General features: G+C 68.8%; 55 protein-coding genes and 1 pseudogene (2 of these 56 cut by a window edge). 34 read left to right on the top strand and 22 right to left on the bottom strand.

Annotation, left to right across the window (positions count from 1 at the left end; all coding sequences use genetic code 11):
- The 3 genes in view from FG385_RS16015 to FG385_RS16005 are tightly spaced (at most 9 nt apart) and all read left to right on the top strand, a layout consistent with a single transcriptional unit that may run on beyond the window.
- A protein-coding gene (locus FG385_RS16015) for an acetate--CoA ligase family protein (protein ID WP_160148823.1) crosses the window boundary here: on the top strand, window positions 1-609 show its 3' portion. Its footprint begins 1,599 nt before the window's first position; the window shows 609 of its 2,208 coding nt (coding positions 1,600-2,208); its start codon lies off the left edge, out of view; it ends in the stop codon at window positions 607-609.
- Entirely contained in the window at window positions 606-2,135 is a 1,530-nt protein-coding gene (locus FG385_RS16010) for an acyl-CoA carboxylase subunit beta (protein WP_139097538.1), read from the top strand. Before FG385_RS16015 ends, FG385_RS16010 begins: the two co-directional genes overlap by 4 nt.
- Window positions 2,136-2,144: 9 nt before the next feature.
- Window positions 2,145-3,503 carry an acetyl-CoA carboxylase biotin carboxylase subunit gene (locus tag FG385_RS16005; protein ID WP_200834481.1) on the top strand — a complete coding sequence of 453 codons (1,359 nt, stop codon included), beginning with the start codon at window positions 2,145-2,147 and terminating at the stop codon, window positions 3,501-3,503.
- Between the two features lie 49 nt (window positions 3,504-3,552).
- Here FG385_RS16005 and FG385_RS16000 read toward each other — a convergent pair whose 3' ends face one another.
- From FG385_RS16000 to FG385_RS15945, 12 genes are all read right to left on the bottom strand, one after another.
- A complete protein-coding gene (locus FG385_RS16000; protein WP_139097537.1) occupies window positions 3,553-3,738 on the bottom strand; it encodes a hypothetical protein in 186 nt (61 codons plus the stop codon).
- Between the two features lie 12 nt (window positions 3,739-3,750).
- Window positions 3,751-5,127 (bottom strand): amidase, encoded by a 1,377-nt coding sequence (locus FG385_RS15995; RefSeq protein WP_139097536.1) that lies wholly within the window; start codon window positions 5,125-5,127, stop codon window positions 3,751-3,753.
- Between the two features lie 11 nt (window positions 5,128-5,138).
- Window positions 5,139-6,548 (bottom strand): amidase, encoded by a 1,410-nt coding sequence (locus FG385_RS15990; RefSeq protein WP_139097535.1) that lies wholly within the window; start codon window positions 6,546-6,548, stop codon window positions 5,139-5,141.
- Window positions 6,545-7,993: an MFS transporter gene (locus FG385_RS15985; protein WP_160148822.1), complete on the bottom strand. Its 1,449-nt coding sequence runs from the start codon at window positions 7,991-7,993 to the stop codon at window positions 6,545-6,547. The genes FG385_RS15990 and FG385_RS15985 overlap by 4 nt, the downstream gene beginning before the upstream one ends.
- Window positions 7,990-9,579: an amidase family protein gene (locus tag FG385_RS15980; protein ID WP_139097533.1), complete on the bottom strand. Its 1,590-nt coding sequence runs from the start codon at window positions 9,577-9,579 to the stop codon at window positions 7,990-7,992. The genes FG385_RS15985 and FG385_RS15980 overlap by 4 nt, the downstream gene beginning before the upstream one ends.
- A 27-nt stretch (window positions 9,580-9,606) precedes the next feature.
- Entirely contained in the window at window positions 9,607-11,211 is a 1,605-nt protein-coding gene (locus FG385_RS15975) for an ABC transporter substrate-binding protein (protein ID WP_235022593.1), read from the bottom strand.
- A gap of 94 nt (window positions 11,212-11,305) precedes the next feature.
- On the bottom strand, window positions 11,306-12,247 hold the full coding sequence (locus FG385_RS15970) for an ABC transporter ATP-binding protein (protein WP_139097531.1): 942 nt from the start codon (window positions 12,245-12,247) through the stop codon (window positions 11,306-11,308).
- On the bottom strand, window positions 12,247-13,233 hold the full coding sequence (locus FG385_RS15965) for an ABC transporter ATP-binding protein (protein WP_139097530.1): 987 nt from the start codon (window positions 13,231-13,233) through the stop codon (window positions 12,247-12,249). Before FG385_RS15965 ends, FG385_RS15970 begins: the two co-directional genes overlap by 1 nt.
- Window positions 13,230-14,108 (bottom strand): ABC transporter permease, encoded by an 879-nt coding sequence (locus FG385_RS15960; RefSeq protein ID WP_139097529.1) that lies wholly within the window; start codon window positions 14,106-14,108, stop codon window positions 13,230-13,232. The genes FG385_RS15965 and FG385_RS15960 overlap by 4 nt, the downstream gene beginning before the upstream one ends.
- A gap of 47 nt (window positions 14,109-14,155) precedes the next feature.
- On the bottom strand, window positions 14,156-15,100 hold the full coding sequence (locus FG385_RS15955) for an ABC transporter permease (RefSeq protein ID WP_139097528.1): 945 nt from the start codon (window positions 15,098-15,100) through the stop codon (window positions 14,156-14,158).
- Complete coding sequence (locus tag FG385_RS15950; protein WP_139097527.1) at window positions 15,100-15,864, bottom strand: GntR family transcriptional regulator; 765 nt, start codon at window positions 15,862-15,864, stop codon at window positions 15,100-15,102. Before FG385_RS15950 ends, FG385_RS15955 begins: the two co-directional genes overlap by 1 nt.
- A gap of 58 nt (window positions 15,865-15,922) precedes the next feature.
- A complete protein-coding gene (locus FG385_RS15945; protein WP_139097526.1) occupies window positions 15,923-16,111 on the bottom strand; it encodes a hypothetical protein in 189 nt (62 codons plus the stop codon).
- 78 nt (window positions 16,112-16,189) lie between these two features.
- Between FG385_RS15945 and FG385_RS15940 the strand changes: the two genes are divergently transcribed.
- Window positions 16,190-16,996 (top strand): LLM class flavin-dependent oxidoreductase, encoded by an 807-nt coding sequence (locus FG385_RS15940; RefSeq protein ID WP_139097525.1) that lies wholly within the window; start codon window positions 16,190-16,192, stop codon window positions 16,994-16,996.
- Here FG385_RS15940 and fdxA read toward each other — a convergent pair.
- The 6 genes from fdxA to FG385_RS15910 form a co-directional block, all read right to left on the bottom strand.
- On the bottom strand, window positions 16,993-17,301 hold the full coding sequence (fdxA, locus tag FG385_RS15935) for a ferredoxin (RefSeq protein ID WP_139097524.1): 309 nt from the start codon (window positions 17,299-17,301) through the stop codon (window positions 16,993-16,995). The genes FG385_RS15940 and fdxA overlap by 4 nt on opposite strands.
- Window positions 17,289-18,557 (bottom strand): FAD-dependent oxidoreductase, encoded by a 1,269-nt coding sequence (locus FG385_RS15930; RefSeq protein WP_160148821.1) that lies wholly within the window; start codon window positions 18,555-18,557, stop codon window positions 17,289-17,291. Before FG385_RS15930 ends, fdxA begins: the two co-directional genes overlap by 13 nt.
- Window positions 18,554-18,796, bottom strand: a complete 243-nt coding sequence (locus tag FG385_RS15925; protein WP_139097522.1) for a hypothetical protein — start codon at window positions 18,794-18,796, stop codon at window positions 18,554-18,556. The genes FG385_RS15930 and FG385_RS15925 overlap by 4 nt, the downstream gene beginning before the upstream one ends.
- A gap of 13 nt (window positions 18,797-18,809) precedes the next feature.
- Window positions 18,810-19,307 (bottom strand): aromatic-ring-hydroxylating dioxygenase subunit beta, encoded by a 498-nt coding sequence (locus FG385_RS15920; protein WP_139097521.1) that lies wholly within the window; start codon window positions 19,305-19,307, stop codon window positions 18,810-18,812.
- Window positions 19,304-20,578 carry an aromatic ring-hydroxylating oxygenase subunit alpha gene (locus FG385_RS15915; protein ID WP_235022592.1) on the bottom strand — a complete coding sequence of 425 codons (1,275 nt, stop codon included), beginning with the start codon at window positions 20,576-20,578 and terminating at the stop codon, window positions 19,304-19,306. The genes FG385_RS15920 and FG385_RS15915 overlap by 4 nt, the downstream gene beginning before the upstream one ends.
- 145 nt (window positions 20,579-20,723) lie before the next feature.
- Entirely contained in the window at window positions 20,724-21,335 is a 612-nt protein-coding gene (locus FG385_RS15910) for a TetR/AcrR family transcriptional regulator (RefSeq protein ID WP_139097519.1), read from the bottom strand.
- A gap of 165 nt (window positions 21,336-21,500) precedes the next feature.
- Here FG385_RS15910 and FG385_RS15905 point away from each other — a divergent pair, with 165 nt between their 5' ends.
- The 7 genes from FG385_RS15905 to FG385_RS15875 are packed head-to-tail and all read left to right on the top strand — an operon-like array spanning window position 21,501 to window position 28,523.
- On the top strand, window positions 21,501-22,877 hold the full coding sequence (locus FG385_RS15905; protein ID WP_139097518.1) for a phenylacetate--CoA ligase family protein: 1,377 nt from the start codon (window positions 21,501-21,503) through the stop codon (window positions 22,875-22,877).
- A complete protein-coding gene (locus tag FG385_RS15900) occupies window positions 22,874-23,635 on the top strand; it encodes an enoyl-CoA hydratase/isomerase family protein (protein ID WP_139097517.1) in 762 nt (253 codons plus the stop codon). The genes FG385_RS15905 and FG385_RS15900 overlap by 4 nt, the downstream gene beginning before the upstream one ends.
- Window positions 23,632-24,435: an enoyl-CoA hydratase/isomerase family protein gene (locus FG385_RS15895; protein ID WP_139097516.1), complete on the top strand. Its 804-nt coding sequence runs from the start codon at window positions 23,632-23,634 to the stop codon at window positions 24,433-24,435. The genes FG385_RS15900 and FG385_RS15895 overlap by 4 nt, the downstream gene beginning before the upstream one ends.
- Window positions 24,432-25,172: an SDR family NAD(P)-dependent oxidoreductase gene (locus FG385_RS15890; RefSeq protein WP_139097515.1), complete on the top strand. Its 741-nt coding sequence runs from the start codon at window positions 24,432-24,434 to the stop codon at window positions 25,170-25,172. The genes FG385_RS15895 and FG385_RS15890 overlap by 4 nt, the downstream gene beginning before the upstream one ends.
- Window positions 25,173-25,186: 14 nt before the next feature.
- Window positions 25,187-25,987 (top strand): class II aldolase/adducin family protein, encoded by an 801-nt coding sequence (locus tag FG385_RS15885; protein ID WP_268815929.1) that lies wholly within the window; start codon window positions 25,187-25,189, stop codon window positions 25,985-25,987.
- Between the two features lie 29 nt (window positions 25,988-26,016).
- Window positions 26,017-27,357 carry an MFS transporter gene (locus tag FG385_RS15880; protein WP_139097513.1) on the top strand — a complete coding sequence of 447 codons (1,341 nt, stop codon included), beginning with the start codon at window positions 26,017-26,019 and terminating at the stop codon, window positions 27,355-27,357.
- Window positions 27,354-28,523, top strand: coding sequence for a thiolase family protein (locus FG385_RS15875; RefSeq protein WP_139097512.1), 1,170 nt, complete (start codon window positions 27,354-27,356; stop codon window positions 28,521-28,523). The genes FG385_RS15880 and FG385_RS15875 overlap by 4 nt, the downstream gene beginning before the upstream one ends.
- Window positions 28,524-28,534: 11 nt before the next feature.
- Here the strand turns inward: FG385_RS15875 and FG385_RS15870 are convergent, their stop codons facing one another.
- Window positions 28,535-29,137 carry a TetR/AcrR family transcriptional regulator gene (locus FG385_RS15870; RefSeq protein WP_139097511.1) on the bottom strand — a complete coding sequence of 201 codons (603 nt, stop codon included), beginning with the start codon at window positions 29,135-29,137 and terminating at the stop codon, window positions 28,535-28,537.
- 47 nt (window positions 29,138-29,184) lie between these two features.
- Between FG385_RS15870 and FG385_RS15865 the strand changes: the two genes are divergently transcribed.
- From FG385_RS15865 to FG385_RS15800, 14 genes and pseudogenes are all read left to right on the top strand, one after another.
- On the top strand, window positions 29,185-29,934 hold the full coding sequence (locus FG385_RS15865; RefSeq protein ID WP_139097510.1) for an enoyl-CoA hydratase/isomerase family protein: 750 nt from the start codon (window positions 29,185-29,187) through the stop codon (window positions 29,932-29,934).
- 132 nt (window positions 29,935-30,066) lie between these two features.
- A complete protein-coding gene (locus FG385_RS15860; protein WP_235022591.1) occupies window positions 30,067-31,044 on the top strand; it encodes an ABC transporter substrate-binding protein in 978 nt (325 codons plus the stop codon).
- Window positions 31,041-31,961 (top strand): ABC transporter permease subunit, encoded by a 921-nt coding sequence (locus tag FG385_RS15855; protein WP_139097509.1) that lies wholly within the window; start codon window positions 31,041-31,043, stop codon window positions 31,959-31,961. Before FG385_RS15860 ends, FG385_RS15855 begins: the two co-directional genes overlap by 4 nt.
- Window positions 31,961-32,770 (top strand): ABC transporter ATP-binding protein, encoded by an 810-nt coding sequence (locus tag FG385_RS15850; protein WP_139097508.1) that lies wholly within the window; start codon window positions 31,961-31,963, stop codon window positions 32,768-32,770. Before FG385_RS15855 ends, FG385_RS15850 begins: the two co-directional genes overlap by 1 nt.
- Entirely contained in the window at window positions 32,767-33,882 is a 1,116-nt protein-coding gene (locus FG385_RS15845) for an alpha-hydroxy acid oxidase (RefSeq protein ID WP_139097507.1), read from the top strand. Before FG385_RS15850 ends, FG385_RS15845 begins: the two co-directional genes overlap by 4 nt.
- Window positions 33,879-34,247, top strand: coding sequence for a RidA family protein (locus FG385_RS15840; protein WP_139097506.1), 369 nt, complete (start codon window positions 33,879-33,881; stop codon window positions 34,245-34,247). Before FG385_RS15845 ends, FG385_RS15840 begins: the two co-directional genes overlap by 4 nt.
- Entirely contained in the window at window positions 34,244-35,026 is a 783-nt protein-coding gene (locus FG385_RS15835) for an SDR family oxidoreductase (protein ID WP_139097505.1), read from the top strand. The genes FG385_RS15840 and FG385_RS15835 overlap by 4 nt, the downstream gene beginning before the upstream one ends.
- Window positions 35,027-35,410: 384 nt before the next feature.
- Window positions 35,411-35,785 (top strand): annotated as a pseudogene (locus tag FG385_RS35310) (helix-turn-helix domain-containing protein); the annotation flags it as partial.
- Between the two features lie 897 nt (window positions 35,786-36,682).
- On the top strand, window positions 36,683-37,723 hold the full coding sequence (locus FG385_RS15825) for an amidohydrolase family protein (protein WP_200834479.1): 1,041 nt from the start codon (window positions 36,683-36,685) through the stop codon (window positions 37,721-37,723).
- 31 nt (window positions 37,724-37,754) lie between these two features.
- A complete protein-coding gene (locus FG385_RS15820; RefSeq protein WP_139097502.1) occupies window positions 37,755-38,114 on the top strand; it encodes a Rieske (2Fe-2S) protein in 360 nt (119 codons plus the stop codon).
- A gap of 108 nt (window positions 38,115-38,222) precedes the next feature.
- A complete protein-coding gene (locus tag FG385_RS15815) occupies window positions 38,223-39,548 on the top strand; it encodes an MFS transporter (protein ID WP_139097501.1) in 1,326 nt (441 codons plus the stop codon).
- 35 nt (window positions 39,549-39,583) lie between these two features.
- Window positions 39,584-40,471, top strand: a complete 888-nt coding sequence (gene panB / locus FG385_RS15810) for a 3-methyl-2-oxobutanoate hydroxymethyltransferase (protein WP_139097500.1) — start codon at window positions 39,584-39,586, stop codon at window positions 40,469-40,471.
- A 41-nt stretch (window positions 40,472-40,512) separates the two neighbouring features.
- Window positions 40,513-41,811, top strand: a complete 1,299-nt coding sequence (locus FG385_RS15805; protein ID WP_139097499.1) for a Rieske 2Fe-2S domain-containing protein — start codon at window positions 40,513-40,515, stop codon at window positions 41,809-41,811.
- A 39-nt stretch (window positions 41,812-41,850) separates the two neighbouring features.
- Window positions 41,851-42,615 (top strand): sulfite exporter TauE/SafE family protein, encoded by a 765-nt coding sequence (locus FG385_RS15800; RefSeq protein WP_139097498.1) that lies wholly within the window; start codon window positions 41,851-41,853, stop codon window positions 42,613-42,615.
- A gap of 12 nt (window positions 42,616-42,627) precedes the next feature.
- Here FG385_RS15800 and FG385_RS15795 read toward each other — a convergent pair whose 3' ends face one another.
- Window positions 42,628-43,542, bottom strand: coding sequence for a LysR family transcriptional regulator (locus FG385_RS15795; protein WP_160148820.1), 915 nt, complete (start codon window positions 43,540-43,542; stop codon window positions 42,628-42,630).
- Between the two features lie 147 nt (window positions 43,543-43,689).
- Between FG385_RS15795 and FG385_RS15790 the strand changes: the two genes are divergently transcribed.
- The 4 genes from FG385_RS15790 to FG385_RS15775 all read left to right on the top strand — a co-directional run bounded on the left by FG385_RS15790 (window position 43,690) and on the right by FG385_RS15775 (window position 48,066).
- Window positions 43,690-44,658: a LysR family transcriptional regulator gene (locus FG385_RS15790; protein WP_160148819.1), complete on the top strand. Its 969-nt coding sequence runs from the start codon at window positions 43,690-43,692 to the stop codon at window positions 44,656-44,658.
- A 151-nt stretch (window positions 44,659-44,809) separates the two neighbouring features.
- Window positions 44,810-46,507 carry a formate--tetrahydrofolate ligase gene (locus FG385_RS15785; protein WP_139097495.1) on the top strand — a complete coding sequence of 566 codons (1,698 nt, stop codon included), beginning with the start codon at window positions 44,810-44,812 and terminating at the stop codon, window positions 46,505-46,507.
- A gap of 19 nt (window positions 46,508-46,526) precedes the next feature.
- Window positions 46,527-47,120: a cyclodeaminase/cyclohydrolase family protein gene (locus FG385_RS15780; RefSeq protein WP_160148818.1), complete on the top strand. Its 594-nt coding sequence runs from the start codon at window positions 46,527-46,529 to the stop codon at window positions 47,118-47,120.
- Window position 47,121: 1 nt separating this feature from the next.
- Window positions 47,122-48,066 carry a bifunctional 5,10-methylenetetrahydrofolate dehydrogenase/5,10-methenyltetrahydrofolate cyclohydrolase gene (locus tag FG385_RS15775; RefSeq protein WP_139097493.1) on the top strand — a complete coding sequence of 315 codons (945 nt, stop codon included), beginning with the start codon at window positions 47,122-47,124 and terminating at the stop codon, window positions 48,064-48,066.
- A 44-nt stretch (window positions 48,067-48,110) separates the two neighbouring features.
- Here FG385_RS15775 and folP read toward each other — a convergent pair whose 3' ends face one another.
- Together folP and FG385_RS15765 are read right to left on the bottom strand one after the other, a co-directional pair.
- On the bottom strand, window positions 48,111-48,944 hold the full coding sequence (folP, locus tag FG385_RS15770) for a dihydropteroate synthase (RefSeq protein ID WP_456061878.1): 834 nt from the start codon (window positions 48,942-48,944) through the stop codon (window positions 48,111-48,113).
- Window positions 48,941-49,195 carry a hypothetical protein gene (locus tag FG385_RS15765; protein ID WP_139097491.1) on the bottom strand — a complete coding sequence of 85 codons (255 nt, stop codon included), beginning with the start codon at window positions 49,193-49,195 and terminating at the stop codon, window positions 48,941-48,943. The genes folP and FG385_RS15765 overlap by 4 nt, the downstream gene beginning before the upstream one ends.
- A 163-nt stretch (window positions 49,196-49,358) precedes the next feature.
- Here FG385_RS15765 and pabB point away from each other — a divergent pair, with 163 nt between their 5' ends.
- The 5 genes from pabB to FG385_RS15740 form a co-directional block, all read left to right on the top strand.
- The gene (gene pabB / locus FG385_RS15760) at window positions 49,359-51,491 is read left to right on the top strand and encodes an aminodeoxychorismate synthase component I (RefSeq protein ID WP_139097490.1); all 2,133 of its coding nucleotides are present in this window, start codon (window positions 49,359-49,361) and stop codon (window positions 51,489-51,491) included.
- A 100-nt stretch (window positions 51,492-51,591) separates the two neighbouring features.
- Window positions 51,592-52,077: a formate dehydrogenase subunit gamma gene (locus FG385_RS15755; protein WP_139097489.1), complete on the top strand. Its 486-nt coding sequence runs from the start codon at window positions 51,592-51,594 to the stop codon at window positions 52,075-52,077.
- Window positions 52,074-53,579 (top strand): formate dehydrogenase beta subunit, encoded by a 1,506-nt coding sequence (locus FG385_RS15750; protein ID WP_139097488.1) that lies wholly within the window; start codon window positions 52,074-52,076, stop codon window positions 53,577-53,579. Before FG385_RS15755 ends, FG385_RS15750 begins: the two co-directional genes overlap by 4 nt.
- Window positions 53,576-56,380 (top strand): formate dehydrogenase subunit alpha, encoded by a 2,805-nt coding sequence (gene fdhF / locus FG385_RS15745; protein ID WP_139097487.1) that lies wholly within the window; start codon window positions 53,576-53,578, stop codon window positions 56,378-56,380. Before FG385_RS15750 ends, fdhF begins: the two co-directional genes overlap by 4 nt.
- Window positions 56,380-56,555, top strand: the 5' portion of a protein-coding gene (locus tag FG385_RS15740) for a formate dehydrogenase subunit delta (protein ID WP_139097486.1). Its footprint extends 28 nt past the window's final position; the window shows 176 of its 204 coding nt (coding positions 1-176); it begins with the start codon at window positions 56,380-56,382; its stop codon lies beyond the right edge, outside the window. The genes fdhF and FG385_RS15740 overlap by 1 nt, the downstream gene beginning before the upstream one ends.

Genomic DNA, 56,555 nt, shown 5'->3' with positions numbered 1-56,555 from the left:
TGCCTGGAGGTGTTTCATTTCCGCGACGTGCGGATCGCGGCCGGCGGCGGCGTGGTGTTGTTCGGCAATGGTGGCGGCACCAGCGTGCTCGCCTCGGACGCGCTGGCCCGGGCCGGGCTTCGGGTGCCTCTGTTGCCCGACGACGTGCTCGCCGGCCTGGCGGCGATCGGCCTGCCACCCGGAAACGGCCTGGCCAACCCCATCGACATTCCGGCGCGCAGCATGATCGTGGACGACGGCAGGGTGGCGAAGGACATCCTGAACGTGATCCACACCGGCGCGAAGCCGGGCACGGTGATCACCCACGTCAATATCGGCGTCATTCCGGCGACTCCCGACGCGAACGGCGACGATCTGGTGGAGAACGTGATCCGGGCGGTCGCCGCCGCCCGCGACGAGACCGGAGCGGGTACCCCGCACCTGATCGTGCTGCGCTCGGATCAGCGGCCGATCACCCAGGGCCGGGCCCAGCACTGCGCGGAGGTCGCCCGTGGCCTCGGCATTCCGGTGTTCGCGGAAATCCCGGATGCGATCGCCGCTTGCCGCGGACTGGTCGCCTATCACGCGGCAACGGCGTATCCGGCCGACCAGGAGAGGCAGCGAATATGACGACCGAACAGAACGAGGTAGAGCACGCCGCCAGAACGGCCACCGCGCGACGGATGGGCGGCGAGAAGAAGCTCCGCCAGCGGGCCGAACAAGGCATCCTGAACGTCGAGCAGCGCGTGGACCGCCTGTGCGATCCGGGCAGTTTCAAGGAAAGCGGCCGGTTCACCACCTCACAGCGACCCGGCGACGAAGAAACCACGCCACGGGACGGCAAGATCGCCGGCTTTGGCGCGGTATGCGGGCGGTCGGTGGCCGTGGTCGGCTACGACTTCACGGTCAAGGGCGCTTCCAGCGGTCCGATCAGCAACAAGAAGATGCAGCATATGAAGGACGTCGGCACCGCGTCCGGAATCCCGGTCGTCTACCTGTCGGAGTCGACCGGTGTGCGGATGCCGGACATCATGGGTGGCGCCGGGATGGCCACCCTGAGCGACCGCCGCCGATTCCTGCGGCTGCGGGAGAACCCATGGGCGTCGGCGGTTTTCGGTTATTCGTTCGGGTCGGCGGCCTGGCATGCGGTGTGTTCCGACTTCGTGGTGTTCCGGAAGGGTGCCGTGATGGCGGTGTCCAGCCCGGGACTGGTCGGCAGGGCCACCGGGCGTGAGGTCGGCAAGGAGGAACTGGGCGGCTGGCGGCTGCACGCCGAGATCACCGGAATCGCCGACGTGGTGGCCGACACCGACGAGGAGGCGATCGACTCGGTCCGCCGCTTCCTCGGCTACCTGCCCAGCCACAACCAGGAGGAACCACCGGTCATCGAGACCACGCAACCGGAGACCGACCCGGCGCGGACACTCGACCGGGTGCCGGAATCGCCGGCCGGCGTGTACGACGTGCGTGACGTGCTGCGGTGCGTCGTGGACGGTGGGTCGCTGTTCGAGCTGAAGGCCCGATTCGCCAGGAACCTGGTCACCGCGCTGGCCAGGATCGGCGGGAGGACGATCGGCGTCATCGCCAGCAATCCGGTCAACAAGGCCGGCGCGGTCGACGCGGACGCCTGTGACAAGGCGACGAGTTTCCTGGTGCTGTGCGACTCGTTCAACATCCCCGTGGTGTTCTTCGCGGACCAGCCGGGATTCCTGATCGGGGTCGAGGCCGAGAAACGGCGGATCACCGGAAAGGTCATCAACTGGATGAACGCGCTGTCCCAGATGACCGTGCCGAAGCTGACGATCATGATGCGGAAGGACTACGGCCAGGCGTTCGTGAACATGGGCGGCGGCGACACCGCCGACGCGGTGGCCGCCTGGTGGTCGGCACAGGTCAGTTTCATGGATCCGCGGTCGGCGGTGTTCGTGGTGCACGGACTGTCCGAGGACAAGGACCCCGATGCCTACCGTGATCGCCTCGCCGAAATGAGCCGCCGGACGACGGCCTACGACCTGGCCGGTGCCTATGGCGCGCACGACGTGATCGACCCGAGGGACACCCGGAACTGGATCGCCGAGCAGCTGGAGATTCATCGGCATCGGCCTACCGGCGGTGTCGGCGAGCACCTGCTGAGCAACTGGCCCACGACATTCTAGGAGGACGCGATGAAAACCTGGCTGCCGGCGTCGTTGCTGATCGCCAATCGAGGCGAAATCGCTCGCCGGATCGTGCGCACGGCGCGTGAGCACGGTGTGCGTTCGATCGTGGTGCACAGCCCTGGTGATGCCGAGTTGCCATTCGTCCGGGAGGCGGACGAGGCGATCGGCATCGACGATCTTCCGGAGTCCCAGGTGTATCTCGCGGCCGACCGGATCGTGTCGGCCGGGATGCGGTGCGGCGCCGAGGCGGTCCACCCGGGTTATGGGTTCCTGTCGGAGCGCGCGTCGTTCGCGCGAGCCGTCCAGGATGCCGGGATGCGCTGGGTCGGACCTTCGCCGGCGGCGATTGCCGCGGTGGGTGACAAGATCGAGGCCAGGCGGATCGTGGCCGAGGCCGGTGTCCCGGTCGGGAAGGGCTCCGGCGACTCGATCGACTCGCCGGAGGCCGCGATGGCGGAGGCCGAAGCCATCGGCTATCCGCTCATGCTGAAAGCGTCCGCCGGCGGTGGCGGAATGGGCATGTCCGTGGCGCACGACCAAGCGGAGTTGACCACACTGTTCGAAGCCACCCGGTCTCGCGCGGAGCGTCTGTTCGGCGACAGCAGGGTATTCCTGGAGCGCTTCGTCGAGCACGCGCGCCATGTCGAGGTGCAGATCTTCGGGCTGGCCGATGGCACGGTCGTCGCACTGGGCGAGCGCGACTGCTCCACGCAGCGGCGCAACCAGAAAGTGGTCGAGGAATCCCCGGCGCCGAACCTGCCGGGAGAGGTGCGGGACGAACTCCTGCGCGCGGCCGTGGTCGCCGGGCGGGCGGTCGGTTATCGCAATGCCGGAACCGTGGAATTCCTGGTCGACGCGGTCACGTTCGAATTGTCGTTCCTGGAGATGAATACCCGGCTCCAGGTCGAACACCCGGTGACGGAACTGGTGACCGGCCTCGATCTGGTGCACGAACAACTCCGGGTGGCGATGGGTGGTCCGCCCTCGGTCGGCCTGGCGGCCCGCGCGCCGTCCGGCCATGCCATCGAGGCCCGCGTCTGCGCCGAGGACCCCGTGCGCTTCCTGCCCGGTCCGGGCCACGTCACCCGCTGGGACGAGCCGGCGGGTGAGGGCATCCGAGTGGACAGCGGATATCGGCGCGGGAACACGGTGACCGCCGATTTCGACCCGCTCCTGGCGAAACTCTGCGCCCACGGCCCGACCCGGGACGCGGCGATCGGCCGGCTGCGCACCGCGCTCGACCAGTTCGCCATCGAAGGTCCGAAGACGAATCTCGAGTTCCTCCGCCGTCTGGTCCGCGACAGGCGGTTCGCCGACGGGCGCTACGACACCGGTCTGGTCCACGCCGTCCAGGCCGCGACTTGAGCGAGTGGCACCGAATCGGGTGCCTACGGCCGATCTGGGATCCGGCGGATCAGGGTTCGGCGCGGAAGATGAGGCCCGGTTCCTCGTATCGCGCCTCGGCAACCGCGTACAGCTTCTCGATTTCGGTGACGCGTGCGGGGAAGCTCGCGATCATGAGGGCGACTTCTTCCTTCAGCGGGCTCAGCCCGGCGGCGGTGAGTAGCGCCGGGACGACGACGGCGGGATCGGTTTCCATGCGGTTTCCCTTCTACAGGTCGGGTGTCTGCAGGTGCGAGGTAGTGCGTTGCTGGTAGGCGAAACCGGCGGCCAGCACGGCGGCCTCGTCGAACGGTTTGCCGATGATCTGCAGGCCTAGCGGCAGCCCGTCGCTGGTGAAGCCCATCGGAACCGACATCGCCGGGTTGCCGAGCGCGTTCCAGTAGGGCGTGTGCAGCGCGTCGACGATGTCGTCGAGGGTCAGTTTCTCGACCTCGGGCGCGCCGCACGCGCTGGTCGGCGTCAGGATCAGGTCCACGTCGTCGAACAGGGCCGCGACCTTGTGCTGTCCGACCCTGCGCACCCGCTGGGCCTGCACGTAGTCGCCGGCGCTGATGAGCGCCCCGGTGGCGACGGCCATCCGGGTACCCGCACCGTAGTCGAGCCACCGGGCGCGCAGGTCCGGCTGGTGGTAGGCGTAGGCCTCGGCGGTGAGCCCGATCATGGTGGCCGACTTGAGCTCATCGTAGAGCGGCAGCCGCACTTCGACGACCTCCGCTCCGGCGGCCGTCAGCTCGGCGACTGCCGCGTCCAGGGCCGGTTTCAGCTCCGGTACCGTCATCGGTGAGCGGTCGAGCAGCATGTCGATCCCGATCCGCATCCCTTCCAGGGAACCGGTGAGCCCGCTGGAGTAGTCGCCGACCGGCCGGTCGACTGACGTCGCGTCACGGGCGTCGTGTCCGGCGAGCACGGTCAGCATCGCCGCACAGTCCTCGGCGGTGCGCGCCATGGGTCCGATGTGGTCATAGCTGTAGCCGAGCGGTACGCAGCCGGCCTTCGGCACCCGGCCGAAGGTCTGCTTGAGTCCGGTGATCCCGCAACTCGTTGCCGGGTAACGGATGCTGCCGCCGGTGTCGGTGCCGAGGCCGCCGAGGAACAGCCCGGCCGCCACCCCGTTGCCGGTGCCCGAGCTGGACCCGCCGGGATAATGGCGCGTGTTCCACGGGTTGCGCGGGATCGGGAACGGCTTTTCCGGATCGGGGGTGCCGATCGCGTACTCCATCGTGGTGGTCTTGCCGGTGATGATCGCGCCCGCGGCCCGCAGCCGTGCCACGACCGGCGCGTCCCCGCCGGCACCCCACGCACGGTCGAGCACAAGGCTCTGCGCGGTGGTCGCGCCCTCCTCGGTGGCGATGATGTCCTTGATTCCCAGCGGAATCCCGTGCAGCGGGCCGCGGTCGGTGCCACCGGCCAGTTCGGTGTCGGCCTTCGCCGCGGCCGCGAGCGCGGTCTCGTCGAACCGGGACAGGTACACGCCGAGCTTCTCGTCGTGCGCGTCGGCTGCGGCGAACGCGGCTTCAGTGAGCGCGACGGACGTCGTCTCGCCGTTTCGCAGCGCGGCGGCGGCCTCGGTGATAGTCAGGTACATGACGCTCCTCCTCAGGCGGCCGCGGGCAGGGCCGGGCGGCGCAGGTGATGGGCGGTGGCGGCCTGGTAGGCACCGCCGAGAGCGAACAGGGTCGCCTCGTCCCGGGGGCGCCCGACGAACTGCACGCTCACCGGCAGCCCGTCCACCTCGCCCGAGGGCACGACGAGCGCGGGGGAGCCGGTGAGGTTGAACGGAACGCTGACCCGGCAGGCCGCGTCGAGCCACGGCACTTCCCGGTCGCCGAGATCGGACGTCATCTCCGGGGCGATGAGCGGGGGCAGCGCGGTCATCGCCGGCGTGACGAGCGCGGCGCAGCCGGCCATCGCATCGTCGAGTTCCCGCTGGAACAGCGGGCGCAGGCGCAGCGCCCGCAGGTAGTCGGCGGCGCTGACGAACGGGGCCGCGCCGAGTAGCGAGGCGCCCATCTCGTCCCGATCCTCTATTTTGGACACGTGTTCTTCGTGCAGGGACAGCATTTCCGCGTAGATGATCCACCAGCCCGCGACGGCGGCGAGGTCGAAGGTCGGCAGCTCCACGTCGACGATCTCCACCCCGAGCGCGGTCAGTTCCCCGAGTGCCGTCTCGTACTCGGCGGCCACCGCGGGGTGCATCTCGGCCTCGAGGAAGGTGCGGTTGCGCGCGACCCGCATCCCGCCGACGTCCTGGCCGAGCGCCGAGGTGAACGGCGCCTCCTCGGCCGGCAGCGCCGTGGGGTCGAGGGGATCCGGCCCGGCGATCACGTCGAGCATCAGCGCGGCGTCGGCCACGCTGCGGGTCATCGGCCCAGCATGGTCCATGGTCCACGACAGGCCCATCACCCCGTGCCGGGGCACCCGGCCGTAGGTGGCCTTGATCCCGGTGATCCCGCAGAACGAACTGGGGATGCGGATCGAGCCGCCGGTGTCGGTGCCGATGGCGAGCGGAACCTGGCCCAGCGCCACCGCGGCACCGGAGCCCGAGGACGAGCCGCCCGTGGTGCGGCGGTGGTCCCACGGGTTGAGCGTAGGCCCGAACGTCTTGTTCACGGCGCCGCCGCAGGCGAACTCGAACGTCGCGAGCTTGGCGAGCAGCACCCCGCCGGCCTCGGCCAGGCGCGCGGCGAGCACGGCATCGGTGCCGGGGACGTAGTCGCGGTACAGCGCCGACCCGCCGGTGGTCGGAATCCCCGCGGTGGCCACGATGTCCTTGAGCCCGTAGGGAACGCCTTCCAGCGGGCGGGCGGTGCCGTCGCGCCAGCGCGCGTCGGACTCGGCCGCCCGCACGAGTGCGGACTCGGCCAGCAGAGTGATGATCGAGTTGACCGCCGGGTCGGTGGCCTCGATGCGGGCGAGACAGGCCGCGGTGGCCTCGCTCGGGGTCGCGGTCCCGGCGGCGAACGCGGCCAGCAGTTCGGTCGCGGTGAGATCGGCGAGGTCGCTCATGCCTTTCCTCCCCTGGCGATCCAGGCGAGAGCGGTCGCGGGCTCGGTGACGGGTTCGGTGAACGGCAGCGGGAGCGCCCGCAGCCGTTCCAGGTCGGGGCGGTAGCGCGCATGCGTCGCGTAGGCCTGGGAGAGCCGTTCCGGGGTGAGGGAGATGTCGGAGTTCGCGATGAATACGGTGAACTCCTCGGGCGTGGGCACGGGCACGAGTTCCTCCTTGACGACGGACGGGTGCGGGCGCCGGGGCAGCGTCTCGCGGACGGAGAGGGTGAGCAGGAGGCCGCCGAACAGGAGGGCGGCCGTGGCCGTGAGCGCGGTGTGCACCCCGCCGACGGCGATGCCGGCGCCGGCGAACACCCCGCCGGTGAGCATCCCGATATCGCAGGCGATCCGGTAGGCCGCGAGCGCGGTCTCCGGTGTTTCGGCGAGGTCGATCGTCATCGCCGCCGGCACCACCCAGGTGGCGCCGACGGTCACTCCGGCGGCGAGCGCACCGAAGGTGAACGCGACCGGCCCGCGCACGACCGTGGCGAGCGCGGTGACGGCGACCGTGCCCCAGGCCAGCGCGGTCGCCAGCGGAAGCAGCCTGCCGTGCCGGTCACTGAGCCCACCGCCGAAGTGCATCGTGGCGACGTCGGCGACCGACAGTGCGAACAGCGCGACGCCGAGCGCGACCCAGCCCATCCCGAGCCGGGCGCCGAGCAACGGCACCAGCGTCAGCGCGAGCCCGGACCGCACGGCCTGGCCGAGCCCGGTGAGCACCAGCACCGACCACATCCGCCGCCCGCGCACACCGAGCCCGGCCGGCAGGCCCAGCCGCGGCCGGACGTCGGAAACCCAGCGGGGCGCGAGAAACCAGGCCGCCGCCGCACCGGCCAGGTTCACCACGCCGCACACGCCGAACAGCAGCCGCAGCCCGTCCGGTCCCGGTGCCGCCGCCGCGATCAGGCCGCCACCGAGCGGCCCGGTGGCTACGCCGAGGAACCAGAACGCGTTGAACGTCCCGATGGCGCGGCCGCGGGTGTGCTCGCCCACGAGGCGGACGGCGAGGGCGATCCCGCCGCCCATGAACAGCGCGGTGCCGAAGCCCTGCAGCACCCGCGCGAGCCCGACGACCTCCCAGCTGGTGGTGACCGCCGAGAACAGGCACCCGACGCCGAACACCAGCAGCGAGACCGTCAGCGCGGTGCGGGAGGACACCCGTGGCACGAACCTGGTGCCGAGGAAATCCACCAGCAGCAAGGACAATCCGATCGAGGACACCACGTAGGCCGCCGAGGCCGGGGAGCCGCCGAGACCCACCACGAGCAGCGCGGTGAACGGCGCGGTCAGCCCGAACCCGACCCCGGCCACGACGACTACCAGATGAAACCGGCGCCGGGCGCCCGCGTCGGCGTCCGCCCGCACCGGCAGCCGCACCGCGCGGACGGGCGCGACCTCGATCACCGCGACCCGGCGGGTGCGATGTCCACCGCCGCGCCGCCGGGCATGACTCCAGCCGCGTCCTCGACCACCGCACCGGCGCGGAAGGTCAGTGCATCCTGCCACAGCGGCGCGATGATCTGGATCGACGTGGGCATCGAGGTCTCCGGGTCGGCCCCGCTCGGCACGGCGAGCGCGGGGTGCCCGGAAAGGTTGAGCACGCACGTGTTGCTGACCATCGTCGTGCCCCGCGAGAGCAGCTCGGGGTCCTCGGCGGGACGGTCGAGCAGCACGGGCGCGACCTGCGGGGTGGTCGGCGTGACGAGCAGGTCGAACTCCCCGAACGCCGCGTCGATCTGCGCGATGAGGGCGCGGCGCAGGTTGGCGGCCTTGGCGAAGTAGGTGGAGAAGTACTTGTCGTGCAGGTACCGGCCACCCATCAGCCACACCTTGAAGAACGGCGGGAACGAGTCCGCCTCGAGCCGCCGTACCAGGCCGAACGCGTGCGCCCGCTCGACATCGACCTCGCCGAGATGCGAGTAGCCGGCGCCGTCGGACTGCGCGGTCAGCCAGGCCAGGTGCAGCAGCAGGGTGGTCTCGATCGCCCACGCGTCCGTCCACAGTGGAATTGAAACGGGGTACACGGTCGCGCCGGCCGCGTCCAGAGCCGCACATGAGGACTCGAACGCGGCGAGCACGCCGGGCTCGCACAGGGCGGGGTCCCGGCCCTCGGTCACCACGCCGATCCGCAGCCCGGCCACGCCGCCGGTGAGGGTTGCGGCGGCGCTCGTCGGTGACGGTTTCGCCCGGACCCATTGCGGGTCACGATCGGAGTGCCCGCTCATCACGTCGAGCATCCTGGCGGTCAGGTCCACTGTGGACGCCATCGGGCACACGGCGTCGATGGTGTGGTCCATGTAGGTCAGCCCGTGCGAGGGCACCAGGCCCTGACTGGGCTTGATGCTCACGATCCCGTTGAAGGAAGCGGGAATCCGGGCCGATCCTCCCTCGTCGACACCGATCGCCAGATCGACCGCGCCCGATCGGACGGCCGAACCGGATCCGCCGGACGAGCCACCCGCCGAGCGGGTCGGGTCGACGGCATTGCGGGCCGGGCCGTACCAGCTGGACTCGCCGGTGCCCGAGGTGGAGAAGTCGTCGAGGTTGGTCTTCCCGACGATGTCGGCCCCGGCGGCGAGCAGCCGCGACACCACGACCGCGTCGGTCGACGGCGTGTAGCTCAGCGTCCGGGACGAGTTCGTGATCGGGACGCCCGCGACCGCGAGGTTGTCCTTCACACCCACGGTCAGTCCTTCGAGGACACCCGCGGCCGCGCCTTTCACGTGACAGCGGCGGATGAACGCGTGGAACGGGTCGTCGGCGTCACTGACCGGGCCGCCGGGGTCACGGTCGGTGTAGGTGAGCGGCGGGGTCGGCGCGTGCAGTTCGTCGACCCGGTCGACTCCGGCGAAGGTCTGGTCGAGGATCCGCGCGTACTGCTCGGCCTCGCGTGGGGTGAGCGACAGGTGCTCGGCCGCGCCGAGCCCGGCGACCTCGTCGGGAGTGGGGCGGCGCACGAAGCCGCGGATGCGTCCACGGGGCATCGCCATGGCGGTCTCCTTTCGTTGGCGGAAAGCTCAGCCGACCGAGAGTTGGGTCAGATCGGCGAACCAGGACTGCGGTTGCACGAACCCGTGCACGCTGGGGGCGAGGACGCGCGGGTTGCGGTCGTTCACCACGACGAGCCACGGCGAGTCCTTGCCGAGGATCTGCGCGGCCTGCGAGTAGAGGTTCGCCCTCGCCTTGTCGTCGCCCACCGTCCGCGCCCTGGCGAACAGGTCGTCCACCTGCGGGTTGGAGTACTTGCCGGCGTTGATCCCGGAGTCGGTGCCGAACCAGCTGCGCCAGAAGCCTTCCTGCTGGTAGCTCAGGGAGATGTTGAGCGCGTCGGCGTTGTCGGGGATCTTGCCGACGAAGTAGTCGTTCAGCATCGCCGCCCATTCGATGGGCTTGAGCTCCACCTTGACGCCCACCGCGGCGAGGTCGGTCTGCAGCGCGGTGTTCATCGGGGTGGGCACCATATTGCCCGAGCCGCTCGTGGGGTAGGACAACGTCATGGTGAACCCGTTGGGATATCCGGCTTCCGCGAGCAGCCGCTTGGCCTTCGCCGGGTCGTAGCCGTACACGTCGTCGGCGGGTTCGTAGGCGGCGTTGGCGTGCGGCACGTAGCCGAGAGCGGGTTCGGCGGTGCCCTTGAGGATGTTGTCCACGAGCGCCTGCCGGTTGATGGCCCAGTTGAGCGCCTCGCGCACCTTCACGTCGTCGAACGGCGCCTTGGTCATGTTGTAGACCCACGGCCAGATGTGGTCGTAGGAGTTGGTGAGCACCTGGAAGCCCTGCGACTTGAGGCTCGGCACGTCGTCCGGCGGCGGCACCTCGATCCAGTTGACCTCACCGGAGCGCAAGGCCGCGGTGCGGGCGGTCGGGTCGGGGATCGGGCGCAGGATCACCTTGTCCACCTTCGGCCTGCCCGCCCAGTACTTGTCGTTGGCCACCATGACCATCCGCTGGCCGCGCACGAGCGAGTCGAACTTGAACGGCCCGGTGCCCACCGGCTTCTCCGCGAAACCCTGGTTACCCTCGGCCTTGATCGCGGTGGGGCTGCCGAAATAGACGGTCGCGAGGTCGCTGGGCAGGTATGCCCACGGGCCGTTGGTGTCGATCTGGATGGTGAGGTCGTCGATCTTGTGATAGGCCTTGATCCCGGCGATCGACAGTCCACCCTGGGCGTTGAGTTCCTGGTAGAAGTCCGGGCTGGTCTTGTTGAGGTAGCGGTCGAGGTTGAAGATCGCGGCGTCGGCGTTCCACGGGGTGCCGTCGTGGAAGGTCACGCCGGGACGCAGCTTGAACGTCCAGCTCGTCAGGTCGGCATTGGGGGCCCACGACTCGGCGAGATCCGGGATGATCTTCGGGATCTGGTCGCTCTTGGTCAGGTCGAACTTCGTCAGGCCGTCGTAGAGCTGGTTGCCGACGAAACGCAGGCCTTCGTAGCCCTGTCCCTGGGCGAGCCCGGTGTCGAGAACGGGGATGTCGGACGCGGTCATGCCGATGATCAGCGTGTTCCCGCCATCGCCCGCGGAGGTGGCGCTGCCGCCGCACGCGGACAGCACGAGTGACAGGACGGCGAGCAGTGCGCCCAGGAGTGTGAACCGCCTCTTCCGGCGGGCTGGGTAACGGGGCACGATCTTTCCTCTCGGCAAGGGATTTCGGGGCATGGGGGATCAGCCCGGCGGCCACGGTGGCCGCCGGCCGGGGATTTCGTTGTGCTGGCTGGGTTCAGCCGGGCACGGCGACGGGGCTCACGTGGACACACGCCGCGTGGTGGCCCGGCGCCGCCTCGGCGAGCGGTGGCCATTCGGCCTGGCAGACCGTTTCCGCGACCGGACAGCGGGTGCGGAACCCGCAGCCGGACGGGGGATCGGCGGGGTTGGGGAGGTCACCGGAGAGCACGATGCGCTCTCGTCCCTGCCCCGGGGTCGCCGAAAGCAGGGCACGGGTGTACGGGTGCCGGGGGTCGGCCCACAGCTCCCGCGCCGGGGCGAGTTCCACGACCCGGCCGAGGTACATCACGGCGACGCGGTCGGAGATGTGCTCCACCACGGCCAGGTCGTGCGAGATGAACAGGAACGCCACCCCGGTCTCGGCCTGCAGGCCGGCGAGCAGGTTGAGCACCTGCGCCTGCACGCTCTTGTCCAAAGCGGACACCGCTTCGTCGCACACGACGAGGTCCGGGGACGTGGCCAGCGCACGCGCGATCGCGACGCGCTGCAACTGGCCGCCGGACAGCTCGTGCGGAAACCGCTCGGCCTGTGCGGCGGTGAGCCCGACCCGCTCCAGCAGTTCCAGCACCTGCGGGCGGCGCGCCGCCCGCTCCGTCCCGTGGGCCCGCAGGTTGAACTCGATCGACTGGCGCACCCGCAGCCTCGGGTTGAGTGAGGTCTGCGGGTTCTGCGGCACCACCTGCAACCGCGCACGCAGCGCGCGCATCCGGCCGTGACCGAGCCCCGCGAACGGGATCCCGTCGAACGTCACCGACCCGGTGTCCGGCGCGAGCAGGCCGAGCAGCATCTTCCCGATGGTCGACTTCCCGCACCCGGACTCGCCGACCACGCCGAGCGTCTCTCCTTTGTGGACCGTCAGCGAAACGTCCGAGACCGCGCGGACTCCGTTGCCGAACGTCTTGCTCAGGTTTTCGGCTTGCAGCAGCACGTCGCTCATCACGCCACCACCCGTTCGGCGTTCACCACGGGGCACGCGGCGGCACGATCTTCCGCGACGGCGACCAGGGGCGGATCCTCATGGGTGCACGAGGGCCGTGCCTGGCGGCAGCGCGGCGCGAACGCGCACCCGGCCGGGAACGCGCCGACCGGCGGCGGAGCACCGACGATCGAGCGCAGTGCGCCACGCGCGGCACCCGGGGTCGGCAGGGATTCGAGCAGGCCCGCAGTGTAGGGATGCCGTGGCGCGGAAAGGACTTCGCTCGCCGGGCCCGCCTCGACGAGGCGGCCGGCGTACATGACCCCGACCCGGCCACCGAAGTCCGCGGCGACCCCGACGTCGTGCGTGACCATCAGCACCGCCATCCCGAGGCGCTGCTGCAGTCGGGCGAGCAGCTCCAGGATCTGCGCTTGCACGGTCACGTCCAGCGCGGTGGTCGGCTCGTCGGCGATGAGCACCTGCGGGTCGCAGCTGACCGCGATGGCGATCACGGCCCGCTGCCGCATCCCGCCGGACAGCTCGTGCGGGTAGCTGCCGGCCACCCGCTTCGGGTCCGGGATGCCGACCATCGCCAGCAGCTCCTCGGCACGCCGGTGCGCCGCGGTCTTGACTCCTTCGACGCCGTGCACGGCGAGCACCTCGGCGAGCTGGGAACCGATGCGGCGCAAGGGATCCAGCGCACCCGTGGGGTCCTGCGGGACGAGCGCGATCTGGTTGCCGCGTATCGCGCGCAGCCGCGGTTCGCCCAGCCCGAGCAGTTCCTGGCCCGCCAGCCGCACGCTGCCGCCGATTTCGGCCGACGAGCCGTAGAGCCGCATGATGGAGCGCGCGGTGACGGACTTCCCGCTGCCGCTCTCGCCGAGCAACATCATCGTCTCGCCGCGGCCGATCGTGAACGACACGCCGCGCACGACCTCGGTCCGGCGCCGCCGGGCGACGAATGTGGTGGACAGGTCACGGACTTCCAGTGGCGGGATCACCGTCATGCCCGCACCTCCCCGCGTACGTCGAGCAGATCGCGCAGGCCGTCTCCGAGCACGTTGAACGCCACCGACGCGACCAGGATCGCGAGCGCCGGGATCGCGGCAAGGAACGGCGCCGAGTAGATGTACTGGGTGTGCTCGCTGACCATCAGCCCCCATTCCGCGGTCGGCGGCGAGATACCGAGGCCCAGGAAGCTCAGGCCTGCTGCGTATACAATGGACAGTCCAATCAGGGCAGTGCAGTAGACGACGACGGGCGGCGCGACATTGGGCAGCACCTGCCGCAGCGCGATCGCCGAGCGGCGCGCGCCGCTCGCCCGGGCCGCCTCCATGTAGTCGAGGTCGACCAGCCGCCGGGTCTCGGTCTCCGCGACGCGGGCCACCGGCGGCACCAGGATCACCGCGAGTGCGATGATCGCATTGGACAGTCCCGAGCCCAGCGCGGCCGCAATCGCGACGGCCAGCAGCACCGCCGGGAACGCGTAGAACACGTCCAGCGTGCGCATGATCAGCCGCTGGCCCCACCGGCCGGACAGCCCGGCCGTCACGCCGAGCCCGGTGCCCACGACCGCGGCGAACAGCACCGGGATGAGTCCGGCCAGCAAGGAGAGGCGCGTACCGTCCACGAGCCGCGCGAGCACATCGCGGCCCTGGCCGTCGGTACCCAGCACGTGCCCGGGGGTGCCGGCCGGCAGCAGCCGGTGTGCGGTGTCGCCTGCCAGCGGGTCGCCGACCAGCAGTGGCCCGGCGAGGGCGGTGAGCACGATCAGCAGCACCACCACGCCGGCGACGGTGGCGCTGACGGTCATCCGGCGGCGCCGGGGTTTGCTCGCCGTGGTGGTGTCCGGTAGCGACGCCGCCTCGGTCAGTGTGGTCATCGAAGACTCCTCGGCAGTTCGTGGACGGGGGACCGGCGACGCTGCCGTCAGGTACGGATGCGGGGGTCGACAAGCCCGTGCAGCGCGTCGACCACGAGGTTGATGAGCACGAACGCGAACGCGGAGACGAGCACCCCGGCCTGGATGACCGGCAGGTCCCGCTGGGTGATCGACTGGTAGACGAGCAACCCGATCCCGGGCCAGGCGAACACGGCCTCGACGAACACGACCCCGCCGAGGAGGTAACCGATCTGCAGGCCGGCGACCGTCAGCAGCGACGGCACCGTGTTGTGGAACGCGTGCCGCATCACCCTGGCCCGTGACAGCCCGCGCGCGGTGAGCGCCTCGATGAAGTCCATGCTCATCACGTCGAGCACGGACGAGCGGAACATCCGCGCGATGATCCCGGCCGGCACGAGTGCCGCGGTGACGGCCGGCAGGATGAGATGGTTGAACAGGTCCACGAAGCCGCCGTCGCCGTTCGGGTTGTGCATGCCGCTGACCGGGAACAGGCCCGCGTTCGAGGCAAGGTAGATGATCAGCAGCAGGCCGATGGAGTACTGCGGTACGGAGATCGAGAACAGCGCGAACGCGTTGCCGATCCGCGCCGCGATCCCGGTGCGGCGCAGGCCGGTCAGCGCGCCGATGGCGAGGCCGAGCACGATCGCGAGCGCCCCGGCGGCGACGGTGAGGATGAGCGTGTTCACCAGTGCGTCGAACACGATCGGCGCGACCGCGTCGTGCCGGGCGATACTCGTGCCGAAGTCGCCGGTGATGCTGTGCGAGAGCCACGAGAAGTACTGCACCGGCAGGGGATCGTCGAGCCCGAGCCGCGCGTGCAGCGCGGCCCTGGCCTCGGGGCTGCCGGTCGGCCCGAGCATCGAGGCGACCGGGTCGCCCGGAATGATCTTGATGGTGACGAAGATGACGATGGACACGCCGATGAGGATCGGGATCGTCATCAGCAGCCGCCGTCCGAGATAGCCGGCCATCACGCCTCCAGCGCGGACTGATGCCGGCGGCGCTGCCAGCGGTGACGGGGAAGTTGGGCCAGTAACGCGATGCGGTCGCCTCGCACCCTGGCGAAGGCGTACTCGAGCGGCCGTCCCGTGTGATCGCGGACGAGCCGTTCGAACAGCATCAGCGGGGCGCCGGGCGGGACCTCGAGCAACGCGGCCGCGTCGTCGTCGGCGAGGATCGCTTCCACGGCCTGATCGGTGACGCCGAGCTCGAACCCGGCCAGCTCGTAGACGGCGTACCACTCGCTCACCGCCTGCCCGTGCTTGACCACGCCCACCAGCGGGAGCGGTACATAGGCGGTGCAGGCGTAGTACGGTTCGGCGCCGAGTACGGCGAGGTACTCGACGACGCCGCATTCGGTGCCGGGGCGGAGGCAGAGCCGGTCCGCGACTCGTGGCGCCGCGGTCTCCTTGCTGATCGCGAGAATCCGGTGGGACACCCGCTCCATCGCGGGTTCCGGACCGTGCAGGTGGCTGAAGGAGTGGCGCACCTTGGAGGCGACGGAAAAGGTGCCCGTCCCCTGCACGCGCTTGACGAGACCCTCCTCGCGAAGCAGCGCCAGCGCGTCCCGGATAACCTGACGGCTGGCAGAAAAGGCCAGCATGAGTTCGGCCTCGCCGGGCAGCGCGCCGGCGGGGAACTCCTCGTGCACGATGGCCGCCCGGAGCAGGTCCCGTACCCGGCGGGCAGCGCCCAGGCGGCGTTTGGTCCGGGGGTCCATTCTGGCCTGCTTCATGCGGTTAGAGTGCATCGACATCCGATTCGACCGGAAGGCCGGAAGCGTAACGCCGTCGTTAAGCCGGGAGAATGATCGCGTCACCGGCTTTGACCTGCGCGAACTCGGGTGCCGGCGAGTCGAAACGCGGGATGGTCGTTCCGTCCGGCCGGAAGAGCGGCACCGTGATTTCCGGCTGCGGCCACGTCCCGCCGAGGAAGCACCCGACGTGATGCTCGCCGCCCTCACCGACTTCTTCGCGCCGCACCGATGAGTTTCGGGTGGATCCGTCGTCAGTACCTCTGGATGTACCGGAGGGGATGTCCCCAGGTGGAGGGATTCAGGCATGACGAGACCGTTTCGGTTCGGGGTCGTTGCCCCGATCACAACTGACCTGCCGACGTGGCGGGCCTGCGTCCGCCGTGTCGCCGACAGCGGCTACTCGACGCTGCTGATGCCCGACGTCCCGCAATGGCAACCGGCGCCTGGCCCCACGCTGGCCACCGCCGCGGCACTGGCCGACCTGCGCGTGGGCACGTGGGTGTACGCCTCCCCGATACGCCCGGCCTGGATGACGGCGTGGGAAGCGCACTCGCTGTCGGTCCTCACCGACGGTCGCTTCGAGCTGGGCATCGGCACCGGAAGGCCGGGAATCGAGGACGAGCTCCGCGAAAAGGGACTGCCCATTGTCCCGCCGGGTGAGCGGCTGGGACAGGTGCGTGAGACCGTCAGGGCGCTGCGAGATCTCGACGGCCCCGACCGTCACACTCCTGTGACGATCGCCGTGCGCGGTCCGAACGCCCGGGCGCTGGCGGCCGAGGTCGCGGACACGGTCACCTTCACGCAGATGCCGGATGAGCCCCGGGGCGAAATCGCGCGGCTGGCACGCGACTTCCTCGCCGTCCGGGACCTCGAGCTCGCGCTCCACGTGCCCTTTGTCGGCGACGCACGCGCACCGTTCATGGCGCCTCCCGGCGCCGACCCTGCCGCGGTCCGCGCCGCGGACTCGCTGGCCATACTTCCGGATGACCCGGCGGCCGCCGCCGAGGAAATCCAGCGGCGACGGGAGGAGATCGGCTTCTCCTATTTCGTCTTCGGCGCCGACTTCGCCGACAAGCTCGCCCCCGTCGTCGCCAAGCTCGCCGGACGTTAGCTGGGACGGTCCATTGTGCTGCGGTGGCCGCCGGCGGCGACGACGGGGTGGTCGGCACCCGGTTCGAGTCCCAAGGCGAAGACACCGGCGTTGATGTCGCGGAAGCGCTGGCGGTCGGCGGGGAGCTCTTCGTCGAAGAAGATCGCGCCTTGCGGGCACACGGATTCGCAGGCCCCGCAGTCGATGCAGTCGTCGGGGTTGATGTAGAGCATCCGCTCGCCCTGCTGGATGCAGTCGACCGGACATTGATCCAGACAGCTGCGGTCCATGATGTCGAGGCACCCCTCGGTGATCACGTAGGCCATGTCCGTCCTCCTTCGGCACCGATCTCGACCAGACGGGCCAGATCGTCGATCTTGGTTCGAGTGCGGTCGTTCCGGGCGCCGAGCACGATCTCGGCCTCGTCGATCGCCAGCCAACCGGGCCAGGTGACGACCCGGACGCCCTTCGCGGCGAGGACGGCGTCGATGTCCGGTGTGCGGCCGTCGGCGCCCAGGTCGGCGAGGAGGGTCTTCACCGTCTCGATGGCACAAGCCTTGTTCGTGCCGATCACGCCCGACGGCCCGCGCTTGGCCCAACCGGTGGTGTACAGGCCTGGGCGGACGCGGCCACGAACATGTGGGATCCGGCCGAGCGCTTCGTCGAAGGGCGCGCCGTCCAGCGGGGCGCCGCGGTACCCGATCGCGCTGACGACAAGATCGGCGGGAACGCATTCACCACCACGCAAGAGAACTGCCTCGACGCGGTCGGCTCCGGTGAGTGCTTCCGGTTCCTGCCGGAAGCGGAACGTCAGGCGGCGGCGCGCACCGGTTCGGGGTCGGGTGCTCCACCGCCGGAACACCTCGACGCGGGCAGCAACGGCCCGGTCTGTTTCGTAACGCCGACGGTCATCCGCGGTCAGCGTGAGCTCGCCCGGGTCGACGGCGATATCGAGGTCCGGCAGCTTGTCCAACTCGAGCAGTTCCGCCGGGGTGAACTTCGTGCCGGCCACGCCGCGGCGGACGAGCACCCGCAGGTCACGGACGGGATTCCGGTCGAGTGCCTGGAGAACCGTGTCGGTGACGTCGGTGTGGGCGAGTCCGCGGCGTCCTCGGAGCAGGACACGCGCGATGTCGAGTGCGACGTTGCCGGCGCCGATGACGACGACCCTTTCGGCGTTTTGGCCTTTGCGGACCGCGGGCCGGCCGTTGTACCAGTCGACCAGCGTGCTCGCGCTGATATGACCCGGCAGGTCTTCGCCCGGGATGTCCAGTCGCCGCGCCCGCGGGGCGCCCGTGGCGAGCACGACGGCGGCGTACTCGCGTTGGAGCTCGTCCAGCGCGAGGTCCCGGCCGAGCGTGACGTTTCCCCGAAACGTCACGCGAGGGTCCGACATCGTCCGGTGCAGGGTGCGCGCCACGGACTTGATCTTCAGATGATCCGGGGCGACACCGTACCGGACTAGGCCGAACGGTGTCGGGCTGCGGTCGAAAACGTCGACCCGGACATCGTCGCGTTTGAGCAGTGCCGCGGTCGCGAAGATCCCGGACGGCCCGGCGCCGGCTACGGCGATGTGCGTCATCCGGGACTCCCCGGAGCCGAGGGATCGGCCGGTCCGGGTTCGGCGGACCATCGGTGCAGTGACGGGTCGAGCAGCTTGCGCAGTACCGATTCTGGTGCCCAGACGAGCGTTTCGAGCAGCAGCGCGTCGAAATACGCGGTGTGGCCGGTGTTGTTGTCCACAATGCACAGCCGGGTGTCGTTGCCCTCGTGATCGACCGACACCGTTACCGACGCGAACTCGTTGGCGATGACGTGCATACCTGGCTCCAGCTCAGATGAGGAACGACATGGTCGGGATGGGCTGATCGCGGTTGACCAGCAGGACGACCTTGCGGGACATCCGGATGCGGCCGCCGACCCTGATGAGCGTGTGCCGAACCGTCCCGGCCCAGGTCGTCAGGCCGCGGACGCGGGACTCGACCGCGATGAAGGTGGCGCGGGTTTCGACGCCGTGCTCGACGGCGCCGGTCAGTTCCACATTGGAGATCAGGTGGGCGACGCTGCTCGCCGGATCCTGCGAGTGCCGCTTTCCGGTCTTGAGCTGAGCGACCCGCAGTGCGATCCGGGAACGGTGGTCGTAGATCACGGAGATGTGACTGTCCGGATCGGACAGTGAGTCGGCGCCGGCCGGTACCCAATAGAGGGCGTCGTCGGTCCAGAGCGCTTCCCACTCGTCGTAGCGGCACTCGTCGGCGAGGCGCGCCTCGGCATACAGGAACTGCTCCGCGTCTTGACGGGTGATCGCACCGGTTGTGGCGGGCGCGGTCATGCCTGCTCGCCTTCCGTCATCAGTTGCCTGATATGACGCCAGATGCCGCGTTGCGTCGTTTCGTCCGTCGCCGCGCCGGCGAGGTGGCCCTCCGCGTCGATCCGTTCCCGGTGCAGCCCGCGCCGCAGAACGAGCCATTCCGGCGCCCGGCTCACCACCCCGCGCTGGTTGCGCTCGTACATCTCGGAGTCGTCGGCGAGCAGGAACCCGGCGGGCCCAACAGAACCGCGGACCTGATGGAGGAGCCGCCTGTTGAGGTCCGGGGCACCCTTGAACTGGAGTGGCGTCACGTGCTGGATCGTGTGATCGACGCTGACCGGCTGGATGACGAACATCTGGATCTCGGCGATGAACAGGTTCGGGAAGATCATCACGTGGGGCGAGCCGTCGACCAGGATCTCTCGGGCCGTCGTGTCACCGTGCGCCGCCCGCATCGTGCGCACGTAGCCAGGGAGGCGGTCCTCGGTGGTGCCGAACCAGCCCAGCGGCACGTCCTCGGCGCGAAACTGCGGCCGGAGGTCGTGTTCGGTGTGCCCGCCGCCGAGGTCCCGCGCCGTGGCCGCGGACTTCTCGCTGTACATCGCGGCCACGTGGCTCTCACCGACTTCGAAGATCGAGGCGTGCACGAACTGGGGGTGGTAGCCGTCGGTCTCGTTCTCCACCAGCATCTTCCAGTTGGCCCGAACCTCGTGTTGCAGCCAGCCGGCGGTCAGCTGCACCTCGTTGTCGGGGGAGAGGCGGACGACGCGGTCGAGCACGCCGGCCGCGGCGCCGAGGTGCTCACGGAGGGTCGGACCCTCGGTGGCGAAGCTGCCGAAAACGAACCCGCGGTAGGAGTCGACCCTGGCGACGCGGCCGAGCCCGAGCGCGGCTTTGGCCTCGTTGCCGTTGTAGCCCTGCCGGAAGGGGTAGCCCAGGAGTGCGCCGTCGGTGCCGAAGGTCCAGCCGTGGTACTGGCAGCGCAGCGCGCCGGTGTTGCCCCGCGCGGCCTCGCAGAGCTGGTTGGCCCGGTGGCTGCAGCGGTTGAGCAGCAGATGGATGGTGCCGTGCCGGTCCCGGGTCATGATGATCGACTGCGGCCCGATGTTCTTGACCGCGTAGTCATCCGGTTCGGGTACTTCGCTTTCGTGACCGACGTAGACCCAGGTCCGGTACCAGATCCTGGCGAGCTCGTCGGCGAAGATCCGGGGGTCGGTGTAGAGCGAACCGTGGACCCGGTCGGCCTGGATGAGTCGTGCGTAGTCCGGGCGTCCGACGGTGGGCGCGGTCATCAGCATCTCCTTCGAGCGGTGCCGGGGAGGGCATCACCAAGACGTGGCGCCGGGCAGTCGCGCTGCCTCCGACTCTCCCATCATTACCGAACGTTCGGTTCATTTCAAGGGGTGTGGCAACAGTGGCAGGCGAGCGGTCGGCGGCTCAGCGCGTCCTGGTGGCGGGGGTGGCAACCGGGCAGTCGAAGATCAGGCGTTCGACCGCGTCCGTCAGTTGCTCCGCCGTGACGCGTCCGGTCGGCCGGTACCACCCGACCACGGAAACGGCCGCGCCCAGTGCCAACCGGGAGAACAGTCCCGGCTCCATGTTCAGCCGCAGGTCGCCGTCGCGCACGGCTTGCTCGACCAGATCGGTCATCGCCTGGTCGAACTGCCTGCGGCGGCGCATCGCGCGCTCCTCCGCTGCGGTGTTGCCGTGGGCGCGGACGAGGAGTGCGACCTCGGGAAGGCGCGCGGTGATGATCTTCACCATCCGCCGGATGATGTGCCGCACCCGGTCCACGGCCGGTCCGGTCAGCGCTTCGGGTTCCTTGAGCACGCCGAACAGCGCGTCCAGTGCGCGCCCGACACCGAGTTCGAACAGCTCTTCCTTGGAGCTGACGTGGTGGTAGAAGCTCGATTTCGTGATGCCGGCGGCCTTCGCGAGGTCGCCCATCGAGGTCGCGTCATAGCCGCGCTCCAGGAAGACGTCCACCGCGATGTCGACGATCTGGTCGGTGCGGAACGGCGGGCGGACGGAGTTGCTGACGCGCGCCAACGCTTACCTCCTCGTTCGGCGCCGACGGGTCCGGCGCCCACCGGTCAACGATAGTCGCGGCCCCCGGTTCCGCTTTTGTGCCTTGACGGAATCGGGCGGCCGATGTCAGTCTACTATCCGAACGATCGGTTGATTAACTGAGACTGACTGGCAAAGGGGCCATCCGTGACCACCACCTACTGGTCTCCGGCGCTCGAGACCGCCGCACCTGAGGAGATCCAGCTCCTTCAGCAGGACGGGCTGCGGCGGACCTTGCGGACCGCCCTGCGCGTGCCGCACTACCGCGACCGGCTTGCCGAAGCAGGAGTCGACGTGGCCGCGGTTCGCACGGCGGAGGATCTCGCCGGCGTCCCCTTCATGGACAAGGCGCAACTGCGCGAACTGCAGCCATGGGGAGTGCAGGCCGCCCGGCGTGCCGACATCGTGCGACTCAACGCCACGACGGGCACGACGGGGCTGCCCTGCCACATCGCGTTCACCCGTCAGGACCTGGACAACATCGGTGAGCTGGGTGCGCGAAACCTCACCGCGATGGGCGTGCGGTCCGACGACATCGCCTGGCAGTGCTACGGCTACGGGCTGTGGATCGGCGGCAGCTCCCTGGACCGCGCCTATGAACAGGTCGGAGTCACCGCGTTTCCGGCGGGACCGGGACGGACGACGCTGGCGGTCGAGCGCCTCCGGGACCTCGGCGTCACCGTCATCTCGTGCACGCCGACCTTCGCTCTGCTGCTCGTCGAACGGGCCCGCGAGGCCGGCATCGATCCGGCGGCCGACTGGCGCCTGCGGATCGGGATCTTCGGTGGGGAAACGATGAGCCCGGCGGCGATGGCGCGGTTGTCCGAGGCGATGCCGCCCGGCTTCCGCCCGCACAACACTTACGGCACAACGGAACTGGGCGGCCCGTTCGTCGCGGGCACGTGTGCGTACTCGCGTGAACAGGGCACCTTCCACGTCTGGTCGGACCACTACCTGATCGAGATCATCGACCCCGAGTCCGGCGAACCGGTCACGGAACCGGACGTGCTGGGTGAGCTCGTGGTCACCACCCTGCAGCGGGAAGGCTCGCCGATGGTGCGGTGGCGTACCCGCGATCTCACTTCCTGGGCCCCGGACGCCTACGACTGCCCGTGCGGCCGTCGTGGACATCCGAAGATCAGCTGGATCTCCGGGCGCACCGACGATGTCCTCAAGGTCCGCGGCAGTCTCGTGATGCCTTCGCAGGTGGAGGACGTCGTGTCCGCCGTCGCCGACATCGGGGCGGGCTGGCAGCTGGTGGTGGACAAGGATCCGGACGGTCTGCGGGCGACGGAGGCCACGGTCGTCGTCGAGATCGCCCACGCCCTGCGCGAGACCGCGGTTCCCGAACTGTCCGACCGGCTGTCCGACCGGCTCGGCATCCGGCTGCCCGTGGTCGCCGCGGGCGATGGGGAACTGCCCCGATACGAGGGTAAGGCGCGGCGAGTGCTGACCGTCGAAGAGTTCGGCGCGGTGGCTCCGCTGGTCGAGCTCGACCCGAGGACAACGGCGGTCACGACGTGACCCAGGTCCGACAGCGAACCGAGGGATCAGTCGGGCACGTCCTGCTGAACCGGCCACAAGCCCGCAACGCGGTCACCGTCGAGCTCGCGCGCGAGCTTGCCGCCGCGGTCGAAGCCTTGGCGCGCGAGGTCCGGGTCATCGTGATCCGCGGCGCGGGTGCGGACTTCTGTGCCGGCGGGGACGTGGGCGCGCTCGCCACCCTGCACGCGCGTGGCCGCGCCGCGATGGCCGAGCTGTTCACGGAGTTCCGGCGTGCGCTGACCACCATCACGTCGGCACCGGTTCCGGTGGTCGCCGCGGTGCACGGGCACGCGGTTGCCGGTGGCTTCGAGCTGATGCAGGCCTGCGACATCGCGGTGGTGCGCACGGACGCCCGGATCTCGGACATCCACAGCCGGTTCGGCCAGGTTCCCGGCGGTGGAAGCACCCAGCGCCTGCCGCGCATCGTAGGACGCCAGCGCGCGATGGGGCTGATCCTGACCGGCGACGAAATCAGTGGCGCGCAAGCGGTCGCGTGGGGGCTGGCGTACCGGGCCGCCGAACCCGGCCGGTTCGACGAGGAGGTGGACTCACTCGTCGAGCGGCTGGTGGCCAACCCGCCCGCCGCGATGGCGCACAGCAAATTCCTCGTCGATCGCGCCCTCGAACATCCCCTCGACGCGGGGCTGCCGGTCGAGACCACGCGCGTACTCGACCATCTCGAGGCCGAGGGCCAGGCGGCCTTCGGCGCCTTCACCCGACGAAAGGTGACCACATGACCGCCGTGATCGCCGACGGCGACGTCCTGCTCGATATCGCCGATGGCGTGGCCACCCTGCGGATGAACCGGCCCGACGCGGCCAACGGCATGTCCGTCGGTTTCCTGCGCTCCTTCTACGAGGCCATGATGGCGTGCCACCGCCGGCCCGACCTGCGTGCGCTGATCATCAGCGGCAACGGCAGGCATTTCAGCGGCGGCGGGGACGTGCGGGACTTCGCGTCGAAAGGTCCCGGGCTGCCGGACTACCTCCGCGAGGTCACCTCGTGGTTGCAGGTGTCGGTCTCGGCGATGATCCGGTTACCCGCCCCCGTGATCGCCGCCGTGGACGGCTTCGCGGCAGGTGGTGGCGGGTTCGGCCTGGTGTGCGCGGCGGACTTCGTGCTCGCCACGGAGCGCGCCCGCTTCCTGCCCGCGGCCACCGCCGTCGGAATGGCGCCCGACGCCGGCACGACGGTGACCCTCAGCCGGATCGTCGGGATCCGCGAGGCGATGCGGATCGTGCTGACGAACCCGCGCCTGACCGCGGCGGAGGCGCACGAACTCGGCATCGTCACCGAGGTCGTGCCCGACGCCGAGCTCGCCAAACGGGCGCTCGACCTGGCGCGCACGCTCGCCGCCGGCGCCCCGAAGGCGATCGCGGCGACCAAACGCCTGATGTGGGACGGCGTCGGCCGATCCATCGAAGATGCCCTGCCCGACGAGGCGCGCACCGTCGCCGAGCTGTCCGGTACCGCCGACGCGCGGGAGGGGCTCGCCGCGGTGATCGAGCGCCGTGAACCGACCTTCACCGGCCGATGAACGGCCGTTTCGCCGGGCAGCGGGCGGTGGTCACCGGAGCCGGGAGCGGCATCGGGGCGGCGATCGCGCGCAGGCTCGCGGACGAAGGCGCCCGTGTGCTTGCCGCCGACGTCGACGCCGGCGGCGCGGCCAAGACGGCCGCCGACATCGGCGGGACCGCTGTGACGCTCGACGTCACCGACCCCACGGCCGTGCACCAGTCACTGGGCGGTGAACCGTTCGACGTTCTGGTCAACAACGCCGGTATCGACGACTTCGGGTGGTTCACCGACGTGCCGCCCGCGCGCTGGCGCCGGACGCTGGCGGTCAATGTCGAAGGCGTGCTGGCCTGCACCCAGGCCGTGCTGCCCGGTATGCAGGCGCGCCGGTACGGCCGCATCGTCACGGTGACCTCGGAGGCCGGGCGCATCGGCGCCAAGGGCAACGCCGTGTACGCCACCTCGAAGGCAGCGCTGATCGGGTTCACCAAGTCCATCGCACGGGAGAACGCGAGGTTCGCGATCACCGCCAACTGCGTCGCGCCCGGTCCCACCGAAACCCCGATGGTGCAAGCCATCCGGGACAGGGGGGAGCGTGGCGCCGCGCTACTCGCCGCCATGGTCGCCGGGACCCAGCTCGGCAGGCTCGGCTCGCCGCAGGAGATCGCGGCCGGTGTTGCCTTCCTCGCCTCCCCGGAGGCTTCGTACATCACCGCGGAGACGCTCGGTGTCTCCGGCGGCATGGGGCTCGGGTCGTAAACCCGCCGCTCGAACTGTCACTGCCAGCAAGGAGTTCCGTCATGACGCAGACGCCGACCAAGATGATCTTCGCCGAACCGCCTGCGTTCGGCTCGGTCGAACAGGAGCGCCTGGACCGCAAACAGCGGCTTGCCGTCGCACTGCGGGTCTTCGCCCGGTTCGGCTTCGACATGGGGGTGGCCGGCCACATCACCGCGCGCGATCCCGAATATCCGGACCGGTTCTGGGTCAACCCGTTCGGGCTGCACTTCGGCGCGATGCGGGCCTCCGACCTGATCCTCGTCGACCACGACGGCCGCGTCGTGGCAGGCGACGGGATCCTCAACACCGCCGCGTTCCGGATCCACTCGGAGGTGCACGCCGCCCGGCCGGACGTGGTCGCGGCCGCGCATGCCCACAGCGTGTACGGATCGGCATGGTCGGCGATGAACCGTCCGCTGCAGCCGCTCACCAACGAAGGCTGCATGTTCTTCGAAGATCACGTGATCCACGACGAGCACACCGGTGTGACGCTCGAGGACCTCAAGGCCAAGGCGATCGCGCAGGATCTCGGCCCGCATCGCGCGGCCGTGCTGCGCAATCACGGCGTCGTGACCGTCGGGCAGAGCGTGGACGAGGCCGCCTGGTGGTTCATCGCGTTCGAGCACAGCGCGCATGTGCAGTTCCTCGCCGAATCCGCCGGGTCGCCGCGGCCGGCCGAACCGGAGGACGCGCGCGCCGTCCGCGACACCATGGGCACGCCCCGGGCGGCCTGGTTCAGCTTCCAGCCGCTGTATCAGGAGATCGTCCGCAACCAGCCCGACGTCCTCGACTGAGTCCCCGTCCCCGGCCCAGAGGAGTGCCGATGAACCCCACCCAGCCCACGACCGCCGTCACCCCGCACCTGCGGCGCGTCGCGTGGGCCAGCCTGGTCGGCACCACCATCGAGTGGTACGACTTCCTGGTCTTCGCCGCCGCCGCCGGCCTGGTGTTCGACAAGCTGTTCTTTCCCGGCCTGGAACCGGCTTCGGCGCTGCTCGCGTCGTTCGCCACGGTCGGCGTCAGCTTCCTCGCCCGGCCGCTCGGTGGCATCGTCGCCGGGCATCTCGGTGATCTTTTCGGCCGCCGGGCGATGCTGGTGGCGACCCTGATCCTGATGGGCGGCTCGACGACCGCCATCGGCCTGCTCCCCGGGTACGCCGCCATCGGGGTCACCGCCCCGGTGCTGCTGGTCGTCCTGCGCTTCCTGCAAGGGATTTCCGCCGGCGGCGAATGGGGCGGTGCCGCGCTGCTTGCCGTCGAGCACGCGCCACCCGGCCGCCGGGGCCTGTTCGGGGCGTTCCCGCAACTGGGCGGGCCGTTCGGTCTGGTACTGGCCAATCTGGTGCTGCTGGCCGTCTCGGCCGCCACGACACCGGAGCAGTTCCTGGCCTGGGGCTGGCGCATCCCGTTCCTGCTCAGCGTCGTGCTGGTCGCGGTGGGGCTCGTGATCCGTGCCCGGGTCGCGGAGACGCCGGTGTTCGCGGAGTTGCGCCGGACCAGAGCGCGTCGCAGCGCGCCACTCGCGGTGTTGGTGCGGACCCATCTGCGCGCGGTCGTCGTCGCCTCGGCGCTGTTCGTCGGCGTCAACCTCTGTGGCTACCTCCTGATCGCGTTCATCGGCTCCTACGGAACGCAGAAGCTGCACGTGAGCCGCTCGGCGATGTTGCTGGTCGGCGTGGTGGGCGCGCTGTCGTGGGCATTGTGGACGGTGCTCGGGGCCAGGTGGTCCGACCGCCTCGGGCGGCGCCGCACGTACCTGCTCGGTACCGTCGCGCTCGCGGCATGGTCGTTTCCGATGTTCCTGCTGCTGGACACCGGTTCGCTGCCGTGGATGCTGCTCGCGGTGTTCGGGCTGGCCTTCGGGCTCGGAGTGACCTACGGCCCGCAGGCGGCCGCGTACGCGGAACTCTTCCCGGCCGCCGTGCGCTACAGCGGGGCGTCGCTGGCCTACGCGCTCGGTGCGGTGATCGGGGGCGGCTTCGCCCCGCTGGTGGCGGCCTGGCTCCTCGCCACGACGGGCACCTCGCTCTCGGTGTCGGCCTACATGGTCGTCGGTTGCCTGATCACCTTCGCGGGTGTGCTCGCGTGGTCGGAACGGCCGCTGCGCGAACGGGAGGAGTCGGTGTCCATAGTAGATACGGCCGGTGCGGAGGTGGCCGGGTGAGCGACGCGGTGATCGTGGCGGCCGTGCGCACGCCGGCGGGCAAGGGCAAGACCGGTGGCGCACTGGCGTCGGTCCATCCCGCCGACCTGCTCGCCGGTGTGCTGCGGACGGTGGTGGCACGGACGGGTATCGACCCCGCGCTGGTCGAGGACGTCATCGTCGGGTGTGTGCAGCAGGTCGGTGCTCAGTCGGGCAACATCGCCCGCACCGCGGCGCTCGCGGCCGGCCTGCCGGAGTCGGTGCCGGCCACGACGATCAACCGGCAGTGCGGGTCGAGCCAGCAGGCCGCCGCGTTCGCCGCGCAGGGTGTGCTGGCCGGTGCGTACGACATCGTCATTGCCGCCGGTGTCGAATCGATGAGCACGATCCAGCTCGGCAGCTCCCGGCCGCCGGGCATGGGTGAGCGCCACGCGTCTCGTTATCCCGAGGGGCTGGTGCACCAGGGGATCTCCGCCGAACTCGTTGCCGCACGGTGGAAGCTCGGCCGTGCGGAGCTGGACGAGTTCAGCGCCGAGTCGCACCGGCGCGCCGCCGCGGCGTGGCACGCGGGTGACTTCGCGGCCGAGGTGGCGGGCGTGGCGGAGGCGCCCGGTCTCGTTGTCGATGAGACGGTTCGCCACGACACCACGGCCGACGCGCTCGCCGGGCTGAGGCCGTCGTTCCGGACCGACGAGATGGCCGCCCGGTTTCCCGATATCGAGTGGAACGTCACCCCGGGCAACTCGTCTCCGTTGACCGATGGCGCGTCCGCGGTGCTGATCATGAGCGAGCGCAGGGCCCGATCGCTCGGGTTGTGCGCGCGGGCCCGGTTCCACGCGTTCTCGGTCGTCGGGGACGACCCGCTGCTGATGCTCACCGGACCGATCCCGGCCACCCGAAAGGTGCTCGACCGGGCCGGAATGACCATCGGTGACCTCGACGCGTACGAGCTCAACGAGGCGTTCGCGTGCGTTCCGCTCGCGTGGCTGCGCGAAACGGGCGCGGACCCGGCGCGGCTGAACATCCACGGCGGCGCGATCGCGCTCGGCCACGCGCTCGGCTCCTCCGGGACGAGGCTGCTCGTGACCCTGCTCAACGTGCTGGAGTCCACCGGAGGGCGGTTCGGCTTGCAGACGATGTGCGAGGCGGGTGGCATGGCCAACGCGACGATCATCGAAAGGCCGTGACGGCCGGCCCGTCAGGCCGCCGGATCGCCGCCGAGCGCGCCCAGTACCGAGGCCGAGAGAGTGCGTGCGATGCGTTTCGTCGACCAGCGCAGGGTTTCCGACAGATCGACGATGACGCGCTCGTCGAAGATCGTGATCCAGATGAGTACCGCGTAGTCGGTCTCCTGCGCCGGTATCGTCCCGTCTTCGATGATCTCCTCGATCGCCGGCTCGAGGATGCCGAACAGGGTCGACGTCGGCGGGTCCGCGTGGTGGACGCGCGCCAGGAATCCCTCCGCGCTGCGGATGTGGGTCGCCGCGCGCCCCCACAGTGCCGCGCACGCCGCCCAGCGGTCGCAGATGGCTTCGAACCTGCGGCGGCCGCGCGCACGGGCCGACACGTTGCCGAGGTCGTCGACCAGTTCGTCGATCAGGCGGTAGTAGAACTCGCGGTGGACCTCCTGGACGTCCGCGAAGTGCCGGTAGACCGTGGCCGACGAGATGCCGGCCGCGCGCGCCAGATCCGGCAGCGTGAACGCGGTACCGCGCTCGGCGAGCAGCAGTGCCGCGGTGTCCAGCAACCGATCGCGCGTCTCGGCGCTGTCCCTGCGAATCCCCACCGAACGACGTGCCATGAACCCTCCTTGGGCTCATTTTGGCACGGCCACGACAAGGAGCGAGCATGAGTGCGGAGTTTGTCCGGTACCGGACCGAGGACGAAATCGCGGTGCTGACCATCGACCGGCCGGAGGCGGGCAACGCGCTCAACGCCGCGGCCAGGCAGCAGTTGCTCGCCGCGTTCGCGGCGATGGACGCGGATGCCGGCGTACGCGTCGGGGTGCTGACCGGCGCGGGGGAGCGGGCGTTCTGTGCCGGTGGTGATCTGCGCGAACTGAGCGAGGACCCCGAGCCGATGCGGCGGTTCATCGACGGACTGCGACTGCGCAAGCCGTTGGTCGCCGCGGTCAACGGGGCGGCCTATGGCGCGGGTTTCCTGCTGCTGCAAGTGTGTGATCTCTGCGTGGCCGCGACCGGCGCGCGGTTCGCGGTACCGGAAGTGAAGCTCGGACGGTCGTTGTCCTGGGCGGCGGGGCTGCCGTGGTTGCTCCCGCCGCGCGCGGTGCTGGAGCTGCTGCTCACCGGCGACCCCATCGGTGCCCAGCGCGCCTACGAACTCGGTCTGGTCAACGCGGTGGTATCGCCGGGCGATCTGCTCGGGGATGCGTGCGCGCTGGCGCGACGGGTAGCGGCTGGGGCTCCGTTGACCGCGCTGGCGGCGAAACAGATGGTCCGGCTGTCCTCCGCCGTCCACCTGCGAGAGATGGCGGCGGAACTGGCGGCATTGTGGCAACCGGTGCTCGGCAGTGCGGACGCCCAGGAAGGCATCGAGGCGTTTCTGGCGCGGCGGTCGCCTCGCTGGGCCGGTCGATGAGCTTCGTTAAAACGAGGAAAAGTTCTCAACTAGAGGTTGACTGAAGCTGAACGTGCTCTTAGCGTTCTTCTCACCTAATGGAGAAGAAGTTCTCACATCGTGCCCCTGGAGGCAGTGGTGAAAGTCAGCCGTATGATGCGATTACCCGCCGCGCTCGCGGCCACCCTGCTTGCCGGCGCCTGCGGCACCGCATCGCCCGGTACGAGTTCGTCCTTGGCAGGGAAGGACTCCTACCGCATCGGCGTGTTGCAGGTGGCCGAGGCGACCGTGCTCGGCGACACGGTGACGGCCTTCGAGCGCAAGCTCACCGCTTTGCTGGCGCCGAAGAAGATCACCTTCGAGGTCAAGAACGCCCAGGGCGATCAGAGTCTGATCAGTGGTATCGCTCGTGACTTCGCCGGATCGGATGACGACGCCTTCGCGGTAATCGGGACCCCGGCGGTGATCGCGCTCGCCCAGCAGGTTCGTGACCGGCCCATCTTCGCCATCGCGATGGGCGATCCCGTCGGCAGCGGCGTCGCGAGGTCGCTCACGTCGCCGGCCGGCAACGTCACCGGCAGTACCGATTACGTCGACCCCGCACGGCTGCTCGACCAGATTCTGAAGGTCGGCCCCACCCCCACGCGCATCGGCACCATTTACGATCCGTCGAACAAGAACATGCAGGTGTGGGTGGAAGCACTCCGCAAGGCGGTGGCGTCGCACCCCGGACTGTCCCTTGTGGAGTCCTCGATCTCCGGAGCCGGCGACGTGCCAACTGGTGCGCGCGGCCTCGTCGGGAGGGCGGACGCCATCCTCATCGGACCGGACGCGACAGTCTTCGCCGGGCTCGCCGCCGTGGGCTCGACGGCGGCGGCGGCGAAGCTGCCGGTCTACGTGTGCGGCGGTGACGCCGGCGTCCCGGGCGTGCTGGCCAGCATCGGGCCGAACTATCCGGTGGTCGGGGAGCTGGCGGCCGAGGCAGCGGCCAAGGTGCTGGCCGGAGCGAACCCGGGGGAGATCGGCTTCGGGCAGCCGAGCGGTGTGGAGTTCGAGCTCAACAAGAACACAATGGACAGTCTCAAGGTGACCGTGCCGCAGGACATCCTGGCCAAGGCGGTGGTCAAATGATCGGCCGCGTCGTGCTCGACACCCTGGTCACCGGGCTGCCTATGGTGCCGGTTTTCCTCGGGATCTACACGGTGTTCCGGGTGCGCGCGGACTTCGATCTGACGGTCGAGGGCAGTTTCGCGCTCGGTGGTGCCGTTACGGCGGTAGCGGCGGTGTCCGGGCTGGCCCCGCTGCCCGCCCTGTTGCTGGGTGCTCTTGCCGGTGGTGCGGCCGGCCTCGTGACCGCGGGTCTGCACCTGTGGTTACGCGTGCCGGTGCTGCTGGCAGGTCTCGTGATGAGCATCGGACTTTTCAGTGTCACGCTGCACGTGCTCGGCGCTCCGACGCTGAGCCTGCTGACCGCCGGCACCCTCACGACCGCGGTGACCGGGTTCGGTGGCTCTCCCGATCTGGCGATCTCGGTGCTGCTGGGGCTGATCGTGCTGGTGGTGCTGGCCGGCTACGCGCTGCTGATGCGGACCGAGATCGGCCTCGCGCTGCGGGCCAGCGGGGTGAACGCGGGCATGGCCCGCAGTCAGGGCGTCAACGATCGCGCCGTGCTCGCACTCGCGCTGTTCGTGTCCAACGCGCTCGCCGGTCTCGGCTCGGGGCTGCTGGTGCAGACGCAAGGCTACGCCGACGTGAACATGGGTGTCGGGGTCTTCGTTTCCGGCGTGGGCGCGGTGCTGCTGGGTGAACTGCTGCTCCGGCCCTCCGGTTCGAAGGTCTTCAGGATCGTCGCCTGCGTACTCGCCGGAACCTTGCTGTACCGGTTGATTCTCGTGGGCGCGCTGCGAATCGGGCTACCCGCGGGCGATCTGCGCGGCGTCACCGCACTCACCCTGGTGATCGCGGTCGCGGCCGAACGGTACCTCGGCCGGGTGTTCCGAAAGGTCCGGGTGGCGAGTTTCGTGCCCGCGGCGCGGAGGGCTTACTGATGCTCGAGCTCGATGGAGTCGACCTGATCTACAACCGCGGCCGGGTGGATGAGGTCGTCGCATTGCGCGGCCTCTCCCTCACCGTCCATACCGGACAGTTCGCGACGGTCATCGGCAGCAACGGCGCGGGCAAGAGCAGCGTCGTGCGGACGATCTCCGGCGCCGCGCGCCCGACGAGCGGACGGGTGCGCATCGGCGGGCGGGACGTCACCGGATGGCCGGACTACCGTCGCGCGGGCGCGGTCGCCCGGGTCTTCGACGACCCGCGTGCCGGCAGCGCGCCGGAGCTGAGCATCGAGGACAATCTCGCCCTCGCGATGAGCCGTGGGCGTCGCCGCACCCTGCGGTTCGCCTTGTCGGCGAAACGCCGTGCGCGGATGCGGGAACGACTGGCGCTGCTCGGGCTCGGTCTCGAGAACCGTCTCGCCGACCGCGTCGGACTGCTGTCGGCCGGGCAGCGGCAGAGCCTCACCATGGTGATGGCCGGGTTGAGCGCGCCCGAGGTCCTGTTGCTCGACGAACACCTCGCGGCGCTGGACCCCGCGACCGCCGCCAAGGTACTCGCGCTCACCGAAGAGCTGGTCCGGGACATGGGCTGCACCACCTTGATGATCACCCACAACATGGAACACGCGCTGGCGATGGGGGAGCGGCTGCTGGTGCTCAGCCGCGGCACGGTCATCGCCGATCTCGACGCCGCGACGAAGGACGCGACGAGTCCGGCCGGGCTCGTCGACCTGATCAGCGGTTCCGGTGACGCGGTCAGCGACCGGCTCCTGCTCGGCCACCAGACGGAGGTCAACCTATGACATCGGGCGACATCGCGGCGGCCGCCACCTTCTACGGCAGCGGGGAGCGGTTCGCCACACTGGACGAGATCGTTGACGCCGCCCGCGAAACCCTGCCCGCGGACGTGTGGGACTTCCTAGCCGGTGGCGCGGGCGACGAGTCCACCCTGCGGGCCAACCGGGAGGCGTTCGGCCGGTGGACCTTCGTGCCACGCGTGATGAGCGGCGCGGACGTACCTTCGACGCGGACCTCGTTTCTCGGTGTGGACCTGAGCATGCCGGTGCTCACCGCGCCGTTCGGCGCCGACGCGCTCTTCCACCCCGAAGGCCAGCGCGCGGTCGCGCGGGCGAACGAAGCCGAGGGGGTGGCGAGCATCGTGCCGGAGGCGGGCAGCCACTCGCTGGAGGAGGTGCGGGCGGCCGCACCGGCCGCCGCGATGATCGCGCAGCTGCACCCGATGGGCCCGGAGGACAACTTCCGGGCGATGATCGCGCGGGCGGCCGAGTGCGGGTATCACGCGCTGTGCGTGACGGTCGACTGCCCCACGGGCGGTTGGCGGGAGCGCAACCTGCGCAACAGGTTCGCGCCCGACCCGGCCATCATCACGGGCAACTACCGGGCCGCCGGCTCGCCCGAACCGCAGGCGGTGTTCGGGCAGCTGTTCGATCGGACCGAACCGGTCTGGAGCTGGGACCGGCTGGCGGGCGCGCTCGCCGATTCGCCATTGCCATGGCTCGCCAAGGGGATCCTCACCGGCGCCGACGCCGAATCGGCGGTCGCGGCCGGTGCCGCCGGGATCCTCGTGTCCAACCACGGAGGCCGCCAGCTCGACGGCGCGCCGGCCGCGTTGGACCAGCTACCGGAAGTGGTGCGTGCGGTCGCGGGCCGCGCGCGGGTCGCCCTGGACAGTGGTATCCGCCGGGGCGCGGACGTGGCGAAGGCGCTCGCGCTCGGGGCCGATGTCGTGGTCATCGGCAGGCTCGCCGCGCACGGCCTCGCGGCAGCCGGGGAGGCCGGTGTCCGCCGGGTGCACCAGTTGATCCGGGCGGAGCTGGGCACCGTGCTCACCCTGCTCGGCAGGGGCGGCGTGCGGGAGCTCGACGAGAGCGCGGTCCGGAGGTCGCCGTCGTGATCCATCGGGTAGCCGGGCAGAGCCCCGCGTTCGCGGGCGCCGTCGCGGCGGCCGGCCTGGTGTTCACCTCCGGGCTGGTCAGTCCTGCCGTTCTGACGGGCAGCCCGCGCACACTCGCCGAGCAGGCGGCCGACGTCTTCGAGGTTCTGGGCCACACGCTGGCCGAGCACGGATGTCTCCTCGGCGACGTCGTCGCCCTCACGGCGTTCCTTGCCCCCGACGCGAAACCGACGGCGTGGAACACCGCCTTCGCGACGGCGTTCCCTGTCGATCCCCCAGCCCGCACAACGGTTACGTGCGGATTCGTCGTGGCGGGTGTGTCGGTGGAGATCTCGGCCATCGCCGCGAGGACGGAGACAGCGTGACCACAACCCGACATGACCGCTCCGCGGATCACAGCCCGGGCCCGCTCCGCGGCCGGCGTGCTCTGGTGACCGGCTCCGTCCGTGGGCTGGGTCTGGAGATCGTTCGTGGCCTCGCCCGTGCAGGCGCCGATGTCATCGTCAACGGCCGCGTCACCACTTCGGTGCACGCCGCCGCGGCCCAGTTGCGCGACCAGGGTCTCGCCGCCACCGGCTCCGCGTTCGATGTCACCGACCGGGACGCCACGGAGGCGCTGGCCGCACTCGGGCCGATCGATGTGCTGGTCAACAACGTCGGCCATCGCGACAGACGCGGACTGGGCGCCCTCGAACCCGAGGCGCTGACGGCGATGCTCGATTCACACCTCATCGCCGCCTACTCGCTCAGCCGGACCGTCGCCCGGGACCTCATCGAGCGCGGCATACCGGGCCGCATCATCAACATCTCGTCGGTGGTCGGCCAACTCGGCAGGGCGGGCGACGTTGCCTACGCCGCCGCCAAGGCGGGACTCGACGGACTCACCAGGGCACTGGCAGCCGACCTCGGACTCCACGGCATCACCGTCAACTCGGTCGCCCCCGGTACCTTCGCGACCGAGCTCAACGCCGAACTGACCGAGGATCCCGAATGGAACGCGTGGCTTCGCACGCGCACGGCGCTCGGTCGCTGGGGACGACCGCACGAGATCGCCGGTCTCGTGGTGTTCCTCGCGGGCGAAGGGGCTTCCTACATCACGGGTCAGACGATCAACGTCGATGGCGGCATGACCGCCCGATTCTGAGACGAGCCCAACACCCGCCGCCACACGGTTCTTCCGGTCAGGAGAGCGGCCGACCGCGGCGATGCGGGATCACGCCCACCTGAACCGGCCGCCGGGCTGCGCTCGCAGCGGGCGGTCTCGCGACGGGACTCGACTGCCTGGCGCACTGACGTTTCCCAGGCGAGGAAATCGGCTTGGGCGCCGGGCGTTGCGACTCGGGCGGGGAGGCCATGGGCACGATCCTGCTCGATACCGTCTCACTCCCATAGTCGATCTTGAAATGAGTGGGTTGGTGACCGCGCGTAGCCCGTATGTGATCACGCTGGACCCGGCGGATCGGCAGATACTGGAGGCACTGTCGCGGCATGGTCGTGCCGAGCATCGCCAGGTGCTGCGGGCGCTCGCGCGCTCGGGGTTGTCGTGGACACGGTTCGCAATTGGCGCAAGCGGTTCTGCCGCGAAGGGCTGCCGGGACTGGCCGACCGGCCGCGCCGTGGGCGGCCGGTGCGGGTGGAATCTGAATACACCCGCGGCGGCACACTGGCCTACCTCGCCGCCTACGACGTCCACCGAGCCCGCGTGTTCGGCCGCTGCGAACCCACGACCGGCATCGCCCCGTTCTCCCGCCTGGTCGATCAAGCCATGACCAGCGAACCCTACGCCAGCGCCCGCCGCGTGTTCTGGCGTCGGCCTCGATGGCCTCAGCGATCAGGAGCGCGACCTTGTCGGCGAGCAGCGCGATCTCAGGCCCGACCGAGATCGCCTCGACGATCCCGATGAGCAGGGCGTTCTTCCGCTCCAGATCGGTCAGGTCGAGCCGTCGCCCGATCACCGGTAGATCCCCTCACGCAGAGCGAACGCGATCGCACCCCGCGCGATCCTTATTCGCCTGCTTGCAGGCGGGCCGCGGCCGCCACCGCCCGGCCTGCCATGGCCGGATCCACGACCGTCTGCCCCCGGCGGCGAGCTCCAATTGACGGACCAGTCCCCTCGCCGTCGATCCATTTGAGCAGATAGGCTGCCGCGCCGGCGCGTACGGCCTGAAAGAGGTACTGCTCGTCGTCGTGGGCACTGAGCAGCACGACCCCCTGCCAGGGTTCGCCGTGACCAGCAGCCGGCGCAGGTCCAGCCCGCTGCTGGAGCCGCGAGGAACCTGGTGAACAGCGCCTTGATGCCCTCGAGGACCATTTCGTGATCGCCGACGACAGCGGTTCGCAGCGGACGCTTCGTGCCCGCCTCCTCCTTGCTCGGTGGTGTATCCACGGGACATCGCCTTGTCAGCGCGTTTTCGGGTAGAACTGAATAGTAGGCGGTTCATTTTGATTTGGTAACGAACACAGATATTGGTGTTGGGTATGACGTCATCGGGCCGGTGACCTTCTCAATCACCTGGTCGAGCCGAACGGGCTCACTGCGTGCCCGCGACGTCACGCTGTGGAGCGGACCGGGGCGGACGGTGCCCGGACATAGCGCAGGACTATAGGGGCATCGCCATTTCGCGGCTAGCGCCAGCGGGAACCTTGCTGGCATTCTCCCAATGTTAGTCAACTATTGCGGCACTTCACCTTGATCGACGTGAGGCAGTGGCTTTGAAAGGGAATCACAATGACCGAGGTCAGCGTCAGGCCTGTGGTTTCGTCACCATCGGCAAAAAGGTCCCAGCTCATTGACGTCGACGTGCACGAGCGCGCCGACCTGCAGGCACTGGTGCCCTATCTGGAGCCGATGTGGCGGAAGTACATCACCGACTTCGGCTGGCAGCCCGAGCGCGTGCTGCCCTACAGCCAGTACGCGGCGGGAGGCCTCGACCGGCTCGATGCGAAGCTTCCGGACGGGCGTCCCGGCGGTTCGGACTACGATCTGCTCCGGCGGCAGTTGCTCGATGAGCACGACATCGACTACGCGGTGCTGACCGGCTGGTTGGACGCGTCGGCCCTGCAGCCTGGCTGGGCGGAGTTCAAGACCGCCCTGATGAGCGCCTACAACGACTGGCAGATCGCCGACTGGCTGAGCCGGGACGATCGGCTGCTGGGCTCGGTGCACGTCAACGCGCACGATCCCATCGGCGCCGCTCGTGAGATCGATCGGATCGGCTCTCATCCGAAGATGGTGCAGGCGATCTTGTACATCGCCGACAAGGCGTTCGGCGACCCCTATTACCACCCGATCTACGAGGCCATCGCGCGCAACAATCTCGCTCTGGGCTTCCATCACAGCGAGAACGCGCCCACCGCGCTGGGGTTCCACCGCTACTTCGTGGAGTGGCACACCCTGGTCCCGCAGGTGTTCATGTCCGAACTGGTGAGCCTCATCTTCAACGGCGTCTTCGACAAGCACCCGGAGCTGAAGGTCTTCATGATCGAGGGTGGGTTCACCTACGTTCCGCACCTGATGTCCCGGGCCGACCAGCAGTACAAGGAGCTTCGTTCGGAGGTGCCGTGGGTCAAGCGAATGCCCAGCGACATCATCAGGCAGCAGGTGCGATTCGCGACTCAGCCGACGGAGGAGATGAGCCTGACGCAGTTCATGCGCCTCATCGACTGGTGTGAATCCGACGAGCTCTTCTGTTTCTCCACCGACTACCCGCATTGGGATTTCGATTCGCCGACCGAAGCGCTCCCGCAAGGACTTTCTGAAGATCTTCAGCGGAAGATCTTCGTGGAAAACGCCCAGAACGGCTACGCGAAGATGCCCGCACTGCGTACGGCGGGGCAGTGACGCCGGTGTCTGCGAAGAAGGGAGATCTGCGATGAAGCAGGTGGTTTGTCCCGTGTCCGAGTTGGACAGTGGTGAGATGCGGCAGGTGCAGCTGGGGCCGATCCGGGTTGTCGTGGTTCGCGGCGAGGACGGGAGTCTGCACGCACTCGCGGCGAAGTGCCTGCACCAGGGCGGGCCGCTCGAGTACGGTCGGCTTTACGAGCACCACGCGACCACCAAGGAAGTCGGCGAGTACCAGCTTGAGCCTGGTCGCGAGGTGCTCAAATGTCCCTGGCACGGCTACGAATACGACATCCGGACCGGTTGCACGGTATTCGATCCGGGGCGCGCGGTGCCCACTTTCCCGGTCTTCGAGGAGGATGGGCAGATCGTCGTGCAACTGCAAGCCTGATCGGCGTCGTCCGCCGGCGCTACCGTCGATGCGCGAGTCGGGCGAGGGAAAGGGGGATCTGTTACCTGGTCGTGGGTATATGCAAGACGAACATGTGGAGTGTCCGTCATGAAAAGCAGCGATGCTGAATCGCACCGTTTACGAGATTTCGCGAAAGAAAAGGTCACCTTCAAGCAAGCACTGCTGGTGGCGGTGGCGGCGGGCCTGGGATATGGGTTCGACGCGTACGCGGTGAACATCTACAGCCTGGTGCTCCCCGCGATAAAGGATACGTTGCACGTGAGCCTGAGCGCCCTCGGCACGATCGGCTCGATCTTCCTTGTGGGTTATACGATCGGGACGATCGGGTTCGGGATCGCCGCGGACAGGTGGGGACGGAAGGACACCCTTGGCGTCTCGATCCTCGTCTACGGCGCCAGCACCGCTCTTGGTGGGCTGACGACGAATGTACCGGTGTTCACCGCCCTTCGCTTCCTCACCGGCGTAGGCGGGGCGGGCGAGCTCGCGGTCGGCGCCCCTTATACCGCGGAGATGTGGCCGGCCAGGCACCGAGCGGTCGGTACCGGCGGCATAATCTTCTCGCTGTACTCAGCCGGTTACATCCTGGCGGCCGGCACCGCTCTTCTCGTCGTCCCGCGATGGGGCTGGCAATGGGCTTTCATCCTGGCGATCGTTCCGTCCCTGGCGCTCTTCCTGATTCGCCGGCGGCTGCGTGAATCCACGCGATACACCGTCGCGAAGCTCGAGGCGAAGGCGAAGGGGAACAAGCGTGCCAAGGTGAGTATCTGGCGGGTACCCGGCGCGAAGAAGCGCATCGTCATCGGGTGGCTGATCTACACCGCGAACGCGGTGGGCTACTGGGGTATGACGGTGTTCCTCACGACGTTCATGGTGCAGAAGTTCCATGTGAGCGCCGCGGGTGCGATCAAGTACGCCATGCTGTTCTACGTAGTCCAGTTCCTCTTCTGCTACGTCGGTACCTGGCTGGCCGACGCCCTGGGCCGCAAGCCTTCCGCGATTCTGGGCGCGGTAATCATGATGGGCGCGACCGCCCTGGGTGCCACGGCGACCGGCCTGTCTTCCTACCTCGTCTTCGGTGGGCTGTCGATCGCGATGCTCGGCTGGCTGTGGGGTGTGGGCGACACCTACATCGCCGAGCTGTTCCCGACCTCACTGCGAGGGACGGGTTTCGGGATCGCGGTCGGCGGTGGCCGCGTGGTCTCGATCGCCGCGCCCTTCGTCGTCGGCTGGGCGATCTCCGTCTACGGTCCCACGGTGCCGTACCTGGCCTTCACCGGACTGTGGGTACTGACGATCATCGGGTACCTGATGGGACCCGAGACCGCGAGGAAGGAACTGGAAGAAATCTCCATCGACGTCGCGGGCGGGACCGCCAGTACGCAGCTGGTTCGCAAGGAAACGCTGGAGTCCTAGTCAGGATTTCCGGCTCGATCACAAGGAGATCCACGATGGCGCAGGATCAGCCACCGAAGAAGCAGAAGAAGGTCACCATTCCGTCCCTTCTGGAAAAGAAGAAGAAGGGTGAGCCGATCGTCCAGATGGCGATCTACGACTACCGGTCGGCCGTGATCGCCGACCGGATCGGTGGAGTCGACATCCTGTGTGTCTCCGACACCGGCGGGATGGTCCTCTTCGGGCACCCCGACACGACCTCGGTCACGTTCGACGAGGTGATGAGCATGGCGAAAGCCGTGTCGCGGGGATCGAAGTACGGGATGCGCATGGTCGACATGCCGTACTGGAGCTTCCACGTCTCGCCGCAGCAGGCGGTCGAGAACGCCGGCCGGTTCGTCGCCGAAGCGGGTGCGGAAGTCATGAAGTGTGAGGGCAACCGCCATCACGCCAAACACATCGAGGCGATCGTGCAGGCCGGGATACCCGTGCAGGGGCACATCGGGATCACGCCGATGCGGATGCCGCAGCTCGGCGGCTTCCGGGCACAGGGTAAGACCGCCGATCGTGCGAAGGAACTCGTTGATGACGCGTTCGCGATGGTGGACGCCGGATGTTTCTCAATCCTCTGCGAGGTCACCACGGACGAAGTCGCCGCCTACCTGGCGGAGGAGCTTCCGGTGCCGGTGGTGTCGCTGGGTGCCGGCGCCCGGTCCGACGGGGTGCACATCATCACCAGCGACCTGTTCCACATCTACGAGGAACACACGCCGCGGCATTCGAAGATCTATCAGGATCTGATCCCAGTGTTCGAGGACGTCTTCCGGCAATACCGTGACGAGGTGCGGGATCGCGTGTACCCCGGTCCGGAGCACACGGTGTCGATGTCGGACGAGGAGCGGCGGAAGTTCTGCGATCTCGTCGCCTGGACACCGAGCCGGTAACCGGCACGGGGAGCAAGGACCCGCACAGGGATGGTGAGACGGTGACGACGAGCAGGGAGCAGTCCGCGGCCGGGCATGCCGACCTCGATGAATTCGTGGAGGTCGGCGCTGCCGAAGATTTCGCCGACGGGCAGATGGCAGGTTACGAGATCGGTGGTGAGCGCGTTCTGCTGGCGAGAGTGGACGGCCGGTTCTACGCGATCGGCGGCGTGTGTACGCACGAGCGCGCGAACCTCGATGAGGGCGCCTTGTGTGACAACGTCGTGTACTGCCCCCTCCACTACAGCGCCTTCGACGTCCGGTCGGGCGAAGTGCTGGGACCACCTGCCGACCGCGCGGCACCTACATACGCGGTCCGGGTGGAAGACGGGAAGGTGCTTGTGGCCGTTGCTCCGGGCGGAGCCCCGCCCGGAGCAACGGAGAGCACCCAACCGGAGGCCGGGGAGGGCGTGCGTGAGGAGGCGCTGGAACGTGCCCTGCCCTGGCACGCGAGGATTTCCGCCGAACTGGACCGGATGGACTGGCTCCGGGAATCTGCCGACCGCATGATCGCCGGTCTCGTGCCCGTGCGGAGACGGCTCGTGCGGACGGGACTGCTCGATCTGTTGCACGGCCGCTGGTTCGGCCATGCGCTGCACCCCGCGCTGAGCGACCTCCCCATCGGGCTGTGGATCAGCTCGCTGCTGCTGTACCTGATCGGCCAGCCTCAGCCGGCGGCCATCCTCGGTGTCGCCGGCGTCGCGGCGGCGCTGGCCACCGCCCTCACCGGCGTCGCCGACTGGACGGTCGCCGAGGGACACGAACGACGTGCCGGTCTGATGCACGGCCTGCTGATGACCGCCGCGCTCCTGGTCGAAGCCGCGTCGTCCGCGACCTACTATTTCGCCGGCGCGCGAACAGTGGCCGTCGTGCTGTCGGCAGTCGGCCTCGCGGTCACCGTCGGCGCCGCGTTCCTCGGTGGACACCTGGTGTTCGGCCACGGCACGATGGTCAACCACACCGCGTGGCCACCAGGACCGGCGCAGTGGTTCCCGACGGCACTCGAAACGGAACTCGACGGCGCGCCAGGCCGGACGCTGGCCGTGCCTGCCGGTGAGAAGACGGTGCTGCTGCATCGGAACCGCGATGGCCGTATCTCGGCCATTCACAATGCCTGCAGTCACGCGGGTGCGCCGCTGTCGCTGGGACAGGTCTGTGACGGCGTCGTCAGCTGCCCGTGGCATGAATCGAAGTTCCGCCTGAGTGATGGCGGCGTCGTCCGCGGGCCGGCGTTCTCGCCGCAGCCGGTGTTCGAGGTCCGAGTCCGCGCCGGGCGGATCGAGGTCCGGTCCCGGGAGTGATTGGTCCCGGTGTTGCCGCCGCGATGGCCGGAGGGGCGAATGGTCATTCTGGCGTCTGACGCGCTGGCGGGCGGGGGACCGGCGATCTGGTTCCTGGCGGCCCTGATCGTCCTCGTGGCAGGGTACGTCCAGGGCTTCACCGGGATGGGGTTCGCCGTGGTGTCGACCCCGTTGCTGGTGCTGCTCGTCCGCCAGCCGCATCAGGTGGTCATGCTTTCGCTGGTGCTCGGCGCGATCCTGAGCGCGGCCGTCCTCGTGGAAACACGGAAGGGCCTCAGGCCGGGGCGTTCCGGGTGGCTGATCGGCGGTGCCGTGGCGGGAACCCCCGTCGGGGTCGTGGTGCTCTCACACGCCGCACCGCGGGTGCTGACGGTCTTCATCGCGGCGACGGCATTGGTGACCGCGGTGACCTGGTTGATCAGCCCTCCGCGGCCGGTCCGGCACGAGGCGACCGCGACCGCGGTCGCCGGATTGTTCGGTGGTTTCCTCAACGGGGCCACCAGCATGGGCGGACCGCCGCTCGCGCTCGTCGTCTCGATGCAGCGCTGGCGGGTGGTCGAGGGGCGGGCCGCGCTTGCCGCCTTCAACCTCACCAGCTATCTGGTCGGCCTCGCGACCGGAATGACACGGGCCGACACCGGGTTCGTCGTGCACGGCCTGATCTTGATGCCGCTGGGCGCGCTCGGTGGCGTGGCGGGCGCGTGGAGCGTGCACAGGATGCCGGGTCACAGGTTCCGATTCGCCTTGCTGGCAACCGTGTGGCTCGCCGGCCTGTCCGCGCTGGCGTCCGCGTTCCGCTCGTGACCGGCAGTGTGGTCAGCCCGGATGGTCCGGCATCGGTCCGATCAGGCGATCTTGCAGGTCTGCCAATCGTGCGTCGAGATGGTCCAGCGTCGCATGCACCCGGGCGAGATTCAGCGACTCCTGGCGTACCACGAGCCACAACGTCCGGCGCACGGAAATCTCGTCCGGTAGCACCGGCACGAGTTCGGGGCGGTCCATGACGAGGAATCGTGGCAGCAGGCCGATGCCACCGCCGGCGAGCACGAAGCCCAGTTGCGCGAAGATGTTCGAACTGCGGAGATTGGGGTGCGTGCCGACGTTCTCTTCGAAGATGTCGAGCTCGGGCACCTCGAGCAACGACTCGACGTACCAGACGAAGGTATGCGCCGCCAGATCTCCGGCATCGTTGATCGGCGGATGGGTGCTCAGATAGCTGCGGGTCGCGTACAGCTCCATCAGGTAATCGGTCAGATGGCGGACCAGGAAGCGCCGGGACTGGAACCGCTGGAGAGTGACCGCCACGTCGTAGTCCTTGTAGGTCACGTCGAAGCGGCGAGTGGCCGTGGTCAACTCGATTTCGAGCTGCGGATGGCTTCGCTGCAGATCGACGAGCGCCTGGGTGACCACCGTGCCGCCGATCCCGTCGGTCGCGGCGACGCGCACCGTCCCGCCCAGACTGCTGCTGCGGCTCACCTCGAATTCGGCCACCTGGTGCATCGTGGATTCGATGGTCTCGGCGTGGGCCAGCAGCTGCTCGCCGTCGTCGGTGAGCAGCCACCTGTTCCCGGTGCGGTGCACCAGGCGCCGGCCGACGGCCGTCTCGAGGGCGGTGATACGGCGGGCCACCGTGGTGTGCTCGACGCCCAGGAGATGGCCCGCTTGCACCAGCCGCCCGGTCCGGGCAAGTGCCAGCAGGTACAGGAGATCATCCGCGCGTGGTTCCGCCACTCCCCAAGTGTGCAGGATTGCACGCCCATGTGCGCAACTACCGGGTCGTGCGGGCTTCCGCAATCAGCACACGCACGGTTACATGGACCCGAGACCCGTGGTGACAAACTCCGGGCTTCGCGCACCACAAGAGACGGTAGGTCAACGATGATCTTGCCCCCTAGCGTGCCCGAGCTGGTCGATCTCGATCTGCTCCTGTGTGTGGAACGACTGGGCAGCCTGAGCAAGGCGGCACGTGCCCATGCCATGTCCCAACCCACCGTGAGCACCCGCATCCAGGCGCTCGAGCGCCGGCTCGGGCTGCGGTTGCTGGAGCGCACCTACACCGGGTGCAGCCTCACGCCGTCCGGCCGGATGGTGGCGCAATGGGCACGCGGCGTCGTTGAAGCCGCGGACAAGCTGGCCGCTGGTACGGCGGCCCTGCGCGATGTCCAGCGCGGCAGGCTGCGGCTGGTGTCCAGCCTCACCGTGGCGGACAACCTCATGCCGTGCTGGCTGATCGAGCTGCGCGAGCGGTTACCGCACATGGCCGTCGAACTGCAGGTGCGGAATTCTCGCGACGTCGTCGAGCAGGTGGCCGCCGGACAGATCGACATCGGGTTCGTCGAGGACCCCTGCGATCATTCCGGACTTGCCCAGGTGGTCGTCGGAGGCGACGAGCTGGTGGTCGTCGTCGCGCCGGGCCATCCCTGGGCCGGGCGCACCACCCCCGTCACGCGCGCCGAGCTGACCGAGGTGCCGCTTGTGCTGCGGGAACGAGGGTCGGGCACGCGGGAGACGCTCGAGCGAGCACTCGGCGGCCTGGACGATGGGCACCCCCACCTCGAACTCGGTTCCACGAACGCCGTCAAGGGCACGGTACTGGCGGGTGCCGGCGCGGCCGTGCTGAGCCGGATGAGCGTCCGAAGTGAGCTGGAAAACCGCGAACTCGTCCAAGTGCCGTTGGCCGGTGTCCGGCTCGTCCGTCAGTTCCGGGCATCGTGGCGGAGGAACGTGGAGCTCTCGCCGGCCGCGCAGATCCTCGTGACGATCGCCAGCCGGAAGGCACCTGAGACGACGCATCTCCAGGCGCGCCACACGACCGGACGCTCACTGGCGGGCGTCGACGCCGCGTGAGCATGCCACGGACATAAGACGCGACTATAGGGTAATTCGAAATCGCTGACTAGTACTGCCGCAATCCTGTTTGGCAGGATAGTACCGGACCGTTCGGTCCTGGCAAGCGTTTCAGCGGCCGGCTAATCTCGGTTATTGTGAGGAGCTCAGAATGCCATTCCCGAGCGACCTGGAAATCGCCCGTAATGCTGTGCTGAAGCCGATAGAGGATATCGCGGACGAGATGGGCATCGGTAGCCATCTGCTGGAGCGCTACGGCGAGAGCGTGGTGAAAATCAAAACGGAGGCGGCCGACGAGCTGGCGGGGGAGAGGCCGGCGAAATACGTAGTCGTCACCGCTATCACGCCGACGCCGCTGGGCGAGGGTAAGACCACTACGACGGTGGGGCTGGGTCAGGGATTCGGGCATATCGGCAAGCGCGCGGTGGTGGCGATCCGGCAGCCGTCGATGGGGCCGACCTTCGGGATCAAGGGCGGCGCGGCGGGTGGCGGGTACAGCCAGGTTGTGCCGATGGAGCTGCTCAACCTGCACCTGACCGGGGATATGCACGCCGTCACGGCGGCACACAACCTACTCGCCGCGATGCTCGACAATCATCTGTACCAGGGCAACGAGCTCGATTTCGACATGCACAACATCACGTGGCGGCGCGTCCTGGACGTCAACGACCGGGCGCTGCGGAACATCGTGATCGGGCTCGGCTCGTCGGCAGACGGCCTGCCGCGGCAGACCGGTTTCGACATTACGGCCGCCTCGGAGGTGATGGCGACGCTGGCGCTCGCGCGATCGCTGGCCGATCTGCGCGCCAAGCTGGGCCAGATCGTGGTCGGTTACACCGGCGACCGGAAGCCGGTGACGGCCGAGCAGCTGCAGGCCGCGGGATCGATGACCGTGCTGCTGCGCGAGGCGATCAAGCCCAACCTGCTGCAAACGTTGGAGAACACTCCGGTTCTGGTCCACTGTGGACCTTTTGGGAACATTGCGACGGGTAACTCGTCCGTGGTGGCCGATCTCATCGGTATCCGGTGCGGCGACTTCCTCATCACCGAAGCCGGCTTCGGTGCCGACATGGGCGCCGAGCGGTTCTTCAACATCAAATGCCGTGCCTCCGGCCTGAAGCCGGACGTCGCGGTACTGGTCGCCACCGTTCGTGCGCTCAAGGCGCACTCGGGCAAGTACCGGATAGTGGCCGGCAAGCCGTTGCCCGACGAGCTGCTGGAGGAGAATCCGGAGGACGTCGCCGCGGGGGCGGCGAACCTGCGCAAGCAGATTGAGAACGTGCGGCTGCACGGTGTCGCACCGGTGGTCGCGATCAACGCGTTCCCCACGGATCACCCCTCCGAGCACCGCATCATCCGCGAAATCGCCGAGGAGATGGGTGCTCGCGCCGCCGTATCGACTCACTTTTCCGATGGCGGGCGTGGCGCGGCGGAACTCGCGTCGGCGGTGGCGGAGGCAGCCGAGCAACCCAATGACTTCAGGTTCCTCTACCCCGACAACGCCAGCCTGCGGGAGAAGATCGACACCATTGCCACACTGGTGTACGGCGCCGCTGGGGTCGACTACTCGGACAACGCGTCCCGTCAGCTCAATACCTATGAAGGTGCCGGCTTCAGCCATCTCCCGATCTGCATGGCGAAGACACACCTGTCCATTTCCTCGAACCCGAAGCTGAAAGGTGCCCCGACGGGATGGACGCTCCCGGTCCGCGAGGTCCGAGCCTCGGTGGGCGCCGGTTTCGTGTACCCGATCTGCGGCGAAATGCGGACCATGCCCGGACTCAGCGCGGATCCGGCCGCCGCGCACATCGATCTCGACGCCGATGCCGAGATCGTGGGGTTGTCATGAGCTCATGGATGGTGCGGCAGTGAGCTCCTCGTTCCGCGCGCTCAGCGTCGCGAAGTTCCTGTCCGCCATCGCGGCGAAGCAGCCGGCCCCCGGCGGTGGTGCCGCCGCCGCGATGACGGCGGCCACCGCGGCCGGCCTCACCGCTATGGCCGCGCGCTATTCCGAGGACGTGCTGAGGGACGCCGTTGACCTGGCACGGGAAGCCGACCGGTTACGCGACCGGGTAATCCGCCTCGCCGACGCCGACGCCGAGGCGTACCGCGCGGTCCTCGAAGCGTATGCGCTGCCCCGAACCGACGACCTGGAGGAAAGGCGGGAGCGAATCCGGTCGGCTCTGCAGTGGGCGGCGGAGGTCCCGCTGGAAATCGCGGATATCGCCGCGAGCGTGGTGAAGCTCGCGGCACGCCTGGCCGAGGGCGGCAATGCGCATCTGCGCGGCGACGCGTTCACCGCCGTCTGCCTCGCGGAAGCCGCGGTGCGATCGGCGGCGACGCTGGTCCAGATCAACGCGAAAACCGGCAAGCTGGGCGACGAGCTGGTTGACGGGGCGGAGTGTCTGGTCCGCCTCGCCGCCGACTCGGCCGGCCGTGCCGTCTCCGAGAATGGTGGATGACGTGGTCGCAAAAATCATCGACGGCGAGCACTACGCGGCAGACCTCCGGGATCAGCTCGCCGTGGAAATCGCGGAGCTCGCACGGCAGGGAATCCGCCCCGGTCTTGCGACGGTCATGGCCGGGGAGGGTTACGCGGCACGGGCTTATGAACGCCGCCTGCGCGGGCTCGCCGGTAAGCTCGGCTGCCACTATGTGTGCGAGGCGTTGCCGGAGAATGTGACGGAGGCGGACGCGCTCGCGGCGGTCGGGAAGCTCGACGCCGATCCCCGAGTGTCCGGGGTACTGGTGCTCCGCCCGTTGCCGCGGCAGGTGTCGGAGGTCGCGCTGTACCGGCTGCTGGATCCGGTGAAGGACATCGAAGCAGTGCATCCGGTGAACGCCGGCCTGCTCACCCTCGACCGCCCTCGCTACATCCCGTCGACTCCTGCCTCGGCCTTTCACATGCTCGATCGGTACCTGCGAGAATCCGGGCGCGATCCGCAGGAGGTGTACGCGCGGAGCAACATGGTGCTGGTCGGCCGTTCGAACAACGTGGGCAAGCCGGCGGTCATCCTCGGCCTGAACCGGAACGCCACAGTGCTGTCGTGCGATGTGCACAGCTTCAAGGCCGGGCTGCTCTACTCACACACGGCTCAGGCGGACATCCTCATCATCGCGGCCGGGATGCCGGGACTGGTGACCGGTGAACACGTCAAGCCGGGTGTGATCGCGATCGACGTGGGGATCAACCCGGTCGAAGAACCGCGAACCGGCAAGGTCCGGCTGGTCGGTGACCTCGACTTCGCCACGGTGGCGGCGAAAGCCGAGGCGATCTCGCCGGTTCCTGGCGGCGTCGGCCCGATCACCGACGTGTGGCTGCTGCGGAACACGGTAGCGGCGGCGCGGGCCGCCGCCGGGTTGCCCGGCACGGAACCCGAGCAGAGGCCACACCGCCTCGCCGGTTGATCCGGTGGGGCGGCACGTGCCGGGCCATCGCACGCGTCCGCTGATCAGGCGGCGGCACGCAGCGCAGCGGCTACCCGCACGGCATCGAGGGTGAGGGGCACGGTGTGGGCACGAACGCCCCAGACGCCGGTAGCAGCAGCGAGCGCGGCCACCGCGGCCGATGCCGCGTCTCGCTCGTCGGTCGGCGTTTTCGCGCCGCCTTCGCCCGCGAGCAGCTCACCGAGAAACGACTTGCGGGACGCGCCGATCAGCAACGGCCGACCGAGTTGCTTGAGCACGTCGAGGTGGGCGAGAAGGCGCCAATTGTGTTCGGCCGTCTTCGCGAAACCCAGGCCCGGGTCGAGCACGATCTGGTCAGCCCGAACCCCGGCGTCGACGACCGCGCACAGCCGCTGCTGCAGCTCGGCCGCGACTTCTGTGACGACATCGCCGTAGTGCGCGTTACGCTGCATCTGCGTGCTGGGGCCGCGCCAGTGCATGAGGATGTAGGGCACGTCGGCGTGTGCGACGAACCTGGGCATGAGTGGATCGGCAAGGCCGCCGCTCACGTCGTTGACGATCCGTGCGCCGGCGTCCACCGCGGCCTCGGCCACGCATGCTCGCGTGGTATCGATGCTGACCGACGCCCCCGCCGCCGACAGTTCCGACACGACCGGGAGGACTCGCCGCAATTCCTCGTCGGCCGGGACCCGGCCGGCGCCCGGCCGAGTCGATTCTCCGCCGACGTCGATGATGTCGGCCCCGGCCCTCAGTAGCCCCATCCCGTGCGCTATCGCCGCTTTGGTTTCGAAGAAAAGCCCACCGTCGGAAAACGAGTCCGGGGTGACGTTGACAACTGCCATGACGACACATCGATCCAGCTCGGGCAGCGTGGTCACACCGTTTTCGGCGGTTTGTGCTTCGACGTTTGTTTGCATAGTAATCCCATGCGCAGCAGGAGTGGCTGATCGCTGAAAAGAATGGTACGGGAAACTACTTCCGGGTGGTCATCGGATTTCCTTGGTACGTGCTCGCGCTCGCTGATGCCCGGCCGCATGGTGAGCGTGTGCGGGTCGAGTTCGAGAGTGGCCAGCAGGTTGTGCGTGACGGCGCGGACCGACACGAAGGTTCGCAGCTGTAAGAGTGTCACGAGCAGGACCTCCTGTGTTCGACGGATCCGGGTGGGCGCGGCTGCGAAATACCGGCCATCACGGCGGGCAATGAGGTTGTGAAAAATGGTCAATACGCAACGCGGGTGTGATGCCGTACGGTCGCTACATGCGGGTGGCGCGTGACAGGACAGGGGTGCCGCCGTGCGGACACTTCTGATCGACAATTACGACTCGTTCACCTACAACCTCAACCAGTTGCTCGGCGAGGTGAACGGAGTCGCACCGACCGTGGTACACAACACCACGAAATGGGCCCGGCTGCCTCTCCAGGACGTGGATTGCGTGGTGATTTCGCCGGGGCCGGGGCGCGCCGACCGCCCCGCGGACTTCGGTGTCTGCGCCCGGGTGATCCGGGAGTGCGATTTGCCCATACTGGGAGTCTGCCTGGGGCATCAGGGCATCGCGCATGTGCTGGGCGGGGCCGTCGGCTTCGCCCCGGAACCGGTGCACGGGCGTACGTCGGACATCCACCACGAGCGAACCGGCCTCTTCGCCGGGCTGCCGTCGCCGCTCGTCGCGGTCCGGTACCACTCGCTCGCCGTTACCGCGCTACCGCCCGACCTGGAAGCTACCGCCTGGGCGCCGGACGGTGTGATCATGGCACTGCGGCATCGTCACCAGCCGATTTGGGGTGTGCAGTTCCACCCTGAGTCGATCGGCAGCACGGCCGGACGGGACCTGCTGGCGAACTTCCGTGATCTCGCCGCCGCGCGCCGAGGGCAGCCCCCTCGCGGCGCCGGTGCGCGCAGTGGTGGCCGTAAGCCATCGACGGCCGGCACGCGGGCGCGGTTGGGCGCGGAGCCGCCGAATCCCGCGCCGGTTCGCTACCGCACGCACGTCCGGCGGGTACCGGTACTGCCCGATGCCGAGCGGGTGTTCGAGCGGCTGTTCGCGGACTCACCGCACGCGTTCTGGCTGGACTCGACCGCCGTGCGGGATGGGGAATCACGGTTCTCGTTCCTCGGCGACGGTGGCGGTCCGCTCGCCGAGTACGTGACGTACTCCACCACGGCCGGCACGGTCACCGTGCACCGGACGGGAGCGAACCACGAACCGGAAACAGTCGCGCAGCAGCTGTTCGCTTACCTGGACACGGAGCTGCGCAGGCGGTTCGTCGCCGTGCCGGACGGGTTGCCGTTCGAGTTCAATCTCGGCTACGTCGGCTATCTCGGCTACGAGCTGAAAGCGGAAACCGGCGGCCGCTTGGTGCATGAAGCTCCCACCCCGGATGCCGCGCTGCTCTTCGTCGACCGGCTGCTCGCGATCGACCACCGCGATGGCTGTTGTTACCTGCTCGCGCTCACCGCCGAAGAGGAAACCGCGGACGGCGCCGGTCGATGGCTCGACGAAGTGACCCGTCATATCGTCGATCTGCCCCTTCGACCGGATGCCGGTCCCCGCGACGAGCCCGGTCCGGGAGTTCTCGACTTCGGGGACCTGGTTCCGCGGCACGACAGAGCCGCCTACCTGAAACGTGTCGATCAGTGCCTGACCGAAATCGGTGACGGAGAGTCGTACGAGATCTGCTTGACAAACATGGTTTCCATCACCGGTGTGCTCGACCCGCTGGCGACGTACCGGCGACTTCGCAGGATCAGCCCGGTGCCCTATGGCGCGCTACTGCGCTTCCCAGAGGTCGCCGTGCTCAGTGCCTCACCGGAACGGTTCATGTCCATCAGCGCCGGTGGGGTGGCGGAATCCAAGCCGATCAAGGGAACCCGGTCACGTGGTGCGAACCCCGGGGAGGACGCGGCGCTTCGGATCGATCTGTGCAGAGCGGAGAAGGACCTTGCGGAGAACATGATGATCGTCGACGTCGTCCGCAACGATCTCAACTCTGTCTGCGAAATCGCGTCGGTGCATGTGCCGAAGCTGTTCGAGGTGGAGAGCTACGCCACGGTGCATCACCTCGTGTCGACCGTGCGCGGCACCCTGCGGCCCGAGGAGTCCGCGGTGAGCTGCGTGCGCGCGGCCTTCCCCGGAGGCTCGATGACCGGGGCGCCCAAGATCCGGACGATGGACATCCTCGACCACCTCGAGGAGGGGCCGCGCGGCGTGTATTCCGGGGCGCTGGGCTGGTTCTCACTCGGCGGCGCGGCGGACCTGGGCATGGTCATCCGGACTCTCGTCATCGCCGGCGGGCGTGCGAGCTTCGGTGTCGGCGGAGCAATTCTCGCCCTCTCCGATCCGGACGAGGAATTCGAGGAAACGCTCGTCAAGTCCCGCGTCATGGTTGACGCGGCGACCCGGCCGGTTCAGGGAAACCAGTCATAGTGTCGTGCTATACCCGGTGTTCGGAAATCATATGCCGGGTCGTGAGCTGTCGCCGACTAGACTGGCTTTCGGTTGGAACATAAGGGAAGTGGGCAGCCGCATGGCAATCGAAGCGAGCGGTCCGCCGGTCATCGACCGGGTGCGGGCCATCGTCGCCGAGTATCGCAGTGAACGGGGGGCGCTGTTGCCGATCCTGCATGCGATCCAGGCCGAGTTCGGCTGCGTGGACCACGAGATCGTCCCGCTGCTGGCCGCCGAGCTCAACATCTCCCGCGCCGATGTGCACGGCGTGGTGAGCTTCTATTCCGATTTCCGGTCCGAGCCTGGCGGGCGCACCGATGTGCGCCTGTGCCGCGCGGAAGCATGCCAGGCGGTCGGCGCGGAGCAGCTGGTGGCACACGCGGAGCAGGCACTGGGCGTCAAGCTGGGGCAGACCACGGCGGACAGGTCGATCACCCTGAACCAGGTGTTCTGCCTGGGCAACTGTGCGCTCGGCCCGGCGGCGCAGGTGAACGGCAGGGTGTACGGGCGGGTGGACCCGTCCCGGCTGGACACGGTCCTCGCGACGGAAACGGCGGCTTCATGAAGGTCTACGTCCCCGGTGATTCGGCTGCGCGGTCGGTGGGCGCGGATCTGGTCGCGAAGGAGTTCGCGGCCGAGGGTGCGACGGTGGTGCGCAACGGGTCTCGTGGCATGTTGTGGCTGGAGCCCTTCGTGGAGACCGAAACCGCGCGCGGCCGGGTGGGTTTCGGGCCGGTGACACCGGATGCGGTGGCCGGCATCCTGGCGGCGGGCGAGGAGCATCACCTGTGCCAGGGTCTGGTCGAGGAGTTGCCGTGGTTGCGAAATCAGACCCGGCTGTGTTTCGCGCGGGCCGGCGTGATCGATCCATTGTCCACAGGGGACTATGAGCGCCACGGCGGTGTGCGGGGTTTGCGTGCGGCGCTCGCGAAGCAGCCGCAGGAGGTGGTCGCGGACATCACCGAGTCGGGGTTGCGGGGCCGGGGTGGCGCGGGATTTCCCGCGGGGATCAAGTGGCAGACGGTCGCCGACGCGCCGGGCGAACTGAAGTTCGTGTGCTGCAACGCGGACGAGGGCGACAGCGGCACGTTCGCCGACCGGATGTTGCTCGAAGGGGATCCGTTCGCGCTGATCGAGGGGATGACGATCGCCGCATACGCGGTCGGCGCGGCCGAGGGGTATGTCTATGTCCGCTCGGAGTATCCCGATGCGGTGCGCGTTCTCCGGCAGGCGATTGAACGCGCACGTGCGACGGGCTGGCTGGGTGCGGACATTCTGGGTTCCGGCGTGACGTTCGACCTGTTCGTGCGAGTGGGCGCGGGTGCCTATATCTGCGGCGAAGAGACCTCGATGCTGGAGAGCCTGGAGGCCAAGCGCGGGATGGTGCGGTCGAAACCGCCGATCCCGGCGATCTCCGGGCTCTTCGGCAAACCGACGGTGGTGAACAACGTGCTCACCCTCGCGTCGGTGCCGGCGATCCTTGCCGACGGTCCGGCCGCCTACCAGGGGTTGGGCGTGGCCCGCTCGCGGGGTACGCAGGTGTTCCAGCTGGCAGGCAACATCGCGCGCGGCGGGATCTTCGAGACCGCGTTCGGTATCACCCTGGGTGAGCTGGTGAACGACTACGGCGGCGGCACCCGGACCGGCCGCCCGATCCGGGCGGTGCAGGTCGGCGGCCCGCTGGGCGCGTACCTGCCCACCTCCCAGTTCACCTTGCCGATGGACTACGAGGCGTTCGCGGCCGCGGGCGCGATGGTGGGGCATGGCGGGATCGTGGTGTTCGACGACACCGTGGACATGGCGGCGATGGCCCGTTTCGCGATGGAATTCTGCGCTGAGGAGTCGTGCGGCAAGTGCACCCCCTGCCGGGTCGGTTCGGTCCGCGGGGTCGAGGTGATCGACCGGATCGTCGCAGGCCAGGACCAGGACGGCAACCTTGCGTTGCTGAACGATCTGTGTGAGCTGATGACCGATGGTTCGCTGTGCGCGATGGGCGGGCTCACGCCCAATCCGGTGCGCAGCGCCCTGCTTCATTTCCCGGAAGACTTCACGGAGGCGAAGCGATGAGCTTGTTGATCGAACCTGACCTCGGCACGCCAGGCATCCCGGGTCCGGCGACGGTGTCGCTGGAGGTCGACGGGCAACCGGTCACCGTGCCCGACGGCACGTCGGTGATGCGGGCGGCCGCGCTGTCCGGTGTGGAGGTTCCGAAACTGTGTGCCACCGACAGCCTGGAGGCGTTCGGGTCGTGCCGGTTGTGCCTGGTGGAGATCGACGGTCGTAACGGCACCCCCGCCTCGTGTACCACTCCGGTGGCCGAAGGGATGAAGGTACGCACGCAGACCCGCAGGTTGCAGAAGCTGCGCCAAGGGGTGATGGAGCTCTACATCTCCGATCACCCCTTGGATTGTCTGACGTGTTCGGCGAACGGGGACTGCGAGCTGCAGGACAGGTCCGGCGAGGTCGGGCTGCGGCAAGTGCGCTATGGCTACGAGGGCGCCAACCACCTCGACGCGGAGAAAGACACTTCCAACCCGTATTTCGACTTCGAGCCGGCGAAATGCATCGCCTGTTCCCGCTGCGTGCGGGCCTGCGGGGAGGTGCAGGGCACGTTCGCACTGACCATCTCCGGCCGCGGCTTCGAATCCAAGGTCGCCGCCGGTGCCGGTGAGTTGTTCATGGACTCCGAATGCGTGTCGTGCGGGGCGTGCGTGCAGGCGTGCCCGACGGCGACCCTGCAGGAGAAGTCGGTGGTGGACCTGGGGATGCCCAACCGCAGCGTCATCACCACCTGCGCCTACTGCGGCGTGGGCTGCTCGTTCAAGGCCGAGTTGCGCGGGGACGAGCTGGTCCGGATGGTGCCGTACAAGGACGGCGGCGCCAACGAGGGCCACTCCTGCGTGAAAGGCCGGTTCGCGTTCGGCTACGCCACCCACCCCGACCGGCAACTCGACCCGATGATCCGCGAGTCCATCGACGGCGAGTGGCGCCAGGTGGACTGGGACACCGCCATCCGGTACGTCGCGGACAGGATGCGGGAAATCCAAACCCGGTACGGGATGGGCGCAATCGGCGGAATCACGTCGTCCCGCTGCACCAACGAGGAAGTCTATGCCGTGCAGAAGATGGTGCGTGCCGCGTTCGGGAACAACAACGTCGACACCTGCGCCCGCGTGTGCCACTCGCCCACCGGCTACGGGCTCAAGCAGACCTTCGGTACGTCCGCCGGTACGCAGGACTTCCGGTCGGTGGCGGCCGCAGATGTGATCGTGGTGATCGGGGCGAACCCGACCGACGCGCATCCGGTGTTCGCGTCCCGCATGAAGCGGCGCCTGCGCGAGGGCGCGAAACTGATCGTGATCGACCCCCGCCGGATCGACCTCGTGCGCTCACCACACATCGAAGCCCAGCACCATCTGAAGCTCGCCCCAGGCACCAACGTCGCCGTGGTCAACGCCTTCGCGCACGTGGTGGTCACCGAGGGAATGGTCGACCGGTCCTTTGTGGATGAACGGTGCGAGGAGTTCGACGAGTGGGCGGAGTTCATCGCGCGCCCCGAGAACAGCCCGGAAGCCACCGAGGAGATCACCGGTGTCCCCGCCGCCGACCTGCGTGCCGCAGCCCGGTTGTACGCCACCGGCGGCAACTCGGCGATCTACTACGGGCTCGGCGTGACCGAGCACAGCCAGGGCTCCACCATGGTGATGGGCATGGCGAACCTCGCGATGGCCACCGGCAACATCGGGCGCGACGGGGTGGGGGTGAACCCGTTGCGCGGGCAGAACAACGTGCAGGGTTCGTGCGACATGGGCTCCTTCCCGCACGAACTGTCCGGCTACCGGCACATCTCCGACGACGCCGTCCGCGGTGTGTTCGAACACCTGTGGGGTCGTGAACTTCTGGCCGAGCCGGGGTTGCGGATCCCGAACATGTTCGACGCCGCCGTCGACGGCACCTTCCGCGCCCTGTTCGTCCAGGGTGAGGACATCGCCCAGTCCGATCCGAACACCCAGCATGTCACCGCGGCCCTGCAGGCGATGGACCTGGTGGTGGTCCAAGACCTGTTCCTCAACGAGACCGCCAAGTTCGCTCACGTGTTCCTGCCCGGCACGTCGTTCCTGGAGAAGGACGGCACCTTCACCAACGCCGAACGCCGCATCAACCGGGTCCGCCCCGTGATGGCTCCCAAGAACGGCAAGCACGAATGGGAGATCGTCTGCGAGATCGCGCAAGCCATGGGCTACCCCATGCGGTACACGCATCCGCGGGAGATCATGGCCGAGATCGCGGCCGTCACCCCCACCTTCGCCGGCGTTTCGTTCGAGAAGCTGGACAAGCTCGGTAGCGTCCAATGGCCATGCAATGACAAGGCGCCCGAAGGCACCCCGGTCATGCACGTGGACGGGTTCGTCCGCGGCAAGGGCCGGTTCATGCCCACCCCGTTCGTCCCCACCACCGAACGCAGCACCCGCCAGTTCCCGCTCATCCTCACCACCGGCCGGATCCTGTCCCAATACAATGTCGGCGCACAAACCCGCCGTACCGGTAACGTCGTCTGGCACTCCGAAGACGTCCTGGAAATCCACCCACATGACGCCGAGGTCCGTGGCGTCACCGACGGCGACAAGGTCACGTTGTCCAGCCGCGTCGGCGAAACCTCGCTCCACGCCGTTCTCTCGGACCGGATGCCCGTCGGCGTCGTCTACACCACCTTCCACCATCCCGTCACCGGCGCCAATGTCGTCACCACCGAGAACTCCGACTGGGCCACCAACTGTCCCGAATACAAGGTCACCGCCGTCCAAGTCGGACTCGCCACACCTACCGTCACAGCGGCGACCGAAGCCGTCCCGGCGCTGGCGGACTGATGTACTCACCCCAGATCAGGCTGGCCAACGAAATCGCCGTGCAGTTCCACCACCAGCCACCCGACAAGGCCGCCACGGCGGTCGCCACCCACATTCGCCAATTCTGGGATCCCCGCATGAGGGCGGACCTGCGGCGCCAGATCGAAGCCGGGAGCCGCGGAGCTGACCCGGTGGT

Source organism: Amycolatopsis alkalitolerans (assembly GCF_006152065.1).
Lineage (GTDB): Bacteria > Actinomycetota > Actinomycetes > Mycobacteriales > Pseudonocardiaceae > Amycolatopsis_E > Amycolatopsis_E alkalitolerans.
Note: the sequence above shows the minus strand (reverse complement) of the source record. Positions and strands in the feature narration are given on the sequence as shown.

Excerpts from the sequence above, each read along its gene's own strand:
- FG385_RS16010 (WP_139097538.1), top strand. The coding sequence starts at position 606 with ATGACGACCGAACAGAACGAGGTAGAGCACGCCGCCAGAACGGCCACC.
- FG385_RS16005 (WP_200834481.1), top strand. The coding sequence starts at position 2,145 with ATGAAAACCTGGCTGCCGGCGTCGTTGCTGATCGCCAATCGAGGCGAA.
- FG385_RS16000 (WP_139097537.1), bottom strand. The coding sequence starts at position 3,738 with ATGGAAACCGATCCCGCCGTCGTCGTCCCGGCGCTACTCACCGCCGCC.
- FG385_RS15995 (WP_139097536.1), bottom strand. The coding sequence starts at position 5,127 with ATGTACCTGACTATCACCGAGGCCGCCGCCGCGCTGCGAAACGGCGAG.
- FG385_RS15990 (WP_139097535.1), bottom strand. The coding sequence starts at position 6,548 with ATGAGCGACCTCGCCGATCTCACCGCGACCGAACTGCTGGCCGCGTTC.
- FG385_RS15980 (WP_139097533.1), bottom strand. The coding sequence starts at position 9,579 with ATGGCGATGCCCCGTGGACGCATCCGCGGCTTCGTGCGCCGCCCCACT.
- FG385_RS15970 (WP_139097531.1), bottom strand. The coding sequence starts at position 12,247 with ATGAGCGACGTGCTGCTGCAAGCCGAAAACCTGAGCAAGACGTTCGGC.
- FG385_RS15965 (WP_139097530.1), bottom strand. The coding sequence starts at position 13,233 with ATGACGGTGATCCCGCCACTGGAAGTCCGTGACCTGTCCACCACATTC.
- FG385_RS15960 (WP_139097529.1), bottom strand. The coding sequence starts at position 14,108 with ATGACCACACTGACCGAGGCGGCGTCGCTACCGGACACCACCACGGCG.
- FG385_RS15955 (WP_139097528.1), bottom strand. The coding sequence starts at position 15,100 with ATGGCCGGCTATCTCGGACGGCGGCTGCTGATGACGATCCCGATCCTC.
- FG385_RS15950 (WP_139097527.1), bottom strand. The coding sequence starts at position 15,864 with ATGAAGCAGGCCAGAATGGACCCCCGGACCAAACGCCGCCTGGGCGCT.
- FG385_RS15940 (WP_139097525.1), top strand. The coding sequence starts at position 16,190 with ATGACGAGACCGTTTCGGTTCGGGGTCGTTGCCCCGATCACAACTGAC.
- fdxA (WP_139097524.1), bottom strand. The coding sequence starts at position 17,301 with ATGGCCTACGTGATCACCGAGGGGTGCCTCGACATCATGGACCGCAGC.
- FG385_RS15930 (WP_160148821.1), bottom strand. The coding sequence starts at position 18,557 with ATGACGCACATCGCCGTAGCCGGCGCCGGGCCGTCCGGGATCTTCGCG.
- FG385_RS15925 (WP_139097522.1), bottom strand. The coding sequence starts at position 18,796 with ATGCACGTCATCGCCAACGAGTTCGCGTCGGTAACGGTGTCGGTCGAT.
- FG385_RS15920 (WP_139097521.1), bottom strand. The coding sequence starts at position 19,307 with ATGACCGCGCCCGCCACAACCGGTGCGATCACCCGTCAAGACGCGGAG.
- FG385_RS15915 (WP_235022592.1), bottom strand. The coding sequence starts at position 20,578 with ATGACCGCGCCCACCGTCGGACGCCCGGACTACGCACGACTCATCCAG.
- FG385_RS15895 (WP_139097516.1), top strand. The coding sequence starts at position 23,632 with ATGACCGCCGTGATCGCCGACGGCGACGTCCTGCTCGATATCGCCGAT.
- FG385_RS15890 (WP_139097515.1), top strand. The coding sequence starts at position 24,432 with ATGAACGGCCGTTTCGCCGGGCAGCGGGCGGTGGTCACCGGAGCCGGG.
- FG385_RS15880 (WP_139097513.1), top strand. The coding sequence starts at position 26,017 with ATGAACCCCACCCAGCCCACGACCGCCGTCACCCCGCACCTGCGGCGC.
- FG385_RS15870 (WP_139097511.1), bottom strand. The coding sequence starts at position 29,137 with ATGGCACGTCGTTCGGTGGGGATTCGCAGGGACAGCGCCGAGACGCGC.
- FG385_RS15865 (WP_139097510.1), top strand. The coding sequence starts at position 29,185 with ATGAGTGCGGAGTTTGTCCGGTACCGGACCGAGGACGAAATCGCGGTG.
- FG385_RS15860 (WP_235022591.1), top strand. The coding sequence starts at position 30,067 with ATGATGCGATTACCCGCCGCGCTCGCGGCCACCCTGCTTGCCGGCGCC.
- FG385_RS15855 (WP_139097509.1), top strand. The coding sequence starts at position 31,041 with ATGATCGGCCGCGTCGTGCTCGACACCCTGGTCACCGGGCTGCCTATG.
- FG385_RS15850 (WP_139097508.1), top strand. The coding sequence starts at position 31,961 with ATGCTCGAGCTCGATGGAGTCGACCTGATCTACAACCGCGGCCGGGTG.
- FG385_RS15845 (WP_139097507.1), top strand. The coding sequence starts at position 32,767 with ATGACATCGGGCGACATCGCGGCGGCCGCCACCTTCTACGGCAGCGGG.
- FG385_RS15820 (WP_139097502.1), top strand. The coding sequence starts at position 37,755 with ATGAAGCAGGTGGTTTGTCCCGTGTCCGAGTTGGACAGTGGTGAGATG.
- FG385_RS15815 (WP_139097501.1), top strand. The coding sequence starts at position 38,223 with ATGAAAAGCAGCGATGCTGAATCGCACCGTTTACGAGATTTCGCGAAA.
- panB (WP_139097500.1), top strand. The coding sequence starts at position 39,584 with ATGGCGCAGGATCAGCCACCGAAGAAGCAGAAGAAGGTCACCATTCCG.
- FG385_RS15800 (WP_139097498.1), top strand. The coding sequence starts at position 41,851 with ATGGTCATTCTGGCGTCTGACGCGCTGGCGGGCGGGGGACCGGCGATC.
- FG385_RS15790 (WP_160148819.1), top strand. The coding sequence starts at position 43,690 with ATGATCTTGCCCCCTAGCGTGCCCGAGCTGGTCGATCTCGATCTGCTC.
- FG385_RS15785 (WP_139097495.1), top strand. The coding sequence starts at position 44,810 with ATGCCATTCCCGAGCGACCTGGAAATCGCCCGTAATGCTGTGCTGAAG.
- FG385_RS15755 (WP_139097489.1), top strand. The coding sequence starts at position 51,592 with ATGGCAATCGAAGCGAGCGGTCCGCCGGTCATCGACCGGGTGCGGGCC.
- FG385_RS15750 (WP_139097488.1), top strand. The coding sequence starts at position 52,074 with ATGAAGGTCTACGTCCCCGGTGATTCGGCTGCGCGGTCGGTGGGCGCG.
- fdhF (WP_139097487.1), top strand. The coding sequence starts at position 53,576 with ATGAGCTTGTTGATCGAACCTGACCTCGGCACGCCAGGCATCCCGGGT.